This is a genomic window from Actinoplanes sp. NPDC049598, from assembly GCF_040675435.1.
Lineage (GTDB): Bacteria > Actinomycetota > Actinomycetes > Mycobacteriales > Micromonosporaceae > Actinoplanes.
Map to the genome: position 1 here is coordinate 281000 of NZ_JBFAOX010000002.1, position 55041 is coordinate 336040.

The 55041-nt window shown below is 71.7% G+C and carries 56 protein-coding genes (2 of these 56 only partly in view); 27 read left to right on the forward strand and 29 right to left on the reverse strand.

What is annotated here, in order from left to right:
- Nucleotides 1-2697, forward strand: partial view of a S8 family serine peptidase gene (locus AB0J66_RS07140; RefSeq protein WP_364656642.1) — the 3' portion only. 99 nt of this gene lie to the left of the window's left edge; the window shows 2697 of its 2796 coding nt (coding positions 100-2796); its start codon lies off the left edge, out of view; it ends in the stop codon at nt 2695-2697.
- 50 nt (nt 2698-2747) lie between these two features.
- Here the strand turns inward: AB0J66_RS07140 and AB0J66_RS07145 are convergent, their stop codons facing one another.
- A complete protein-coding gene (locus AB0J66_RS07145) occupies nt 2748-3638 on the reverse strand; it encodes a serine hydrolase (protein WP_364656645.1) in 891 nt (296 codons plus the stop codon).
- A 113-nt stretch (nt 3639-3751) separates the two neighbouring features.
- Here AB0J66_RS07145 and AB0J66_RS07150 point away from each other — a divergent pair, with 113 nt between their 5' ends.
- The gene (locus tag AB0J66_RS07150) at nt 3752-4231 is read left to right on the forward strand and encodes a pyridoxamine 5'-phosphate oxidase family protein (protein ID WP_364656648.1); all 480 of its coding nucleotides are present in this window, start codon (nt 3752-3754) and stop codon (nt 4229-4231) included.
- A gap of 1 nt (nt 4232) precedes the next feature.
- On the opposite strand, the gene AB0J66_RS07155 is transcribed toward AB0J66_RS07150, so the two are convergent.
- The 10 genes from AB0J66_RS07155 to AB0J66_RS07200 all read right to left on the reverse strand — a co-directional run bounded on the left by AB0J66_RS07155 (nt 4233) and on the right by AB0J66_RS07200 (nt 13484).
- Nucleotides 4233-4727 carry a flavin reductase family protein gene (locus AB0J66_RS07155; RefSeq protein WP_364656651.1) on the reverse strand — a complete coding sequence of 165 codons (495 nt, stop codon included), beginning with the start codon at nt 4725-4727 and terminating at the stop codon, nt 4233-4235.
- Nucleotides 4720-5217, reverse strand: coding sequence for an NAD(P)H-dependent oxidoreductase (locus tag AB0J66_RS07160; RefSeq protein ID WP_364656653.1), 498 nt, complete (start codon nt 5215-5217; stop codon nt 4720-4722). Before AB0J66_RS07160 ends, AB0J66_RS07155 begins: the two co-directional genes overlap by 8 nt.
- 113 nt (nt 5218-5330) lie before the next feature.
- Nucleotides 5331-6116, reverse strand: a complete 786-nt coding sequence (locus AB0J66_RS07165; protein ID WP_364656656.1) for a riboflavin kinase — start codon at nt 6114-6116, stop codon at nt 5331-5333.
- Nucleotides 6117-6367: 251 nt separating this feature from the next.
- Nucleotides 6368-7702, reverse strand: a complete 1335-nt coding sequence (locus AB0J66_RS07170; protein ID WP_364656659.1) for an MFS transporter — start codon at nt 7700-7702, stop codon at nt 6368-6370.
- The gene (locus tag AB0J66_RS07175; RefSeq protein ID WP_364656662.1) at nt 7702-9036 is read right to left on the reverse strand and encodes an NtaA/DmoA family FMN-dependent monooxygenase; all 1335 of its coding nucleotides are present in this window, start codon (nt 9034-9036) and stop codon (nt 7702-7704) included. The genes AB0J66_RS07170 and AB0J66_RS07175 overlap by 1 nt, the downstream gene beginning before the upstream one ends.
- Nucleotides 9033-9671 (reverse strand): isochorismatase family cysteine hydrolase, encoded by a 639-nt coding sequence (locus AB0J66_RS07180; protein ID WP_364656664.1) that lies wholly within the window; start codon nt 9669-9671, stop codon nt 9033-9035. Before AB0J66_RS07180 ends, AB0J66_RS07175 begins: the two co-directional genes overlap by 4 nt.
- Entirely contained in the window at nt 9668-10717 is a 1050-nt protein-coding gene (locus AB0J66_RS07185) for an LLM class flavin-dependent oxidoreductase (protein ID WP_364656667.1), read from the reverse strand. Before AB0J66_RS07185 ends, AB0J66_RS07180 begins: the two co-directional genes overlap by 4 nt.
- A gap of 23 nt (nt 10718-10740) precedes the next feature.
- Nucleotides 10741-11826 carry an ABC transporter substrate-binding protein gene (locus AB0J66_RS07190; RefSeq protein ID WP_364656670.1) on the reverse strand — a complete coding sequence of 362 codons (1086 nt, stop codon included), beginning with the start codon at nt 11824-11826 and terminating at the stop codon, nt 10741-10743.
- A 33-nt stretch (nt 11827-11859) separates the two neighbouring features.
- The gene (locus AB0J66_RS07195; RefSeq protein WP_364656673.1) at nt 11860-12696 is read right to left on the reverse strand and encodes an ABC transporter permease subunit; all 837 of its coding nucleotides are present in this window, start codon (nt 12694-12696) and stop codon (nt 11860-11862) included.
- Nucleotides 12693-13484, reverse strand: a complete 792-nt coding sequence (locus AB0J66_RS07200) for an ABC transporter ATP-binding protein (protein ID WP_364656675.1) — start codon at nt 13482-13484, stop codon at nt 12693-12695. The genes AB0J66_RS07195 and AB0J66_RS07200 overlap by 4 nt, the downstream gene beginning before the upstream one ends.
- 323 nt (nt 13485-13807) lie before the next feature.
- Here AB0J66_RS07200 and AB0J66_RS07205 point away from each other — a divergent pair, with 323 nt between their 5' ends.
- Nucleotides 13808-15241 carry a diguanylate cyclase gene (locus AB0J66_RS07205; protein WP_364656678.1) on the forward strand — a complete coding sequence of 478 codons (1434 nt, stop codon included), beginning with the start codon at nt 13808-13810 and terminating at the stop codon, nt 15239-15241.
- Here AB0J66_RS07205 and AB0J66_RS07210 read toward each other — a convergent pair.
- A complete protein-coding gene (locus tag AB0J66_RS07210) occupies nt 15210-16112 on the reverse strand; it encodes an RNA polymerase subunit sigma-70 (RefSeq protein WP_364656680.1) in 903 nt (300 codons plus the stop codon). The two genes, AB0J66_RS07205 and AB0J66_RS07210, sit on opposite strands and share 32 nt — an antisense overlap.
- Before the next feature lie 38 nt (nt 16113-16150).
- Here AB0J66_RS07210 and AB0J66_RS07215 point away from each other — a divergent pair, with 38 nt between their 5' ends.
- Entirely contained in the window at nt 16151-16696 is a 546-nt protein-coding gene (locus AB0J66_RS07215) for a dihydrofolate reductase family protein (protein ID WP_364656682.1), read from the forward strand.
- Here the strand turns inward: AB0J66_RS07215 and AB0J66_RS07220 are convergent.
- The 4 genes from AB0J66_RS07220 to AB0J66_RS07235 form a co-directional block, all read right to left on the reverse strand.
- Entirely contained in the window at nt 16693-17595 is a 903-nt protein-coding gene (locus AB0J66_RS07220; RefSeq protein WP_364656685.1) for an aldo/keto reductase, read from the reverse strand. The genes AB0J66_RS07215 and AB0J66_RS07220 overlap by 4 nt on opposite strands.
- Entirely contained in the window at nt 17592-18092 is a 501-nt protein-coding gene (locus AB0J66_RS07225) for a hypothetical protein (protein ID WP_364656688.1), read from the reverse strand. The genes AB0J66_RS07220 and AB0J66_RS07225 overlap by 4 nt, the downstream gene beginning before the upstream one ends.
- Nucleotides 18093-18101: 9 nt before the next feature.
- Entirely contained in the window at nt 18102-19259 is a 1158-nt protein-coding gene (locus AB0J66_RS07230; protein WP_364656691.1) for a hypothetical protein, read from the reverse strand.
- Between the two features lie 133 nt (nt 19260-19392).
- Entirely contained in the window at nt 19393-20583 is a 1191-nt protein-coding gene (locus AB0J66_RS07235) for an MFS transporter (protein WP_364656694.1), read from the reverse strand.
- An 82-nt stretch (nt 20584-20665) separates the two neighbouring features.
- On the opposite strand from AB0J66_RS07235, the gene AB0J66_RS07240 reads away from it, so the two are divergent.
- Together AB0J66_RS07240 and AB0J66_RS07245 are read left to right on the forward strand one after the other, a co-directional pair.
- Nucleotides 20666-21556 carry a LysR family transcriptional regulator gene (locus tag AB0J66_RS07240; protein ID WP_364656697.1) on the forward strand — a complete coding sequence of 297 codons (891 nt, stop codon included), beginning with the start codon at nt 20666-20668 and terminating at the stop codon, nt 21554-21556.
- 75 nt (nt 21557-21631) lie between these two features.
- Nucleotides 21632-22330: a hypothetical protein gene (locus tag AB0J66_RS07245; RefSeq protein ID WP_364656700.1), complete on the forward strand. Its 699-nt coding sequence runs from the start codon at nt 21632-21634 to the stop codon at nt 22328-22330.
- Nucleotides 22331-22337: 7 nt separating this feature from the next.
- On the opposite strand, the gene AB0J66_RS07250 is transcribed toward AB0J66_RS07245, so the two are convergent.
- Both AB0J66_RS07250 and AB0J66_RS07255 read right to left on the reverse strand, forming a co-directional pair.
- Nucleotides 22338-22901, reverse strand: coding sequence for an HD domain-containing protein (locus AB0J66_RS07250; RefSeq protein WP_364656703.1), 564 nt, complete (start codon nt 22899-22901; stop codon nt 22338-22340).
- Nucleotides 22902-23103: 202 nt separating this feature from the next.
- Complete coding sequence (locus AB0J66_RS07255; protein WP_364656705.1) at nt 23104-23538, reverse strand: MarR family transcriptional regulator; 435 nt, start codon at nt 23536-23538, stop codon at nt 23104-23106.
- Nucleotides 23539-23675: 137 nt separating this feature from the next.
- Between AB0J66_RS07255 and AB0J66_RS07260 the strand changes: the two genes are divergently transcribed.
- Together AB0J66_RS07260 and AB0J66_RS07265 are read left to right on the forward strand one after the other, a co-directional pair.
- The gene (locus tag AB0J66_RS07260; RefSeq protein WP_364656708.1) at nt 23676-24311 is read left to right on the forward strand and encodes an NAD(P)H-dependent oxidoreductase; all 636 of its coding nucleotides are present in this window, start codon (nt 23676-23678) and stop codon (nt 24309-24311) included.
- The gene (locus tag AB0J66_RS07265) at nt 24308-24949 is read left to right on the forward strand and encodes a hypothetical protein (RefSeq protein WP_364656710.1); all 642 of its coding nucleotides are present in this window, start codon (nt 24308-24310) and stop codon (nt 24947-24949) included. Before AB0J66_RS07260 ends, AB0J66_RS07265 begins: the two co-directional genes overlap by 4 nt.
- Here AB0J66_RS07265 and AB0J66_RS07270 read toward each other — a convergent pair.
- Entirely contained in the window at nt 24889-26502 is a 1614-nt protein-coding gene (locus AB0J66_RS07270; RefSeq protein ID WP_364656712.1) for an AMP-binding protein, read from the reverse strand. The genes AB0J66_RS07265 and AB0J66_RS07270 overlap by 61 nt on opposite strands.
- A 12-nt stretch (nt 26503-26514) precedes the next feature.
- On the reverse strand, nt 26515-27735 hold the full coding sequence (fabF, locus tag AB0J66_RS07275) for a beta-ketoacyl-ACP synthase II (RefSeq protein ID WP_364656714.1): 1221 nt from the start codon (nt 27733-27735) through the stop codon (nt 26515-26517).
- A 165-nt stretch (nt 27736-27900) separates the two neighbouring features.
- On the opposite strand from fabF, the gene AB0J66_RS07280 reads away from it, so the two are divergent.
- The 9 genes from AB0J66_RS07280 to AB0J66_RS07320 all read left to right on the forward strand — a co-directional run bounded on the left by AB0J66_RS07280 (nt 27901) and on the right by AB0J66_RS07320 (nt 36220).
- On the forward strand, nt 27901-28854 hold the full coding sequence (locus AB0J66_RS07280; RefSeq protein WP_364656717.1) for a sensor histidine kinase: 954 nt from the start codon (nt 27901-27903) through the stop codon (nt 28852-28854).
- Nucleotides 28851-29504, forward strand: a complete 654-nt coding sequence (locus AB0J66_RS07285) for a response regulator transcription factor (RefSeq protein ID WP_364656720.1) — start codon at nt 28851-28853, stop codon at nt 29502-29504. The genes AB0J66_RS07280 and AB0J66_RS07285 overlap by 4 nt, the downstream gene beginning before the upstream one ends.
- Nucleotide 29505: 1 nt before the next feature.
- A complete protein-coding gene (locus AB0J66_RS07290; protein ID WP_364656722.1) occupies nt 29506-32304 on the forward strand; it encodes a Na+/H+ antiporter subunit A in 2799 nt (932 codons plus the stop codon).
- Complete coding sequence (locus AB0J66_RS07295; RefSeq protein WP_364656725.1) at nt 32301-32690, forward strand: Na(+)/H(+) antiporter subunit C; 390 nt, start codon at nt 32301-32303, stop codon at nt 32688-32690. Before AB0J66_RS07290 ends, AB0J66_RS07295 begins: the two co-directional genes overlap by 4 nt.
- The gene (locus tag AB0J66_RS07300) at nt 32687-34186 is read left to right on the forward strand and encodes a Na+/H+ antiporter subunit D (RefSeq protein WP_364656726.1); all 1500 of its coding nucleotides are present in this window, start codon (nt 32687-32689) and stop codon (nt 34184-34186) included. Before AB0J66_RS07295 ends, AB0J66_RS07300 begins: the two co-directional genes overlap by 4 nt.
- Nucleotides 34187-34311: 125 nt before the next feature.
- Complete coding sequence (locus tag AB0J66_RS07305; protein ID WP_364656729.1) at nt 34312-34863, forward strand: Na+/H+ antiporter subunit E; 552 nt, start codon at nt 34312-34314, stop codon at nt 34861-34863.
- On the forward strand, nt 34860-35234 hold the full coding sequence (locus AB0J66_RS07310) for a monovalent cation/H+ antiporter complex subunit F (RefSeq protein WP_364656731.1): 375 nt from the start codon (nt 34860-34862) through the stop codon (nt 35232-35234). The genes AB0J66_RS07305 and AB0J66_RS07310 overlap by 4 nt, the downstream gene beginning before the upstream one ends.
- Nucleotides 35231-35734, forward strand: a complete 504-nt coding sequence (mnhG, locus tag AB0J66_RS07315; RefSeq protein WP_364656733.1) for a monovalent cation/H(+) antiporter subunit G — start codon at nt 35231-35233, stop codon at nt 35732-35734. Before AB0J66_RS07310 ends, mnhG begins: the two co-directional genes overlap by 4 nt.
- A 6-nt stretch (nt 35735-35740) precedes the next feature.
- A complete protein-coding gene (locus AB0J66_RS07320) occupies nt 35741-36220 on the forward strand; it encodes a BON domain-containing protein (RefSeq protein WP_364656736.1) in 480 nt (159 codons plus the stop codon).
- Nucleotides 36221-36249: 29 nt separating this feature from the next.
- Here the strand turns inward: AB0J66_RS07320 and AB0J66_RS07325 are convergent, their stop codons facing one another.
- Entirely contained in the window at nt 36250-37011 is a 762-nt protein-coding gene (locus AB0J66_RS07325; RefSeq protein WP_364656739.1) for a dienelactone hydrolase family protein, read from the reverse strand.
- Complete coding sequence (locus tag AB0J66_RS07330; protein ID WP_364656741.1) at nt 37008-37958, reverse strand: alpha/beta hydrolase; 951 nt, start codon at nt 37956-37958, stop codon at nt 37008-37010. Before AB0J66_RS07330 ends, AB0J66_RS07325 begins: the two co-directional genes overlap by 4 nt.
- Nucleotides 37959-38025: 67 nt before the next feature.
- Between AB0J66_RS07330 and AB0J66_RS07335 the strand changes: the two genes are divergently transcribed.
- Nucleotides 38026-38574, forward strand: a complete 549-nt coding sequence (locus tag AB0J66_RS07335) for a TetR/AcrR family transcriptional regulator (RefSeq protein WP_364656743.1) — start codon at nt 38026-38028, stop codon at nt 38572-38574.
- Nucleotides 38575-38578: 4 nt separating this feature from the next.
- Nucleotides 38579-39898 (forward strand): peroxidase family protein, encoded by a 1320-nt coding sequence (locus AB0J66_RS07340; RefSeq protein ID WP_364656746.1) that lies wholly within the window; start codon nt 38579-38581, stop codon nt 39896-39898.
- Here AB0J66_RS07340 and AB0J66_RS07345 read toward each other — a convergent pair.
- A complete protein-coding gene (locus tag AB0J66_RS07345) occupies nt 39891-40457 on the reverse strand; it encodes a TetR/AcrR family transcriptional regulator (RefSeq protein WP_364656748.1) in 567 nt (188 codons plus the stop codon). The two genes, AB0J66_RS07340 and AB0J66_RS07345, sit on opposite strands and share 8 nt — an antisense overlap.
- 68 nt (nt 40458-40525) lie before the next feature.
- On the opposite strand from AB0J66_RS07345, the gene AB0J66_RS07350 reads away from it, so the two are divergent.
- The 5 genes from AB0J66_RS07350 to AB0J66_RS07370 all read left to right on the forward strand — a co-directional run bounded on the left by AB0J66_RS07350 (nt 40526) and on the right by AB0J66_RS07370 (nt 48154).
- Entirely contained in the window at nt 40526-42112 is a 1587-nt protein-coding gene (locus tag AB0J66_RS07350) for an MFS transporter (protein WP_364656750.1), read from the forward strand.
- A 156-nt stretch (nt 42113-42268) separates the two neighbouring features.
- Nucleotides 42269-42976, forward strand: coding sequence for a hypothetical protein (locus tag AB0J66_RS07355; protein ID WP_364656752.1), 708 nt, complete (start codon nt 42269-42271; stop codon nt 42974-42976).
- Between the two features lie 786 nt (nt 42977-43762).
- Complete coding sequence (locus tag AB0J66_RS07360; RefSeq protein ID WP_364656754.1) at nt 43763-44422, forward strand: hypothetical protein; 660 nt, start codon at nt 43763-43765, stop codon at nt 44420-44422.
- 290 nt (nt 44423-44712) lie between these two features.
- Nucleotides 44713-47361 (forward strand): glycosyl hydrolase, encoded by a 2649-nt coding sequence (locus AB0J66_RS07365; protein WP_364656757.1) that lies wholly within the window; start codon nt 44713-44715, stop codon nt 47359-47361.
- A 52-nt stretch (nt 47362-47413) separates the two neighbouring features.
- Entirely contained in the window at nt 47414-48154 is a 741-nt protein-coding gene (locus AB0J66_RS07370; RefSeq protein WP_364656759.1) for an SDR family oxidoreductase, read from the forward strand.
- Here the strand turns inward: AB0J66_RS07370 and AB0J66_RS07375 are convergent.
- From AB0J66_RS07375 to AB0J66_RS07395, 5 genes are read right to left on the reverse strand one after another with little or no spacing between them, the layout of a single operon-like run.
- Nucleotides 48114-48965 (reverse strand): helix-turn-helix transcriptional regulator, encoded by an 852-nt coding sequence (locus AB0J66_RS07375; protein ID WP_364656762.1) that lies wholly within the window; start codon nt 48963-48965, stop codon nt 48114-48116. The two genes, AB0J66_RS07370 and AB0J66_RS07375, sit on opposite strands and share 41 nt — an antisense overlap.
- A 1-nt stretch (nt 48966) precedes the next feature.
- Complete coding sequence (locus AB0J66_RS07380) at nt 48967-49899, reverse strand: SDR family oxidoreductase (protein WP_364656764.1); 933 nt, start codon at nt 49897-49899, stop codon at nt 48967-48969.
- A 53-nt stretch (nt 49900-49952) separates the two neighbouring features.
- Nucleotides 49953-50327 (reverse strand): siderophore-interacting protein, encoded by a 375-nt coding sequence (locus AB0J66_RS07385; protein ID WP_364656767.1) that lies wholly within the window; start codon nt 50325-50327, stop codon nt 49953-49955.
- Entirely contained in the window at nt 50311-51648 is a 1338-nt protein-coding gene (locus AB0J66_RS07390) for an NAD(P)/FAD-dependent oxidoreductase (protein ID WP_364656769.1), read from the reverse strand. Before AB0J66_RS07390 ends, AB0J66_RS07385 begins: the two co-directional genes overlap by 17 nt.
- 23 nt (nt 51649-51671) lie before the next feature.
- Nucleotides 51672-52559: a sigma-70 family RNA polymerase sigma factor gene (locus tag AB0J66_RS07395; protein ID WP_364656772.1), complete on the reverse strand. Its 888-nt coding sequence runs from the start codon at nt 52557-52559 to the stop codon at nt 51672-51674.
- A 79-nt stretch (nt 52560-52638) separates the two neighbouring features.
- On the opposite strand from AB0J66_RS07395, the gene AB0J66_RS07400 reads away from it, so the two are divergent.
- Nucleotides 52639-53349, forward strand: coding sequence for an alpha/beta hydrolase fold domain-containing protein (locus AB0J66_RS07400; RefSeq protein WP_364656774.1), 711 nt, complete (start codon nt 52639-52641; stop codon nt 53347-53349).
- A complete protein-coding gene (locus tag AB0J66_RS07405) occupies nt 53346-54053 on the forward strand; it encodes an alpha/beta hydrolase (RefSeq protein WP_364656777.1) in 708 nt (235 codons plus the stop codon). Before AB0J66_RS07400 ends, AB0J66_RS07405 begins: the two co-directional genes overlap by 4 nt.
- A gap of 30 nt (nt 54054-54083) precedes the next feature.
- Here AB0J66_RS07405 and AB0J66_RS07410 read toward each other — a convergent pair whose 3' ends face one another.
- On the reverse strand, nt 54084-54737 hold the full coding sequence (locus tag AB0J66_RS07410; protein ID WP_364656780.1) for a GNAT family N-acetyltransferase: 654 nt from the start codon (nt 54735-54737) through the stop codon (nt 54084-54086).
- Nucleotides 54738-54872: 135 nt separating this feature from the next.
- On the opposite strand from AB0J66_RS07410, the gene AB0J66_RS07415 reads away from it, so the two are divergent.
- Nucleotides 54873-55041 carry the start of a glycosyl hydrolase family 18 protein gene (locus tag AB0J66_RS07415; RefSeq protein ID WP_364656783.1) on the forward strand. The gene runs 1211 nt beyond the window's last position, so the window shows 169 of its 1380 coding nt (coding positions 1-169); it begins with the start codon at nt 54873-54875; the stop codon falls past the right edge of the window.

Here is a 55041-nt window from a genome sequence, read left to right on the forward strand (position 1 = left end):
GTAGTTGGCCTGCGCTCCGACAGCGTGGCCGCCACCACCGTCCGCGCCCTCGACGCCGCGCCCGGCATCGACGTGCTCAGCAGTTCCACCACGCCCGCCCTGGACAGCGTGACCGTCACCGTGGCGGCCGGCGACCGCGCCGGCGCCGTCGAGGCGCTGCGCGACGACCCCAACGTCACCTACGTCGAGCCCAAGGCCGTAGCCACCGTCGACTCCACCAGCAGCCCCAACGACCCCAGCTACGCCCAGCAGTGGGGCCTGTCCAAGATCAAGGCGCCCGGCGCCTGGGCCTACACGACCGGCAACGACGTCGTCGTCGCGGTCGTCGACACCGGCGTCAGCAACATCACCGAGCTCTCGGGCCGGGTGCTGGCCGGCTACGACTTCGTCAACAACGACTCGAGCCCGATCGACGACAACGGCCACGGCACCAAGGCCGCCTCGGTCATCGCTGCCGCCGGCGACAACGCCACCGGCATCGCCGGCGTCTGCTGGACCTGCCAGATCCTGCCGGTCAAGGTGATGGACGCCAAGGGCAGCGGCACCACCGACGTCATCGCCAAGGGCATCGTCTACGCCGTCGACCACAACGCCGACGTCATCAACCTCTCGCTCGGCTCGGCCTCCGACACCCAGGTCATCCGCGACGCCGTCGCCTACGCGGCGTCGAAGAACGTGGTCGTCATCGCGTCCGCCGGCAACGACGGCAAGACGGTCCCGGCGTACCCGGCCGGCGTCCCGGCCGCGATCGCGGTGGCCGGCTCCGACGACAACGACGCCCGCTACAGCTGGTCGAACTACAACAGCGCGGGCAACGCGTGGGTCGACGTGGCCGCCCCGGGCCAGAACTACGCCCAGGGCACCGACAACAAGTACTACTGGTACGCGGGCACGAGCTCGGCCGGGCCGGTCGTCTCCGGCATCGCCGCGCTCGCCCGCGCCGCCAAGCCGTCGGCCACCGCCGAGCAGATCCGGGCCGCGATCGAGAGCACGGCCGACCCCGTCGGCTCCTGGGTCGCCCAGGGCCGGGTCAACGCCGCGAACGCCCTCACCGCCATCACCGGTGGCGTCGCGCCCACCCCGGTCGTCAAGGACACCACCGCCCCGTCGGCCGCCTTCAGCGTCGCCGCCACCGCCGGCGGCGTCGTCCCGGTCAGCCTGACCGCGCCGTCCGACGACACCGCCCGGATGGAGCTCTTCGTCGCCGACAAGCTGGTCGCGACCACGACCTCGGCCCCGTGGAGCATCGACTGGGACACCGCCGGGCTCACCGGCAAGAAGACCGTCAAGGTCCGGGTCACCGACACCTCCGGCAACGCCGCCACCGCGGCCGCCGTGAACGTCACCATCGACAACACCGGCCCGGCGCTCAAATGGGTCACCCCGGCCGCCAAGGGCAGCTTCCGCGGCACCGTCGAGGTCACGGCGACCGCCACCGACCCCAGCGGCGTGGCCTCGGTCGAGGTGCTGGCCGGCGACGAGGTCATCGGGAGCGACGACACCGCCCCCTACTCGATCCCGGTCGACACCACCACGCTGACCAGCGGCGTCACCCTGACGCTGCGGGCCACCGACACGCTCGGCAACGCGTCCTCCATGGTCCGCAACCTGACCCTGGACAACACCGCGCCGACCGTCGAGGTCTCGGTGCCCGGCACCCTGCGGGGCGCCGTGAAGATCACCCCGACCGCGAGCGACGACGTCGCCGTCAAGCAGGTCAAGGGCGTCGTCACCGACGCCGACGGCAAGACCGTGGCCACCCTGGTCGCCGCCAAGGCCCCGTGGACGCTGAACTGGACCACCGGCAAGCTGACCGGCGCCTACAACCTCGAGGTGACCGCGTTCGACACCACCGGCAACATCGGCACCGTGTCGATGGCGGTGGACGTGGACAACACCGCCCCGTCGACCGCTGTGGACGTGCCCGCGGTGACCGGCGCCGGACCGGTCACGGTCGCGCTGAGCGAGCCGTCGGACGACACCGCGACGATGGAGCTGATCGTCAACGGCAAGGTCGTGCAGACCCTGACCTCGGCGCCGTGGTCGCTCGAGTGGACGCCGGCCACCTCCACCACGTACACCCTGGCCGTGCGGACCACCGACGCCGTCGGCAACACCGCCACCAGCACCCGCAAGATCGCGGCCGACCTGGCCGGCCCGAAGGTCTCCTGGCCCAACCCGATCGCGTCGGCCCCGCTGCGCGGCACGGTGACGGCCACCATGACCGCCAACGACCCGTCCGGCATCGCCTCGGTCGAGCTGCTCGCCGGCGACCAGGTCATCGGCGAGGCCTCCGCCGCCCCGTACGTGATGCCGATCGACACCACCGGCCTGGCCGACACCCAGGTCCTGACCGTGCGGGCCACCGACAAGCTCGGCAACGTCAGCACCCTGAACCGCACGTTCACGGTGGACAACGCGGACCCGGCGATCGACGTCGCGCTGCCCGGCACGGTCACCCCGGGCCTGACCAAGATCCTGCCCACGGTCGACGACAACGCCGGCGTCAAGCAGGTCAAGCTGGTCGTCACCCAGGACGGCAAGGTCGTCACCACGCTGACGGCGACCAAGGCGCCCTGGAACCTGCAGTGGAACACCACCAAGCTCGCCGGCACCTACACCCTGACGGCGACCGCCACGGACAAGGCCGGCAACGTCGGCACCTGGACGGGCGAGGCCACCGTCAGCAAGCGCTGATCACTGGTGGTGACGCGGCCCGGGAGGTTCTCCCGGGCCGCGTTTCTGCGTCAGTACTTCAGATACTGCCGCGACAGCTTGGCGACCTTCTCGACCAGGGCGATGCCGTCCTCGTACGTCTGGTTGTTGTGCGAGAGCACGGCGACCGAGACGTCGGTCTTCCTGTCGGACGAGGTGATCCGGCCGATCGTGTTGACCGCCCACAGGCCGCCGTCGGCGTCGCGGGTGTCCCAGCCGTTCTTGACGGTGGCGACCTCGCCGCTCCGGGCGGCGGCCGGAACGCCCCAGTCCTGATCCTCCGCGACCTGCGTCATCAGCCCGAAGGCGTACTGCCGGGAGTTGACCGACAGCGGGCTCTTCGGATTGACGAACTCGCTGAGCAGGCGCACCTGGTCGTCGGCGGTGGTCTTGGTCAGGCCCCAGGCCTCGTTGACCACCGTCTGGGTCAGGCCCAGGCGCTTGTTGCAGGCGGTGAGGCCCTCGACCTTGCCGAGGTCGCCGAAGAGCGTGGTGGTCGCGTCGTTGTCGCTGTTCTCGATCGACCGGGCGGTCAGCTGGCGCTGGGCGGCCGTCAGCTTGCGGTCGTCGTCCTGGGCCTGCAGCAGCGTGCAGGCGAGGATGGAGGCCTTGACGACGCTGGCCGTGTCGAATTTCTGGGTGCCCTTGAACTCGAACCGCTCGCCCGTCTTGCGGTCGAGCACCGCCACCGAGAACTCGGGCACGGTCGGGGCGAGCTTGGTCAGCGCCGCGGTGAGCTGATTGCGGCGCTGGGCGCGCAGCGCCACCGCCGGGTCGATGCTGCTGCGGGTCGGTGACGGTCCGCGCGAGTCGGGTGACGTTCCGGAGTCTCCGCTGCCCTGCAGGCCCTGCACGATCAGCGCGCCGCCACCGACTGCCACCACCGCTGCCACGATCAACGAGACGAGTTGGATTCGTTGCACCCGAGCATGGTGCCGTACGCGGTCAGAAATGGCGAGACCGTGAGGGATTGTTCAAAGCAGTCAACCATTCGCCGGCCGCATGCGTAGCGCCCCGGCCGTGCGACGATCGCTTGATGTCGCTGGCTCCGCACGCACGGGAAATCGTCAAGGCCAACCTGTACCTGACGCTGAGCACGGCCGGGCCGGACGGGCGGCCCTGGACCTCACCGGTCTACTTCGCGCCGGCGGGCGACCGGGAGTTCCTCTGGTGCTCCGAGCGGGCGGCGCGGCACTCGGTCAACGTGGCCGCCCGGCCCCGGGTCAGCTTCGTCATCTTCGACTCCACAGTGGAGCCGTACCACGGGCGTGCGGTCTACGCCGACGCCGAGGTGGCCGAGGTCCCCGCCGGCGAGGTCGAGCAGGCGCTGGCGCTCTATCCGCGGCGGGACGGCCACGACGTCACGATGCTGGACCGCGAAGACGTGACCGGCCCGTCCGGGTACCGGCTCTACCGGGCCACGGTGAGCGACCTGTGGGTGCTCTGCCCGCGGGAGCCGCGGACGCCGTGCGAGCTGCACGGCCTGTCCAAGGACCACCGGGCCCGCGTGTGGTGAATCAGGCTGCCGGCCGGTGCAGGCGCTCGAAGGCGCCGTTGAAGAACACCAGCGGGTGGCGGTCCGGCTCGCTCGCCAGGGCCACCACGCGGCCGATCGTCAGGTAGTGGTCGCCGGTCTCGTGCTCCTGCTCCAGCGTGCAGTCGATCGAGGCCAGGACCCCGTCGAGGATGGGGCTTCCGGTGGCGCCGGGCCGCCAGCTCACACCGCGCCACTTGTCGGTCCCGGTCCGCGCGAACTGCCGGCACAACTGCTCCTGGCCCGCCTCCAGGATGTTCACGCAGAACGCGCCGGCGCTGCGGATCAGCGGGTACGAGACGGAGGTCCGGGCCGGTGAGAACGCGATCAGCGGCGGGTCGAGCGACAGGCTGAAGAACGACTGGCAGGTCAGGCCGACCGGTACGCCGTCGACGACGGCGGTGACGACCGTGACGCCGGAGGCGAAGCCGCCCAGGACCCGGCGGAACTCGCGGCTCGCGATGGCGGTGTCAGGCACGGCGGGCCTCCAGGATGTCGAAGAGGCCGGCGTTGGCCCTGGCCCACTCCTCGGTGATCTCGGTCAGCGCTTCCATCCGCGACATCACCAGATAAAGACCGCGGGCCGGTACGGAGGCGCCGAGCTCCACGAGCAAGGGACGCAGGTACGCCTCCACGGCCAGGGCGTGATCCGGTGCGGCGCCGGTCATCACCGGGATGGCGACGACGCCGGCCAGGCCGTTCGATCCGTACCGGTCGAGGAAGGCCTTGAGCAGGCCGGTGTAGGTGGCCTTGTAGGTGGGCGAGGCGACGATCAGCAGGTCGGAGGCGGCGACGCGGGCGGTGAGCTCGTCGATCTCCGGCTCGGGCCAGGTGAACAGGCGGCCGGCGTAGTCGGCGAGGTCGACCACCAGGCGGCCGGCGCCCGGGAACAGGTCGGCGACCGCTTCAGCCGTCAGCCTCGTACGGGACAGGGGCTTGGGGTTGCCCACGAGAACAGTGATTTTCATGGTGGACGCGTGCTCCTTACTAGCAGAGGACATCAGCCACCGCGGAGCAGTCGGAATGGTCGCCAGGCACAGAGGGATGAGACCGGCCGTCTGCGGAGTAAGTACCTACGTGGTCAGGGCTTGATCAGGGTTTCCAGCTTGCCGTCGGCCCTGTACAGCAGGACCTCGATGCCCAGGTCACGGGCGGCGCGGGTGGTCCAGCCGGCCGGGCTGAAGACCTGGGCCACCGTCTCGCTGACGCAGAGCACGATGCGGCCGTCGGGAAACATCGACGAGCGCAGCCAGGTCAGCTTGAACATGTCGGCCATCACCTTGTTGCGGTGCAGCGAACGGAACGTCCCCTGGTTGCCGACCATCTGGACGAGCAGGCCGTACGCCTCGTCGGCGCCCTCGATCTCGAGCCGGGTGCCGTCGCCGAGGTCGATCGAGCGGGGCCGCAGGTCGACGCCGAGCTCGTCGCTGAGCGCGAGCAGCATGGCCCGCTCGATGCTCTCCGGCCCGAACCGCCGCCAGCCGCGCTCCTCGGCGTCCTCACCCATGGTCACCAGCCTACGGGCGGCGCGTTCGTCCGCGGCCATGGCGTCGACAAGCGCCTCGGCCGAATCGAAGCGCTCCTGCTCCCGGATCAGGGTGACGATCCGCAACTCCGCCCTCCTTCCGTACATGTCCTCGTCCCGGTCCAGGACGTACGCCTCGACGGTGCGGACCTCGCCGCCGAACGTGGGGTTGGCCCCGATCGAGACGAGCGCCGGGGCCGGCGGGCCGCCGTCGAGCGCGAACATCCCGAAGTAGACGCCGTCCCGGGGCAACACGGCGTCCCCGTCGACGGCCAGATTCGCTGTCGGGAAGCCCAGCGGACGCCCGCGCCCGGCCCCATGCACAACCTCACCGCTAATCACTTCCCACCTCCCGTCTCTCAGGTTTGTTGGCGCGGCGTCTCTCTTGCCTCATAGCGCCCCTCTCCTCACGGCGCCCCTCCCTCCCACAGCACGCCCTCCCTCCCCACGGCGTGCCTCTCTCCTCACGGCGTGCCTCTCTCCCCACGGCGCGCCTCCTCTCTCCTCACGGCGCGCCTCCCCTCTCCTCACGGCGCGCCTCCCCTCTCCTCACGGCGCGCCTCCCCTCTCCTCACGGCGCGCCTCCCCTCTCCTCACGGCGCGCCGACCAGGGCCGGCGGGGTAACGGCGGAGTGCGCGCGGTGGCGCAGCAGGGCCGCCACCAAGCCGGCCGCCGCGACCAGCAGCAAGACCGCCAGCAGGGCACACGCCGCCTCGTAGCCGGCGAAACCAACGACCCCGAAGACCGCGAGCGGGCCGATCGCGGCGCCGAGGTCACCGGCGGTGCGGGTGAAGCCGATGACTCCCCCGGCCGCCGACGCCGGGTAGGCATCGCCGGTGATCACACCGGGGAGGACGCCGATGACGCTCGTGGCCAGGGAGTACGCCACGATCGCGACGGCGAACCCCACCGGCACGTGCAGCAACGGCAGGCACAGCATCGCCACCGCGCCGACCATGCCCGCGGGCACCAGCAGCGCGATCCGGGCGCCCCGGTCCACCCAGCGGGCGATCAGCGGCATCGCGGCCAGGCTGGCCACCGTGCCGGCCGCGGTGGCCAGGCCGAGGGTGAACGGCTCGAGGCCGCCACTGTCGTAGGCGAGGACCGGCACCAGGCCCTGCTCCCCCGCGAACCGCACGAAGAACGTCGCGAACGCCTCGGCGCAGAGAGCCAGCAGGAGCCAGCTCGGCCTTAGCACAGTTTCGGGACGGGGCCGGAGTTTTCCCCACAAGCGCGCTGTCCACAGGCGCCCGACCTGATCATGCGAACGTCCGGAATACTGACCTGCGGGGGCTCCCCCTGGGAGGGCGGGCTCCGCGGGTGGGGGCGTTTGGGCTCGCGGCGTGGACGACCAGTAATGCGATGCCGGCCGGGCGGCGTCCCAGACCAGGCACGCCAATACCGGCACCCCGGCCACGGCGAACGTCCAGGCCGGCCCGACAAGGCCCACCACCGCGCCCCCGAGCAGAGCCCCGGCCCCCGCGGTGCTCATCTGCACCACCGTGGCCGTGGCCATCACCGCGCCCCGGCGCTCGGCCGGTGCCCCCGCCACGAGCAGGGCGAAGCCCACCGTGACGGCCGCGCCGCCGAGCACACCGGCCACCAGCCGGAAACCGATCAGCGGACCCGCCGAGCCGGCCAGCCCGGTCAGCGCCGTGACTCCGGCGAGCGCCAGGAGCACCGCCCGCAGGTAGGCCCGGGCGGGGAAGCGCCGCAGCGCCAGCCCGGCCGGGATGTTGGCGATGATCCGCCCCACGGCGAAGGCCGCCACGAGAGGTCCGAGCAGGCCGACCGCCAGGCCGTAGCGGTCGAGATAAACGGGCAGCACCGGGACCGTGACGCCCCACGTCATCTGGGCTGTCCCGATCAGCGCACACACCAGCACCGTCTGCTCGGCGGTCGGCGAGCGCGTCTCGACTGGGCTCATCAGATGGCGAGGTTCTCGCGGAGGGTCCGGCCGGGATAGCGAGGGGCCAGGGCCCCGCGGCGGCGGAGCTCGGGGGTCAGGAGCTCCGCGATGTCGGCCAGGCCGGACGGGGTGGCCAGGGGGCTGGAGAGCATGTAGCCGCCGCGGGCGCCGGTGGCGGCGAAGTTCTCCTCCAGGGCGTCGGCGACGGTGCCGGGGTCGCCCAGGATGGTGTGGTCCATACCGGTGGCGCTGCGCCAGCCGTGTTCGAAGAACTCCGTACGGCTCATCTGGTAGTCCTCGCCGTACGTGGACAGCAGCGTGCCGATCAGGCCGCCGGGGGTGGCCTGGGCCGCCTCGGCCTGCCGGCGCAGCTCGCCCAGCGGGAACGACGACGGCAGCTGGGAGAAGTCGATGCCGGCGTTGTGCGACAGGAAGGCGCCGACCGCGTCCTCGCTCCAGAACGTCAACACTTCGTCGCGGCGGGCGCGGGCCTCGTCCATGGTGCGGCCGACGATCACCTGGGTCGCCCACAGGATGCCGACCGACGACGGGTCACGCCCTTGCTCCGAAAGGGCCTCGTCGAGCATCGTGCGGTGCCGCTGCTGCGACGCCAGGCTGCCGCCGAAACCGAAGACCAGGTCGGCGAAGCGGGCCGAGGCGGCGATGCCCCGGGGCGAGTTGCCGGCCTGCACCAGCATCGGCGCCACCTGCGGGCTCGGCACGCTCGGCAGCGGGCCCTGGACGTCGAAGAACTTGCCGTGGTGGTGGATGGCCCGCACCTTGGCCGGGTCGGCGAAGCGGCCCGTCTCCCGGTCGCGGACGATGGCGTCCGGGTCGACCGAGTGCCAGAGCGCCTGGCAGACGTCGATGAACTCCTCCATCCGCTCGTAGCGCAGGTCGTGCGCCATGAGCTGGTCGAAGCCGTAGTTGGCGGCGTCCGCGCGGCGCGTCGAGGCGACCACGTTGAAGGCGATCCGCCCGCCGGTGACGTGGTCGAGCGAGTTGAGCAGCCGGGCCACGTAGAACGGGTGCATGAAGGTCGACGAGTAGGTCAGGCCGAAGCCGATGTGCGAGGTGACGGTGGACATCGCGGCGATGATCGGGCTCATGTCGTGCCGCGGCCACTGCACGCCCCACTCGACCGCCGCGTCGATCGAGCCGCGCCACGTGTCGGGGATACCGGTGCCGTCGCCGAAGAACAGCATGCCGATCCCGGCCCGTTCGGCGATCTGGGCCAGCTCCATGTACATCCGCGGGTCCGGGAAGTCGAGGCCGACCCAGGAGCCGCGCCGGGCCCAGCGGCCCTCGGTGTGCGTGAACGACAGGTCGAAGGCGAGGTGCATGCCGCTCATGCCGCCACCCACAGTTTCGCCAGCTCGTCGGTGTCGCTCAGGACGGCCGCGTTCATGGCCAGCTCGGCCAGCGAGGCCTCGTGGACTTCCTGGTCGTACGCGGCCACGGCGTCCACCGGCAGCAGGACCGGCCAATCGAGCTGAAAGGCGTCGGTGGCGGTCGCGGCGACGCAGCACTCGGTGGTGAGGCCACAGACCGCGACCCAGCCGACGCCGGCCGCCCGCAGCTGAGTCTCGAGGCTCGTGCCGAGGAAACCGCTGTAACCGCGCTTCACGACGCGGATCTCGCCGCCGGCCGGCCCGGTGCCGTACCACTCGGCGCCGGGAGTGCCGAGGACACAAGGCTCTTCCGGGCCGTACGCGGCCTCGGGGTCCCCGGCGCGCAGCCACTGGCTCGCCTGCCACGGGTTGCGCGGGTCGCTCCCGAGCTCGACCCAGGCCACGGTGACACCGGCGGCCCGGGCCGCCTCCACGAGCTTGCCCGTGGCGGTGAGGGCGCCGGCGATGACGGACAGGTCCGGCGAGTAGCCGGCGATCATCGCCGGGTCGGCGAACGACCGCTGGACGTCGACGACGATCAGAGCCGGCTTGCGGTCCTTGAGCGCCGCCAGCTGGGACGCGCGCAGGTCGCTCATGACTCGCCTCGCAGGGTGGGCAGCACGGCCTCGCCGAACGGCAGCATGTCGGCGTGGTAGTCGGGGAAGATGAGCATCAGCCCGTCCAGCTCGGCCTCGCTGGTGATCTGCTCGATGTGCTCGATGACCTTCTGGGGGCCACCGGTGACGTACGGGGTCTGGAACGCCTCCGAGCCGGTGGCGCCGTCGGCCCACGCCCGCGCGGTGTCGGCCGGGATGCCCCACGAGGTGCGCATGCCGATCAGCGCCTCCTTGTCGAGTCCCTCGCCGTAACGGGCGGCCTTCGCCTCGGCCTTGGCGTCGGTCTCGTCGAGGACGACCGTCAACATGGAGTACGTCTTGACGGTACGGCCGTACGAGGCGCCCTTGTCGTGGACGTAGCGCGAGAACTCACGCATCTGGTCGAGGTTGTCCGCGCTCAGGAACGCCCCGTCCGCGTACCGGGCCTGGAAGTCGCGGCCCGCGGCCGAGCGGCCGGCGCTGATGATGGTCGGGCGCACCGCCGGGTGCGGGCGCGACTCACACGCGTCCAGGGTGAAGAAGTCGCTCTTCATCGTGACGACGTCCTCGGTCCAGAGCCGGCTGACGGCCTGCGTCCACTCCTCGGTCATCCGGTAGCGGTCGGCGTGCGACAGCTCGGCGTCCCAGAGACCCATCTGCACGAACTCGTCGGCGTAGGAGCCGTTGACGATGTTCATGCCGGCCCGGCCGCCGGAGACGTCCTGCAGGGTGGTGAACATCTTGGCCGCCACCGCCGGGTGGTGAATGTTCGCGTGCATGGTGGCCCAGATCTTCACCGTGGAGGTGGCCTCGGCCAGGGCCGACATCATCGTCATGGACTCGAGCGTCTGACCCCAGTGGTCCGTGGTGCCGCCGAAGCCCTTCCACTTGGCCATCGACATGATGAAGTCGAGGCCGATCTGCTCGGCTTCCACCGCGACACGGCGGTTGTAGGCGTAGGTCGCCTCGGGGTGCGGCGCCGTTTCCGAGATCATCCAGCCGCCGTTGCCGATCGGCAGGAACACGCCATATTCCTTGCTAGACATAACGTTCCTCTTTCCGGGACGAGTTACGGCGCGGGCCAGATGAGCTTGTCACCGGAGTAGATCGCGGCGATGTAGGACGCGTCGAACTCGCTCTTCGCCTGGTCGGCCGAGATCGAGGTCTTCGTGTACTTGTTGAGCATCTCGGCCAGGGCGGAGACGTTCGCCGGGTCGATCGCGCCGAGCGCGGCCCCGGACTTGAGGCTGTCCCGCACGACCTTGTCCTCGGTCTGCCAGACGGCCAGGTTCTGCTTCTCGTCGTAGCCGGCGCCGGTCAAGTCGGCCGCCGCCTTGACGCACTCTTCGGCTTTGTCCTCGCAGTACTCGAAGGCGTGCAGACCGGCCCGGAGGAAGTCCTGCACGGCCGTCGGGTTCTTCGCGGCGAAGTCCGGGTTCACCGCCATCGCGCCGAGCGAGCCGGGCACCTTGTAGTCGTACGGCCGCCAGACCGTCACGTCCTGCCCGGACGCCTTGAGCTGGTTGGGCTCGTTGGAGATGAAGCCGGTGAGCGACTTGACCTGTCCCCGGGTCAGCACCGACGGGTCGTAGCCGACGGTCACCTGCTTGATCGAGCCGAAGTCGGCGCCCGCCTGCACCAGCATCGCCTGGACGCCGACCGGCATGGCGCCCTTCTGGCCGAGCGTGGTCCCGTTGAGCTGCTTGAGGTCGGTGACGTCGGGCTTGGTCATCAGGATCTCGAGGCCGACGGTGGAGTACGACGAGACGCCGGTGACCTTGATGCCGTTGGCGTTGGCCGAGAGCACGTCCTGCTGGCTCACCGGGCTGAAGGTGACCTTGCCGCTGGCCAGCAGCTTGGTGTTCTGGCTGGTGTCACCGGTGCCGGGCTGCATGGCGACGTCGAGGCAGACCGCGTCGAAGTAGCCGAGCTTCTTGGCCGCGGCGTACTCCAGGATCGAGGCGGACGCCTGCCACTGATAACCGGACAGATACGTTACCTTGCCGGCCGCCTTGTTCTTGGCGCAGCGATCGGCCGAGATGGCCGTGCCGGCCGCGGCGGCGGGGGCCGCCTCATCATCGGACGACCCGCAGGCGGCGGTGGTCGTCAGCAGGGCGGTCGTCGCGATGACCGAAAAAAGGGCGCGAAGTCTCATGGGATCCTCACCGAGGTTGTAATGAAGGAGGCCTTACTTGATGCCCTGGCGGGTTTCGTGCCAGTGGAGAAGGCGGCGCTCCAGCAGGGTCACGATCAGCAGGAGCAGGGAGCCCAGGACGGCCAGGATGGCGATCGAGGCGTAGACGGCGGCCAGGCGGTTCATCGACGACGCCAGGCTGATCGCGGTGCCCAGGCCCTTGGCGGAGCCGGCAGCCGAGAGCTCGGCCACGACCGCGCCCACCACCGAGAGCGGGAAGACGATGCGCAGCGCGGCGAACAGGTACGGCAGCGAGCTGGGGACCCGGATGTACCAGAGGGTCTCGAGCCGGGACGCGTGCATGGTCTGGTAGACCTGCAACACCGGCACGGGGACCGCCCGCAGGCCCGTCGACATGTTGATCAGGACCGGGAAGAAGCAGATCAGGCCGGTCACGATCAGTTTCGGGGCGGCGCCGAACCCGAAGGCCACGACCAGGGCCGGCGCGATCGCCACCAGCGGCGTCACGTTGAGGATCACGGCCACCGGCATGATGGCCCGGCGGGCCAGCGTGAACTCGCTGACGACGACGGCCAGCACGAACGCCACGGCGGTGCCGATGGCCAGGCCGCCGACCGCCTCGCGCAGGGTCACGAGCGCGTTCTCGAGGTAGTAGCCGGCATCTTCGGTCAGGGTCTGCCCGATGTCGCCGAGCGGGGGCAGCAGGTACGGCATGCGGTCGGCGCCCCACTGCCACAGCGCGCCGAGCACAGCCAGCATCAGCACCAGCGGCATCCACTTGGCCGGGTGCAGGAAGGCGAAGGTGCGCTTACCTCGCACGCGCGGCGGAGAGGCCAACTCGGCGATCACTTCCGGTTCGGCCAGGGTCATGACGCGATCGCGTTCGCGTAATGGAAAGCGCCCCGGAGCCGGTCGCGCACCAGATCCTCGTACGCGTGGAACTCGGGTGTCTTGAGCAGGGCCTGTCCCCGCGGCCGGCGCAGGTCGATGTCGATGACGTCGGTGATCCGGCCCGGCCGGGGTGCCATCACGACGATCCGGTCGGAGAGCCGCACGGCCTCGCTGACCGAGTGCGTGATGAACAGGACCGTGGCCTTGAGCTCGTCCCACAGGTCGAGCAGCTGCTCCTGCAGCGCCTCCCGGGTGAACTCGTCCAGCGCCGAGAACGGCTCGTCCATCAGCAGCACGTCGGGATGCAGGCCGAAGGCGCGGACGATGGCCGCGCGCTGCTGCATGCCGCCGGAGATCTGCGCCGGCAGCTTGTGCATGACGTCGCCCAGCCCGGCCTTGCTCAGCAGCTCCACCATGTCGGCCGTCTTGCGGCCCTTGCGGCGGTTGACCTTCTTGGGCAGCGACACGTTCTTCAGCACCGACAGCCAGGGCAGCAGCGCCGGCGTCTGCGGCACCAGGCCGAGCATCTTGTCGGCCGCGGCCCGCTCCGGTGTGAGGCCGCCGACCGTGATCCGGCCGGCGTCCGGCGTCTCCAGCCCGGCCACGGCCCGCAGCAGCGTCGACTTGCCGCAGCCGCTGGGCCCGATGACGCTGACGAAGGTGCCGGTCTCCACGGTGAGGTCGACGTCGTCGAGTGCGGTGAGGGAGCCACCGGCGCCGATGTCGTAGACCCGGCGCACCCCGTTGACGCGGATCTCTCCGCTCATGCGGAATTTCCCAACATAGCGGTCTCCAGACAGATAGAAATCGTCAATGGAGCCGGAGAAGCGTGCGAGGCGAATACGAGGATATGACTCGCGAGAACTCAAGCTGAGAAGAAGTTAAAGACGGCGTGCTTCCGTCAGAAGTATCGGAGGTTTCCTCGCCGTAAACTCGACTCACCGCCAACTTCCAGCCTTGCCTGAACTTCTTCGACAGTACGGCAATATATCGTCTGCATCCAGCATCATCAATGATGGCCAGGCGCGTCCCGTTCGGCCCGACCGCGCGAAAACCTCAGGTTCGCCCCCGGGCGGGCGATGGGCGCGGCATGCCAGCCGCCCTGCGAGGCAGGAGACCCCTGCTCGCGTACGCCGTAGTGGCCCTGCTCGCGGCGCTGGCCTATCCGCTGGCCCCGGACGGCGCCCGGCCCCTGCTGTACTTCCTGATCGGCTCCTCGTCGCTGATCCCGGCGTTCTACGCCCTGCGCCGGCGCAAGGGCCCGACCGTGCTCATCGTGGCCGGACTGGTGGTCATCAACGCCGGCGGGCTGTGGGCGGCGATCCAGCTCGGCCTGACCGACAACCGCAATCTGGCGTCGCTGGTGTTCATCGTCGGTGGCCATCTGCTGCTGCTCTCGGCGGCCGTCTGGATCGTCTTCCGGCACGGCCGGGGCGACATCGGCGGCATCCTCGACGCCGCGGTGATGGCCGTGGGCCTGGTCGGGCTGCTCTGGACCGTCCTGGTCCAGCCGCGGCTGGACGCGATCGCGATGTCGCCCGGCTCCCGGGCCGGGCTGCTGGTGATGGCGCTGTGCCTGGCCGGGATGCTCGGCGCCCTGCTCCGGGTGGAGAGCGCGGGCCGCGAGTCGCTGCTGGCGCTGCGGGCGTTCATCGTGGTCCTGCCACTGGCCCTGATCGGCAACATGGGCGTGATGTGGTCGGCCGCCGACAGCCCGCTGCTGCGGCCCGGCTGGGCCGACACGCTCTTCCTGGCGGGTTACATCGTGGCCGGTACGGGCGTGGCCGACCGGTCGATGGATCAGCTGCAGCGCCCGGGCCCGGTGTCGGCCGACCGGCTGGGCCCGGGCCGCCTGGCGTTCCTGGGGGCCGCGCTGGCGCTCAACCCGGTGGTGGCCGCGGTGCAGCAACTGGCCGGGCGGCCGATCGACGCCGTCCTGCTCGCGGTGGGCACGGCTGTGGTCGTGCCGCTGGTGATGGTGCGGATCGGGATGCTGTCGGCGCAGCGGTCGCGGGCCGAGCGGGCGCTGGCCCACGAGGCGACCCACGACGCGCTGACCGGCCTCGCCAACCGAAAGAAGTTCCTGGCCGAGCTGGACGCCGACCTGGCGGCGGGGGCGGCTCCGCTGGTGCTGTTCTGCGACCTGAACGGGTTCAAGGCGGTCAACGACGGGCTCGGCCACGTGGCCGGGGATCAGCTGCTCCAGCAGGTCGCGGAGCGTCTGGCCGCCTCGGTCCGGGAGACCGATCTGCTGGCCCGCTACGGCGGCGACGAGTTCGTCGTGCTGTGCCGCGGCGCGGAGAAGGAGGTCCTGCAACGATTGGAGGCCGCCTTCGAGGCGCCGTTCGTGGTCGCCGGCGAGAAGAGCGACGTCGGCGTCAGCATCGGCGCGGTCCACGCCGGCCCGGGCGACGACGCGGTCAGCGTCCTGCGCCGGGCCGACGGCGCCATGTACGAGGCCAAGGCCGACAGCCGCCGCACCGAAGAACGCGTCACCGCCGTCCTGGGAGCCCGAACAACGTGAAGACGGCTGGGTCGACGAACGTCACCGCCCGCCGGATGAGCCCGCCCCGAACGTCGAAGACCTGCAGCGAATGGGCACTTCCGCCCGGCGCGTACGCGGCCAGGCCCGCACCCCCGTTCGCTTCCACCGGCACCATCCGCCAGCCCGGCCCCCGCAGGGCGAAGACCCGCTTCAGGAACGCGCCGTAGTCGGCCCGCCCGGCCAGCCAGAGCGCCACCGGCGGCATCTCCAGCGCCACGTCCTCGGCCAGCAACCGGGTCAGCCCGGGAACGTCCGCCGCCTCGAACGCGGCCAGATACCGCTCGACGACCTCCCGCGCCCGCGGATCGGCCGGCTCACGCAGCTCCTCCAGCACCGGCCCGGCGGCGGCCAGCGCGGCCCGGGCCCGCTGCAGGCTGCTGTTCACCGACGCGACGCTGCTGTCCAGCGCCGACGCCACCTCAGCGGCCGAGAACTGCAGCACCTCCCGCAGCACCAGAGCCGCCCGCTGCCGCGCGGGCAACAGCTGCAACGCGGCCACGAAGGCCAGCCGAAGCCCGGCCCGTTCCTGGGCCGCCTGCGCCGGATCGCTGGGGAACGGCTGCAGCCACGGCACGTCCAGGCTGGGGGTCAGCGGCGCTTGCGGATCGCCGTTCGGCCCGAGCCCGCTCGGCAGCGGACGCCGCGCCCGCCCCTGGAGGGCGGTGAGGCAGACGTTGGTGGCGATCCGGTGCAGCCACGTGCGCCGGGATGCCTTCGCCGGGTCGTACGTCCCGTCGGCCCGCCACGCCCGCAGCAGGGTCTCCTGCACGAGGTCCTCGGCCTCGTCGGCCGAGCCGGTCATGCGGTAGCAGTGCGCGAGCAGCTCGCCCCGGAAATCCTCGTCGGACACCGCGATGAGTCTGCCAGCCGCGGCCGGTATGTAAAGGCATGAGTGAAGTCATCGTCATCCAGTTCATCACCCTCGACGGCGTGGTCTCCGACCCGGACGGGCGCGGCGGCACGCCGTACGGCGGCTGGGCCTTCCGGCACGGCGCGGGGCCGGTCAGCGACGACAAGTTCCGGCTCGGCGAGCGGATGACCAACGGCGTCCAGCTGTACGGGCGGCGGACCTGGGAGCATTTCGCGCGTCTCTGGCCGGCGCGCGACGGAGCGTACGCCAAGGTTATGAATGAGACGCCGAAACGGGTCGCCACCCGCACCGGCATTGACGTGAGTAAATGGCCGAATTCGGCCGCGATCGACGGCGACCCGGTGGAGTGGGCCCAGCGCGCGGAACGGGACGTCGTCGTGATCGGCAGCCTGAGCCTGGTGCGCCAGCTGGCCGCGGCCGATCTGGTCGACGAGTACCGCCTGATCACGTTCCCGCTGGTCGCGGGCGCGGGCGACCGCTTGTTCACCGCGCCGGCCGAGTTCCGGTTCACCGCGGTCGAAACCGTCGGCCCGGTCACCCTGACGATGCTGCGAAGGGGCTAGGTCCAGGCCAGTGAGGAGCGGTACGACCAGTACTTCTCGGGTGTCTCGGCCAGGTGAGCCAGCGACGACAGGTCGACCGTCGTGGTCGGGGCGCGCAGGTTGGAGTCGAGCTGGCCGACGGTGGCGGCGCCGGAGAGGACGACGTTGGCCCACGGCTGCTGCAGGGCGGCGGCCAGGGCCACCGCGTCGGGCGCCTCCCCCAGCTCGGGGAGGGTGGCGAGGCGCCCGTTGGCCATCGCCTCCTTGACGATGACCAGGCACCCGGCCTCGTGCGCCTCGGCCAGCGCGGGGCCGGCCGAGGGCTCGAGCAGGTTCCACGTGGCCTGGATGCTGCGGAACAAGGGGGCGCCGTCGACGCGTACGGCCAAGGCCTCTCGAATTGCCGTCGCCTGGGCCGGACCGCTGGTCGAGATGCCGACGACGATGCCCTGGGCGGCGAGCCCGGCCAGATGGCGGTGCAGGACCTTGTCGGTCAGGGCCGGGCTCTCCGGCGTGACCGAGTGGATGTGGTAGATGTCGAGCCGATCGCCGAGCAGGTCCTGCGTCTCGCCGATCTGCCGGTCGAAGGTGGCCACGCTGTGGTCCTTGACCTCGTGGACCGCGGCCTCGACCTGCCAGTCGGCGGTGTAGGTGTAGCCCCATTTGCTACCCACGACGACGTCCTTGTAGGAAGAATGGCGCAGCCACGCGGCCAGGAACTCCTCGGCCCGGCCGTAGGAACGGGCGACATCGAAATACCTCACCCCTTGGCGGTACGCGTCGTCGAGCAGCGCGAAGACCAGCGAGCGCAGGGTGTCCACAGTGCGCTCGGCCGGTAGATCCTTGTCCCGGCCGAGATTGATGTACCCGGGGCGGGCGACGGCGGCCAGCCCCAGGCCGACGCCCCGAACCGAGATCAACGGCTGGAGGCCGTCCGTGCGGCGATCATCTGCGAGCCCGTCATCCGGTCGGCCGGAATAGAGGCGGTGGGCCGGCGCCCGGCCCGGCAGAAGCCGTCGTCGGTGCGCGGCGCGATGATGTCGGCCGCCGGGATCTTCGTGGCGGCGAGCGGCGACGGCGCCGAAAGGTCCGGGTACCGCGCCTCCCAGGCCTGCCGCACCCGGTCGGGAAGGTGCAGGTGACGCCAGAGACGGCGGAGCATGCCGGGGTGCAGGAGATCGTTGATCTCGCAGCAGTCGGCGGCCTGGCACAGCACCGTCTGGTAGGCCAGCCGCTGCTGGGCCGGGTCCTCCAGGTCGTACCGGCGGCGGGATTTGTGGCCGGCGGCCATATGGTGCGGGAGCTCCATCACTCCCACGCTGTGACCGCGCAGATCGTCGAGTCGTTCCGGGACGGAGGGTGCCCGATCCTGAGGGCCGCGCTGCCGGCGGCCGTCGCGGGCGGCGACGTACGGCATGGGCCCAGGCTAAGCCCGGCGGCGCGCGCCGGGTACCCGGTCGGCCGGATCGGTTACCCGGGTGCCGAAAGTGACCGTGTTGCGCAGCCGCCGCTTCATCCCGCCGGCGGCCCGGTTGCGCAGCCGGGCCAGCGCGTTCTGCGGCCGTTTCTCCAGCGGCTGGTCCAGCGACGCGGCGTGGCCGAGCATGCCGACGATCGTGTCGATCGCCGCCTCCAGCACCTGCGTGTCCGGCAGCTGGTCGGGGGTCGGCCCGGTCACCGGCACCGCCACCGGCCGCAGCTCGTCCAGGTCGCCCACGATCTCGCACGGGTAGTCGCGCAGGGTGGCGATCTGCTGTTCGGCGACCGCCATGACCCAGGCCGCGCGGTCGGGGCCGATGCCGAAGCGCAGCGCGTTGGCCCGCTGCTTGAGCACCGCGTCGACCAGGTGCCGCTGGACGACCCGCTGATAGGGCACCCGGTGCGGGTACAGGTCGCCCAGCGCCTGGTTGACCCGGCGCAGCAGTTCGATCTCGGCCGCGCCGAGCGAGACGTTGGCGGTCGGCTCCTCGAGCTCGCACAGCCCGTCGGGCACCCCGATGACGCCGGCGAAGCGTTGCCAGAGCAGGTCGTACGGGGCCCCGGCGGGCGGCACCGTGATCAGATGCCGCCGCTCGGGCGGGAGCAGGTCGCCCCAGCGGCGCAGCATCCGCTCGGCCGTGTGCTCGTCCCAGAACGCCTGGTAGCGGCCCTTCTCGACGGCCGACAGGAAGTCCTCGAAGCGCCAGGTGCTGCGCCCGCGGATGCTCTGCTGCCACATCGACGGCAGGGTGCGCCAGAGGTCGCGGCCGGCCACGACGACGTGCACCTCGGCCGGCCCGAAGCTGTGCACCGCGCGCTCGGCCTGTTCCCGCGTGGCCGCGCCGAGCCCTTCACTGCTGATGACGACGTCATCCGGCCAGGCGTTGGCCAGGCCGGTGAGCCGGTCCCAGGTCCAGCCCGAACTCGGGTCGTACCAGGGCACGCCGCGCAGATCGGCCATACCCTGGTCGTGCGCGTAGAGGGTGTGCGGCACCAGCACGCCGGCCCGGTCGCGGAGCTCGGCGGCGTTGCCCCAGAGGACGTTCTGGATGTAGGTGCTGCCGGTCTTGGGCGCACCGATGTGCAGAAACACTCGCCGGGCCACTGTCGCCTCCCCGGGTCTTCTCGCGCGCCTGGTCAAACCCATCTGATCAAAGTCGACCGGCAAAGTCGTAAAACACTCCGACGAGTTCGCCCAAGAGGCGTAATAGCCGCATCTCAGGATGAAGTTCCGGCGTTCACCTGACCACGGACGTCAGAACGGGTACGCGCCGCAGGTTCAGGGCGAGCACCCCGCTGATACCCACGAAGACCGACGCGAGCGCCACCACCGCCGGCCACGAGCCGAGCGACCAGGCCGTGCCGGCCAGGCTGCCGAAGACCGACGAGCCCGCGTAGTAGGCGAACAGGTAGTACGACGCCGCCTGCCCGGCCGGCACTCCCCCGGCGTGCGCCCGCACCGGCACCCAGCCGCTGGCCACGCCGTGCACGCAGAAGAACCCGGCGGTCATCACGGCCAGCCCGACGATCATGATCGGGAGCCGGTCGGGCAGGGTGAGCAGCAGCCCGGCCGCGGTCAGGACACACCCGAACGGCATCACCGCGCGCCGTCCGTACCGGTCGGCCAGCCGCCCCGAGACGGCCGAACTGAGCGTGCCCACCGGATAGACCAGGAAGACCGCCCCGGCCGCGCCCGCGCCCAGCAGGAACGGCGCGCTGGTGAGCCGGAAGCCCATCGCGTTGTAGACCGACACGAACGCGCCCATCGCGCACGCCCCGATCGCGTACAGGCTGAGCAGGGCCGGGTCGGTGAGCGCCCGGCGCGACATCGCCGAGGCCGGCCGCCGCACGAAGTGCCGCGAGGCCGGCAGCAGCACGGCCACCACCACCGCACAGATCAGGCCCACGAAGGCAACGGCGGCCAGGGCCCACTGCCAGCCGTACGCCTCGCCGGCCCACCCGGTGACCAGACGGCCGGCCATGCCCCCGAGCGCCGTGCCGCCGATGTACAGCCCGGCCGCCCGCGCGTGCGTGTCCGGGTGCAGCTCCTCGCGCAGGTAGGCCGTGGCCACCGCCGGCAGCCCGGCCAGCGTCACGCCCTGCAGCCCCCGCAGCCCGAGCAGCACGGGCCAGCTCGGCGCCACCGCGCAGGCCAGCCCGACCAGCGCCGACAGCGTCAGCGACAGGTGGATGAGCCGGGTCCGGCCGACCTTCTCCGACAGCGGCCCGGTGATCAGCAACGCCATCCCGAGGCCGACCGTGGCCAGCGACAGCGACCACGCGCTCTGGGCCGGCGTCACCCCGAAGGCGGCCGAGAGGTCCGGCAGCAGCGCCTGCGTGCTGTAGAGCAGAGCGAAGGTGGCGACCCCGGCCGCGAACAGGGCCAGGACGATCCGGCGGTAGCCGGGTGTCCCGGCGCGGTAAGGCATTACGTCACGGTGCCGCGCCGCTTTCCATGCGTCCAATGCATGAAATCCATTGCTCCCATGCGCCTACCGTATGATCCGAGGAGTGCTGATCGAGGATCTCCGGGCGCTGATCGCGCTGGGTGAGCACCGCCACGTCACCGAGGCGGCCGCCGCGCTCGGTACCAGCCAGCCGACCCTGTCCCGGCTGCTGTCCCGCGTCGAGACGGAGCTCGGCGCGCGGCTGTTCGAACGCGACGCCCGCGGCGTGCACCCGAACCCGCTCGGCGAGGTGACCCTGGCCGCGGCCCGGGACATCGTCGACCGCCACGACCGGCTCCGGCGGGACCTGACCGGCCTGCTCGACCCGGCGTCGGGCACGGTCCGGCTCGCCTTCCTCGACTCGATGGCCACCTCGCTCGTGCCACGGATCCTGCGCGACGTACGCCGGCAGGCCCCGCACATGCGCGTCGAACTGCGCCAGGAGCCGGCCCACGAGATGCTGCGCGACCTGGACTCGGGAACCTCGGAGCTGGCCCTGACCTCGCCCCGCCCCACCGGTCCGTACGGCTGGATCGCCGTGCAGGCGCAGAGCCTGGCCCTGATCGTCCCGCCCGGCCACCGCTGGTCCTCGAGGTCGCGGACCGTCTCGCTGGCCGAGGTGGCGAAGCAGGACTTCGTGACGATCCCGCCCGGCTTCGGCTTCCGGGCGCTGGTCGACGACCTGTTCGCCACGGCCGGGGTGACGCCGCGGGTGGCGTTCGAGATCAGCGACCTGGCCACGATCGAAGGCCTGGTCGGGGCCGGCCTGGGCGTGGCGCTGGTGCCGGAGCAGTTCGTCGGGGTCTCCGGCACGATCGGGCTGGCGCTGGCCGCCCCCAGCGTGGAGCGGGTGGTCGGCCTCACCTGGCGCACGGACCGGCGGCTCGGCCCGGCGGCGGAGCGCTTCCGCGACTTCGTCGAGCAAGCCGCGCCGTACGGGTTAACGGACGATTAACCGGAAGTGACCCCCTGTTGATGATCCTTTAACGGGACGTCCGGTACGGTTGTTCGAGTGACATCGCGACCTTCTATGTGGGGATTCTGGCAACCGTCGTCCGATCAGGCCGATGACCTGCGGGTTCTTACCCGTCAGGCCGACCTGGTGGAGCTCAAGCTCCTCGTTCCCGACGACGGCCGGTTCGGCGGCCGGGCCCGGAAGGTCTATTTCCTCGACACCCCCGAGCTGGCGCTCAAGCGGGCCGGCATCGTGGTGCGCGTCCGTGAGCGGGCCGGCCGCCCCGACGACATCGTGGTCAAGCTGCGCCCGATGCACACCCGCGCCGTCCCCGGCTGGCTGCGCCGCTCCCCCGGCTTCCACGTCGAGGTCGACGCCATGCCCGGCCGCTACGTCTGCTCGGGCGCGCTCAAGCGCCAGCTCGGCAAGGGCGCGGTGGCCCGGGCCCGTAAGGACGGCAAACCCCTGACGTGCTTGCTCTCGGCGGCTCAGCGGCGGCTGCTGGCGGCGTACGCCCCGTGCCCGCCGGCCGAGCTGACAACCTTCGGCCCGGTGAAGGCCCGCAAGCGCCAGGTGAAGGTACGCGGCCTGGCGCTGACCGCCGAGCGCTGGGTCTACCCGGACGGGTCGGCCCTGCTCGAGCTCTCCACGAAGTGCCCCGTCGACGAGGCGGCGGCGGTCTCCCAGCGGGTGTCCCGCGCCCTACGCAAGGACGGCATCGCCCCCGCCAAGGTGCAGCACACCAAGACCGAGCTGGCCCTCGGCGCCCTCTGAACCCTTCTCAGGCGACCGACACCGACGGCAGGGACAGCCGCGACATCACCCGCTGAACGGCGGCGCGCAGCAGCGGAGCGCGGCGGGAGTGCACGGCGGCGTTGGGCGATCCGGGCCCGTGGCGGCGGAGCATGTCGGCCATCCGGTCCTCGAAGTCCATGATGCGCCCGTACGGGCCCACGGTCTGATCGGCGTACGTCAGCCCGTCACTGACCGGGGTGCTCTCCTGCGGGAACTCGGCCAGCGCGTCGTCCAGACCCTTGGCGTAGGCGACGCAGATCGCCCCAGAGTGATGGGCGACCAGGCCGGAGATGCGCAACGGCCACTCGAGCCGCCTCAGGTGCCGCGCCCCGTCGAGCGGATGAAACCCGGTGTCGACAAGCGCCGCGGCGTAGCCGATGTCATGCAGCCACGCCGCCGCCACCAGCACGTCCGCCTCCTCGGCGGGCACCGTGGCGCTGATCTGGGCGGCCCGCTCGGCCACCCCCACCGAGTGCTGCCATCGCTCCGGCAGATCGGCCAGAAGGCGTTCAGCAAGCTCACGTGCGTCGTCGACGAGCGGGCGGATCATGACGCTACGTTAGCGCCGCCAAGGTGAACACCAGGTGTCCAGAAGTTATACGTTAGCCGTGCGCGGCCCGCCGACCGGCGCACCGTCACCTCCACCGGAGGGGCGCCGCCACAGGAGCGCCACCACCACAGGAGCGCCGCACCGGCCGAACTGCCGCGCCGGCCGAACTGTCACGCCGCGGAACTGTCGCGCCGGGCCTTCGTCACTCCTGGGCCAGCACCTTCTCCAGCGCCCTCGCGACGGTGCGGGCCTCGGCCGCGGTCATGCGGGACGTGAAGTATCGCCGGATGCCGGCCAGATAAGCCGGAGCCGACTCCCGCAGGCGCACCCGCCCGGCCTCGGTGATCGTGGCATACGCCGAGCGCTTGTCGTCCGGATTGCTCTCCCGGGTCACCAGGCCCGCGTCCATGAGCGCGTCCACCACCCGGCTGACCCGGCTGCGGCTGATCACCGCGAGCCGGCCGAGCTCACCCATGCTCAGCCTCCGCCCCGGCGCCGAGTTCAGCTCCAGCAGCACGTCGTACCAGGTCAGGGGCAACCCACAAACCGTCTGAAGATCCTGATCGAGACGCGGGACCAGCGCCGCGTGAACCCGCAGCAGGGCCGCCCACGCCGCCACGTCATCGGTGTCGCTCATCACCACAGGCTACTCAACTCTTGTGCGTGCGCACGCACACATCTAAGAATGTGCGTGCGCACGCACATAAATTCGGGCGTGCCCACGCACTCGCTTTTTATGTGCGTGCGCACGCACACAAAGCACCAGGAGTCGCCATGAAGTTGCTGCACATCTCCGCCTCGCCGCGCGGCCCGCGCTCCGAGTCCCTTGCCCTCGCCGGCACGTTCCTGCAAGTCATCCGGGATTCGCTACCCAGCGGCGGGCTCGATGTCGACCACTTCGATCTCTGGGACGGGACGTTGCCGGCGTTCGGGCCGGACGCGGCGGCGGCCAAGATGGCCGTATTCGCCGGGGAAGAGCCGCAAGGTGCGGCCGCGGACGCCTGGCGGGCGGCGATCGCCACGTTCCGGCGGTTCGACGCGGCCGACCGCTATCTGTTCAGTGTGCCGATGTGGAACGCCGGCATCCCGTACATCCTCAAGCAGTTCATCGACGTGATCAGCCAGCCCGGCCTGGTCTTCGGCTTCGACCCGGCCACGGGGTACCGCGGGCTGCTGCGCGGCAAGCGGGCCGCCGTCGTCTACACCAGCGCGGTGTACGGGCCGGACCGCGGCCCGGCCTTCGGCGCCGACTTCCAGGCGCCCTATCTGGAGGACTGGCTGCGCTGGGCCGGTGTGGACGACATCCGCACGGTCCACTTCCGGCCGAACCTGGCCACCGCCGACGTCTCCACCGCCCGCCGCCTCGCCCACGAGCAGGCGCGCAACGTAGCGAAAGGATTCCTGGAATGAGGGCCTTCCTCTGGGCGCTCCCGGCCTACGGCACCCTGCTCGGCCTGAGCACCCTCACCCACCAGCCACCCACCTCCGACTTCGACGCGTACGCCGAGTACGTCACCACCGGCGTCTTCCTCGTCAGCCATCTGGGCGCCAGCATCTTCGGGGCCGCGCTGGCCATCCTCGGCGTGTTCGGCCTGGCCTCCTCTCTCGGCCGCAGCAGGTCAGCCGTCGCGGGGCTCGCGCTGACCACGGTGGCCAACGTCTTCCTGGCCGCCTCGTTCGGCAGCGCGGCCTTCGTGCAGCCGGGCCTCGGCCGCGCGCATCTCGCCGGCGTGCCGGGCATGGCGGTGATCAACGACGACACCGCGTACGGCCCGGCGTTGTTCGTCACGGCGCTGTCCGCCTCGTTCCTGCTCGTGGTCGCGGCGGTGGTGACGGGGGTCGCGCTGTTCCGCGCCGATCGCCGCCTCCGCCCGTACGGCATCGCCTACGCCGCCCTGATCACGCTGTTCGTCGCCGGGATCGCCGTGCCGGTGGTTCAGCCGTTCGCCGGCTTCGGTCTGGCCGTGGCGACGGGACTGCTGGCCGTTCACGGTGTACGCAGCGCCGCCACCTCGGCCGGGTCGGTCAGGCCGGCCCTGATCACGTAGTGCATCTTCTTGCCGGTGGCGGTGCGCGGCAGGGTGTCGACGAACCGGTACCGGCGGGGGCGCTTGTAGTCGGCGAGCATCGGATGGGCCTTGGCGTGCTTGTCCAGCTCCTGCGGGGTCAGGTCCCGGGTCGCGGTCTGGATGTACGCGACCACGATCTGACCCCAGCGCTCGTCCGGCAGCCCGACCACGATCGAGTCGGTGACCTGCGGATGCTCGTTCAGGACCTCTTCGACCTGTACGGGGTGGACGTTCTCGCCCCCGGAAATGATCATGTCGTCCTTGCGGCCCACGATCGTCACGTACTCCTGGGCGTCCCACGTGCCGAGGTCGCCGCTGTAGAGCCACCCGTCGCGGAACTTCAGGGCCTGCTCACGCTCGTTGTTGACGTAGGCGTAGCCGCTCTTGAGCGAGCGCATGATGACCTCGCCGGTCGCCGAGCCGTCCTTCGCGACCAGGTCGTCCGGGTCGCCGGGCCCGTCCTCGGTCACCCGCACGACCCGCACGTCGTCGTCGGTGCAGGCGCGGCCGGCGCTGCCGGCGTGCTCGGGCAGGTCGGACGGGCGCAGGAAGGTGTTCCAGAACATCTCCGTGGTGCCGTAGCCGTTGAAGATGCGCGGCGTGAGCACCTGCTGGTAACGCAGGCAGGCCTCCCGCTCGAGCGGCGCCCCCATCGTGACGAGGCCCCGCAGCGACGACAGGTCGCGCGGCCGTTCTTCTTGGTGCGCGGTGAGCATGGCCAGGTTGGTCGGGGCGCCGATCAGGAAGGTGAGCCGATGCTCGGAGACCATGTCGAGCACCGCCGACGGGTCGAACGAGCGGGCCGTGACGGCGGCCGCTCCGGCGTAGAAGACCGCGTTCGGGCCGCCGGGCGAGATGCCGCCCCGGTGGAACCAGGGCGTCATGTTGAGCGTGCGGTCCTGCGGCTCCAGCGGGAAATGCATGATCACGTCGTGGGCGGTGAGCACCTCGGCCGCGGCCGGCAGCGAGACGCCCTTCGGCATGCCGGTCGTGCCGGAGGTGTAGAGCCGGATCGTCTCGTCCCACGCCGTGCCCGGATGCCCCTCCCCGTCGAGCGAGCCGTGCCGCAGCAGGATCCCGAAGTCGTCCGAGCTCAGCGTGAGAGCCGGCACGTGAGTGGACATGCGCAACGCCTCGTCGGCCACCGCGGCCAGCGAGGCGTCGTACACATAGACCCGCGGCGAGCTGTCGTCGAGCACGTGGGCGGTCTCCCCCGAGGAGAACCGGAAGTTGATCGGCGACGCGATCGCGCCCAGGTGCTGGCTGGCCAGATAGAGCAGGGCGAATTCGGCACTGTTGTAGAGCTGGAAGGTGACAACGTCACCCGAGCGGACGCCGTGCGCGGCCAGGCCGGCGGCCACCCGGCGGACGTCGGCCCCGAGCTCGGCGTACGTCCAGTCCCGGCCCTGGTCGGTGTCGCGCAGGGCGAGCCGCTCGGCGTACCGGTGGGTGTTGCGCCAGAAGCCGGCGATGAAGGTGAACCGGGATTCGAAGACGTCGCGGAACGCGGCGGAGTCGTACTTGTAGGTCATCGGTGCTCCAGGTCAGGCGGTGGTGAACACCGCCACGCAGTTCTGCCCGCCGAAGCCGAAGGCGTTGGCGGTCGCCGTCCGCACCTCGAGCGGCCGGGCCACGTTCGGCACGTAGTCCAGGTCGCATTCGGGGTCGGGGGTCGTCAGGTTGATGGTCGGCGGCACGACGCCGTCGCGGATGGCGAGCACCGCGGTCATCGCGCCGAGCGCCCCGGCCGCTCCGATCAGGTGCCCCACCATCGATTTGGGGCTGCTGACGGCCAGCCGGTCCGCTGCTTTTCCGTACGCCTGGCGGATCGCCATCGTCTCGGTGCGGTCGTTGGCCTTGGTGCTGGTGCCGTGGGCGCTCACGTAGTCGACCTGCTCGGGGGCGATTCCGGCGTTGCGGAGCGCCTTGGTGATGGCCGCGGCCGCGTACTCGCCCTGGGGTGAAGGCGCGCTCACATGAAAGGCGTCGGCCGTCAGCGCACCGCCCGCCAGGGCCGCGTACGTCTGGGCCCCGCGCCGCTCGGCGTGCTCGCGCGACTCGAGGACCATGACGACCGAGCCCTCGCCGAAGACGAACCCGTCCCGGCCGGCGTCGAAGGGCCGGCTCGCCGCCGCCGGGTCGTCGTTCCGCTGGGACAGCGCGCCCATCGACGACAGCCCCGCGAACATCACCGGCGTGATGGCGGCGTCGGTGCCGCCGCAGACGACGACGTCGGCCTCACCCGAGAGGATCAGCCGCCGCGCCTCGAGCAGCGCGTAGTTCCCGCTCGCGCAGGCCAGCGCGCTCGCCGTGACCGGCCCGTGCACGCCGAGATCGATGGCGACCTCGCAGGCCGGCATGTTGGTCAGCGACGAGGCCACGAAGTACGGCCCGAGCCGCCGGTCGTCGTCCATCGTCCGGGTGGCCCGTTCGATCGTGTCGAAGCCGGCCACCGCCGCGTTGATGACGACTCCCGTGCGGTCGGGGTCGAGAGTCAGCTCGGCGTCGGCCACCGCCTCCCGGGCCGCCGCGACGGCGAGCTGGGTGAAGCGGGCCGACCGCCGCAGCCGTTTGCCCTCGAGGTACGCGCCCGGGTCGAACCCCTTGACCTCGGCCGCGATCCGGGTCGGCAGCGGGCTCGCGTCGAACGAGGTGATCGGCGCGACCCCGGACGTGCCGGCCAGCAGCGCCGACCACGTGCTCTCCCGGTCGTTCCCGACCGGGGTGACGGCTCCGATGCCGGTGATGACGACGTCTGCGGCCATCGGTCGCCTCCGAGTTCATGGATCTTGCCTGCACCATAAACCCAGACTTCACACTTGAACAGTGACGCCCGTAACGCCCGCGAATGGGGGCCGGCACGGATGCGCGCAGCTCATCGACCCGTCAGGCTGGATGAGCAGGCGGAGACGAGGAAGATGGGTGGCGTTGTGTCGTTGTTCTGGCGGATCTTCTCGTTGAACGCGGCCGTGCTCACCGTGGCGGCTCTGCTGCTGCTCTTCGCGCCCGTGACGGTGTCGGCCACGGCCCGGCTGACCGAGGCGCTGATCATCTTCGCCGGCACGATCGCGACACTCATCGCCAACGCCGTGCTCCTGCGGGTCGGGCTGCAGCCGCTGGCCCGGGTGACCCGCGTCATGACGACGATCGACCTGCTCAAGCCGGGCACGCGCATCGCCACGAAGGGCGAGGGCGAGGTCAGCGCGCTCATCACCGCCTTCAACACGATGCTGGAGCGGCTCGAGCACGAGCGGGCGGCGAGCGCCGGCCGGGCCCTGGCCGCCCAGGAGGAGGAGCGGCACCGCATCGCGCAGGAGTTGCACGACGAGATCGGGCAGACCCTGACCGCGGTGCTGCTCGACCTCAAGCGGGTCGCCGACTCCTCCCCCGGCCCGGTGCGGGATCAGCTGCGGCAGGCCCAGGAGAGCACCCGCAACAGTCTCGACGAGCTGCGCCGCATCGCCCGCCGGCTGCGCCCCGGCGTCCTGGAGGAGCTCGGCCTGGCCAGCGCCCTGCGCGCGCTGGCCAACGAGTTCACCACGGCCGGCCTGACGGTCCGCCGCCAGGTCGCCTCGGATCTGCCCGCGCTCGGCAAGGACGCCGAGCTGGTCGTCTACCGGGTGGCCCAGGAGGGCCTGACCAACGCCGCCCGCCACGCCTCGGCCCACCACGTCGAGCTTTCACTGCAGAACCAGGCCGGGGCCGTACGCCTGTGCGTGCGCGACGACGGCCGCGGGCTGGGCGCGGCGACCGAGGGGGCGGGCATCCGCGGCATGCGGGAACGAGCCCTGCTCATCGGGGCCACCCTCACCGTCGAGTCCGACCCGCCGGGCGGGACCTCGGTGTCCCTGCTCGTCCCCGCGCCCGTAGGAGGTGCCGCATGACCACGCCCACCCGCATCCTGCTGGCCGACGACCATGCGCTCGTCCGCCGCGGCGTACGGCTGATCCTGGACAACGAGCCCGACCTGAAGGTGATCGCCGAGGCCGCCGACGGCGCGGAGGCCGTGGCCCTGGCCGCGGCCGACCCGCCGGACCTGGCCGTGCTGGACATCGCGATGCCGCGGATGACCGGCCTGCAGGCCGCCCGCGAGCTGAACCGCCGCCAGCCCGGCCTGCGCATTCTCATCCTGACCATGTACGACAACGAGCAGTACTTCTTCGAGGCGCTGCGGGTCGGCGCGGCCGGCTACGTCCTGAAGTCGGTGGCCGACCGGGATCTGGTCGAGGCCTGTCACGCGGCCATGCGGGACGAGTCGTTCCTCTACCCGGGCGCGGAGACCGCGCTCGTCCGCGAATATCTGGAACGCGCCCGCACCGGGGCCGAGATCCCCGCCCGGGCGGTGACCGAGCGCGAGGAGGAGGTCCTCAAGCTCGTCGCCGAGGGGCACTCGACGCGCGAGATCGCCGAGCTGCTCTACATCAGCGTCAAGACGGTGGAGCGCCACCGGTCCAACATCCTGGCCAAGCTGGGCCTCAGGGACCGGCAGGAACTGACCCGGTACGCGATCCGCGCCGGTCTGATCGAGCCCTGACATGCTCGCGATCCTCGTTCTGCACGCCTTCGCCGCCCTGATCGCGCCCGTTTTAATCCGTCTTGTCGGAAACAAAGCGCTCTACGTCCTCGCTCTGGTTCCCGCCTCGACCGCCCTGGTCATCGATGATTCGCGCGCCGAGACGTACGACTGGGTGCCGCATCTCGGGATGGACATCGCCCTGCGGTCCGGGCCGCTGCAGTCGCTGATGCTCCTGGTCGTCGGCGGCATCGGCGCGGTCGTCCTCGTGTACTGCGCCTCGTACTTCGCGCCCGGGGACCCCGGCCTGGGGCGGTTCGCCGCCGTCTTCCTCGGCTTCGCCGGGGCCATGACCGGGCTCGTGCTCTCCGACGACCTCCTGCTGCTGTACGTGTTCTGGGAGCTGACCACGGTCTTCTCGTACCTGCTGATCGGCCACAAGCCGGAGCAGGCGGCCGGGCGCCGGGCCGCGATGCAGGCGCTGGTCGTCACCACCGCCGGCGGCCTGGCCATGCTCGCCGGCTTCGTGATCCTCGGGCACGGCGCGGGCACGTACCGCTGGTCCGAGATCGCGGCCGGCCCGCTGCCGGCCGGTAGCGCCACGGCGGCCGTGCTGATCCTGGCCGGCGCGCTGTCCAAGTCGGCCATCTTCCCGTTCAGCTTCTGGCTGCCGGCGGCGATGGCCGCGCCCACGCCCGCCTCGGCCTATCTGCACGCCGCGTCGATGGTGAAGGCCGGCGTCTTCCTGGTCGGCCTGCTCGGCCCGGTCCTGGCCGTCACCCCGGCCTGGCAGCCCATCACGGTGGCCGCCGGCTCGGTCACGCTGCTGCTCGGCGGCTGGGCGGCGCTGCGCCAGCACGACCTCAAACTGCTCCTGGCCTACGGGACGGTGAGCCAGCTCGGTCTGCTGACGGTGGCCTTCGGCGCCGCCACGAAAGCGGCCGTCCTCGCCGGGGTCGCGCTGCTGCTCGCGCACGCCCTCTTCAAGGCCACCCTGTTCATGGTCGTCGGGATCATCGACAAGGTGACGGGCACACGCGACCTGCGGTCGCTCAGTGGTCTGGGCCGCCGGATGCCGGCGTTGGCCGCGGTCGCCGCTCTCGCCGTGGCGTCGATGGCCGGTCTGCCACCGCTGGTGGGCTTCGTGGGCAAGGAAGCGTTGTTCGCCGCCTTCGAACACGACCCGCTCGTCCTCGCTGCGCTGGTCGCCGGTTCGATCCTGACTGTCGCGTATGGACTGCGATTCCTGTGGGGCGCTTTCGCGGTCAAACCGTCCGCTTCCATCGCCGGCCCCGCGCGGCTCTCCCCCGTTCTTGTGGCTCCGGCCGCCTTGCTGGCCCTGGCCGGCGTCGCGGTGGGGGTTGGTGCGCCCACACTGGATCGGGCGCTCACTCCGTACCTCCAGCTCTGGACCGGAACCACCGACCACCTCGCGCTGTGGCACGGGCCGGGTCTGCCGGTCCTGCTGTCGGTGGTCGTGCTGACGGGCGGCGCGGCGATCTTCGTCGGCCAGCGGCGCGGGGTGCGGTGGCCGGAGCAGCGCCTGCCCGCGGCGGACGGGGTCTACCGGTGGCTCATGGCGGCCATCGACCGGGCCGCGGTCGAGGTCACCGGGGCCACCCAGCGCGGCTCGCTGCCCTTCTCGCTCGGCATCATCCTGGCCGTCCTGGTCGTGATGGGGGCGACGACGCTGCTGCTGTCCGGCTTCCGGCCCGACGGTGTACGCCTTTGGGACACGCCGCTGCAGCTGGTGGTCGGCGCGGTCGTGGTGGCCGCGGCGGTGATCGCGGCCCGGGCCCAGCGCCGGCTCACCGCGATGATCCTGGTCGGCGTCTGCGGCTACGGGGTGGCCGTGCTGTTCGTGCTGCACGGCGCACCCGACCTGGCGCTGACCCAGTTCCTGGTCGAGACGGTCACGATCGTCATGTTCGTGCTGGTGCTGCGGCGGCTCCCGCCACGGTTCTCGGAGCGGCCGCGGCCGCTGCGGGCCAGCCGATGGCTGCGCATGGCTGTCGCCGGGGCGGCCGGCGTGGTCACCTCGGCCATGGCCTACGTGGCGGTCAGCGGCCGCCTCGCCGAGCCGGTCTCCGTGGGCTTCCCCGAGCCCGCGGTCTCCTTCGGCGGCGGCCACAACGTCGTCAACGTGGCGCTGGTCGACATCCGGGCCTGGGACACGATGGGCGAGATCTCGGTGCTCGTGGTGGCCGCCACCGGCGTGGCCAGCCTCATCTACCAGCGCAGCGCGGCCCTGCAGCGGCGGCGGGCGGAGCAGACCGTGCCGGCGCGGAAAGCCGGCTGGCTGCTCGCCGGTGAGAGCCGCGAATCAATCATCCTGCAGGTCGTGGCGCGGCTGCTGTTCCACACGATCGTGCTGTTCTCGGTCTACCTGCTCTTCTCCGGCCACAACGCACCCGGCGGCGGCTTCGCCGGCGGACTGGTCGCCGGGCTGGCGCTGACCATCCGCTACCTGGCCGGCGGCCGGCGCGAGCTGAACGCCGCGGCCCCGGTCGACGCCGGGCTGGTGCTCGGCACCGGCCTGCTGATCGCGGTCGGCACCGGGGCGGCGGCCCTGATCGCGGGCGGACAGGTGCTGCAGAGCGCGCTGGTCGACGTGACGCTGCCGCTGATCGGGCACGTCCACTTCGCCACGTCGGCCTGCTTCGACGTCGGCGTCTACCTGATCGTCGTCGGCCTCGTGCTGGAGATCCTGCGCAGCCTCGGCGGCGAGCTCGACCGCCAGCACTCGGGGGCCGAATCGGCGCCTGAGGCGCCTGAGACGCCTGAGATGCCTGAGACGCAGCGCGAGAAGGAGCCCGTATGACTCCCAACCTGGTCTACGTCGTCATCGTCGGCGTGCTCTTCACGGCCGGCATCGCCATGCTCCTGGAGCGCAGCCTCACCCGCGTCCTGATGGGGATGATCCTGCTCGGCAACGGAGTCAACCTGCTCATCCTGCTCGGCGGCCACGCCGGGGCGCCGCCGATCGTCGGCGCCGCCCCCGGCGAGGAGATGGCCGACCCGCTGCCCCAGATCATGATCCTCACCGCGATCGTGATCACCCTCGGCATGACCGCGTTCCTGCTGGCCCTGGCCTACCGGAGCTCGGCCATGGCCGGGCACGACGAGGTGCAGGACGACGTGGAGGACCGCCGCATCATGCGCCTGGCCGAGACCGACCAGGGCTCCGGAACCGAGGACGATCGATGAACTGGCTCGTTCCCCTGCCCGTCGTCATGCCGCTGATCGGCACGGCGCTGACCCTGATGATGGCCCGCCGGCCACGCGCCCAGCGGACCGTCAGCCTGACCGTCCTCACCGCCACCGTCATCGTCTCGGCTGCCCTGCTCTGGTTCACCACGACCGAGGGCTCGATGGTCGTGACGGTCGGCGGCTGGGCCGCCCCACTCGGCATCGTCCTGGTCGCCGACCAGCTCGCGGCGCTCATGCTGGTGGTCTCGTCCACCATGACGGTGTGCGTGCTCGTCTACTCCATCGGCCAGGGCATGGCCGACGGCCACGAGGAGACGCCGCTCTCCGTCTATCACCCCACCTATCTGGTGCTCACGGCCGGCGTCACCAACGCCTTCCTGGCCGGCGACCTCTTCAACCTGTACGTCGGGTTCGAGATCCTGCTCGTGGCCAGCTATGTCCTGCTGACGCTCGGCGGCACCGAGAACCGGATCCGCGCCGGCATCACGTACGTCGTGGTCAGCCTGTTGTCGTCGGTCATCTTCCTGACCGCGATCGGCCTCATCTACGCCGCCACCGGCACGCTGACGATGGCCCACCTCGTCGAACGACTGGACGAGCTGCCCGACGGCCTGCGCCTGATGCTGCAGGGCATGCTGCTGCTGGCCTTCGGTATCAAGGCCGCGGTCTTCCCGCTGTCGTCGTGGCTGCCCGACAGCTACCCCACCGCGCCCGCCCCGGTGACGGCCGTCTTCGCCGGCCTGCTGACCAAGGTCGGGGTGTACGCCATCATTCGCACCGAGACGCTGTTGTTCCCCGGCGGCCGCGCGGCCGTGGTGCTGCTCATCCTGGCCCTGCTGACGATGGTGGTCGGCATCCTCGGCGCGGTCGCGCAATCCGACATCAAACGCCTGCTGTCGTTCACCCTGGTCAGCCACATCGGCTACCTGCTCTTCGGCGTCGGGCTCACCACGCAACTGGGCCTCGCCAGCGCCATCTTCTACGTGGTCCACCACATCACCATCCAGACCACGCTGTTCCTGGCCACCGGCCTCATCGAGAGACGCGGCGGCAGCACCGCCCTGGACCGGCTGGGCGGCCTGGCCCGGCTCTCCCCCGTGCTGGCCATCCTGTTCCTGGTACCGGCCCTCAACCTGGCCGGCATACCCCCGTTCTCCGGCTTCATCGGCAAGCTCGGCCTCGTCCAGGCCGGCGCCGCTGACGGCGGCGTGCTGGCCTGGCTGCTCATCGCCGGCGGCCTGGCCACCAGTCTGCTCACCCTGTACGCGGTGGCCCGCGTCTGGAATCTGGCCTTCTGGCGCGTCCCCCACCCCGAGATGCCCCGCCGCGGCCCGCTGCCGCGGTTGATGGTCGGCCCGACGCTGGCTTTGGTCGCCCTCGGCGCCGGCCTCACGGTCGTCGCCGGTCCCCTGTTCGACATCGGCGACCAGGCCGCGGGCGGTCTGCTCGAACGCTCAGGCTACGTCGAAGCGGTCTTCGGAGGCCCCCGATGAACCATCCACCTGAAACATGCGCCCCGGGCCCGCGTCCGCCCGCGACCGCCCCACCGACCGTCATGCCGCTCACCGACGAGGTGTCCGGAACCAGTCCGCCCGGCTCGTCCGGGCCCCAAGGGTCCGTGGCCCGGGAACCGGCGCTGCGCGGCCGGTGGCGGGATCGAGGCGTTGCCGCGCTCGGGCTGACCCTGATCTGGGTGCTGCTGTGGGGCTCGTTCACCCCGCTGACGGTGGCCGGTGGGGCGATCGTGGCCGTGGTGGTCCTGACCGTCTTCCCGCTCCCGTCCGTGACCTACGCCGGGCGGATCCACCCGCTCGAGGTGCTGCGCTTCGCCGGGCGGTTCGTTCTCGACCTCGTCGTGGCCAGTGTGCAGGTGTCCGCGCTCGCTTTCCGGTTCGGCCACGTGCCGCGGAGCGCCGTCATCGCCGTACCGCTGAAGGTCCCGTCGGACCTCGGCCTGACGCTGACCGCGCTGGCGCTCTCGCTGGTCCCCGGAAGCCTGATCGTCGAGGCCGACCGGGACCGCGGCGTGCTCTACGTCCACGTGCTCGGCGTCCGGGACGCGGCCGACGCCGACCGTTTCCGCCGCGGCGTGCTCGACCTGGAACGCCGGATCGTCCAGGCGTTCGGCTCACCGGCCGAGCGCCGCGTCATCGAGGAGACGCCGACATGACAGTAGTCGCCGTGCTGGTCACTTCCCTGCTGGCGCTCGGCGCCGGGCTCGCCCTGATCCGGGTGGTGCGCGGCCCGTCCGTGCTCGACCGCATAGTCGCCACCGACGTCCTGCTGGCCGTCATCGTCATGGCCATCGCCGCCGAGGCCGCCTTCTCCCGCGACGCCACCGGCCTCCCCATCCTGGTGGTCCTCTCCATCCTCGGCTTCACCGGCGCCGTCAGCGTCGCCCGCTTCACCTCGGCCGGCGCGTCGTCCCCGGGCGACGCGGCCCAAGCCTCTCCAGGCGGCACGCAACCCCACCGACGCCGACTCCTCGGTGAGGCGGCCGCCCGCGGCGCCGACGAGGCTGCGACGAGGGGGCCGCGGTGAGTGGAATTCTCGATGTGGTGGCGGCCGTCTGCCTCGTGGCGGGGGCGCTGCTCAGCCTCTCCGCGGGAGTGGCGCTGCTGCGCTTCCCGGATCTGCTGTCGCGGATGCACGCCGGCACCAAGCCGCAGGTGCTCGGGCTGCTGCTCGTGCTGCTCGGCTGCGGCCTGCGCCTGCGCGACGTCGTCGACGTCACCACGCTGATCCTGGTCGCCGTCTTCCAGATGGCGACCGCTCCCGTGGCGGCCCACATGGTCGGCCGGGCCGGTTACCGCGCCGGCCTGGCCCGCACCGACCTGCTGGTCACCGACGAGCTCGCCTCGGCCGACGGCGAGCCGGGCCTGGTCGACGGCGAGCCCGGGCTGGCCGAAGGCGAGCCGAGGTTGGCCGACGGTGATCCGGGGGTGGCTTACGGCGACGCACCGTCTGAGGTGGGCAGGCGGCCATCCGCCGGCGAGCCGGTCCCTGGCGACGGGGTCGGCACCGCGGGCCGGCGGGGGTGAACGGTCGTGGTGCACTTCTTCCCCGAGCCGCCGCGGCCCGACGAGCCGGCGCCGGCTGACGTCCGCCTGGCCCGGCGCGTTGCCGGCGCGGTCTCGGAGCACGGAAGCGTCGACGTCCACGTACAGAACGGCGTCGTCATGCTCACCGGGGTCGTCCGGGACGGGTCGAGCCACGATGCTGTGCTCCGGCGGGTCAAAGCCATGCCCGGGGTGCGGGACCTCTGCGACGGCCTCGAAGTGAGCGACGGTCGGATCGGCCCCGGCCGGGACGCCGAGCTTTTCGGCACGCTGGCCGCCCGGCTGGCCCTCCGGCCCGCGCCCCGGCCACGGCGGCGCGGGACCGTGGCCGTCGCCGCGCGGGCGGCCGTGGTCACCGCGGCCGCCGGCGTGGTCCTGGTCGAGATCGCCGGGTGGCTGACGATCCTCATGGCCCTGGGCGTGCTCGCCCTGATCGCCGATGTGCTGTTGCGGGGCCGCGGCCGCTGACGACGCGGCGGCGCGGCCCCGCGCAGCGGTCAGAAGACTTCCTCCAGGAAGTTGACCAGCTCGCGCCAGCTGCGCTTGTCGGCCTTCTCGCGGTAGGGCGGGATGCCGGGCAGCGTGAAGGCGTGCGGGGCGCCCGAGTAGAGGGTGATCTGCCAGTCGAGGTCCTCGCGGGTGCGCAGCTCGTCGGCGAACTTCTGTACGGCCTCGTCGGGGACGACGGGGTCGGCGGCGCCGCTCAGGATGAGCAGGGGGCCGGTGATGGCGTCGACGTCGGCCGGGTCGTGGGTGACCAGGCCGCCGTGGAAGGACACGGCGCCGGCCAGCTGGGCGCCGGTGCGGGCGAACTCGAGGGCGGCGCTGCCGCCGAAGCAGTAGCCGATCACCACGATGCGGTCCGGGTCCACGCGCGGGTCGGCGGCGACGACGTCGTACGCGGCCTGGACGCGGGCGCGGAGTAGTTGCAGGTCGCCGTAGTACTTGTTGGCCTCGGCGGCCGAGTCTTCGTTGTTGTCGAACGTGACGCCGGCGCCATAGACGTCCGCCGCGAACGCGAAGTAGCCGAGGCGGGCGAGCATCTGAGCGCGGGCCTTCGGGTACTCGCGCAGGCCCGTCCAGTCGTGGATGACGATCACGGCGGGCTTGCGGTCCGTGACGGCGGTGTCGTGTACGGCGTACCCCTCGAGGGGTTGACCGTTGTGTTCGTAGGCGACGGTCTCGTCCTCGATGCGGGCGCCCGCGCCGGCCGGCACGGTGTCGACGAGGTTCTGGTGGAGGTCGGACAGCTCGGTCATGCATCTGATCTTCGTACCTCCGGCGGGCGGGCCGTCAGCCGACCCCGGAGGAAGTCGATGATCTGGGTGCGGGCGGTCCTGGCCTGCGGTACGAGGCCGGGGGTGCTGACGAACGCGTGCGGCGCGCCCGGATGTTCGGCGACGTCGGCGGGGACGCCCGCCTCGCGCAGCCGCCGGGCGTAGGCCCGGCCCTGGTCGGCCACCGGGTCGAGCGTGGGCACGACGATGAGGGCGGGGGCCAGCCCGCTGTGGCCGGCGGCGTACAACGGCGACACGGCGAGCGGGTCGGCGCCCGCCGGCACCGCCAGCCGCAGGAAGAACTCGAGCTGGGGGCGGGTCAGGGCCGGACTGTCGGCGTGCTCCCGGACCGAGGGGTGTTCGAGCGCTGTCGCGGTCAGGTCGACACACGGGTTGACCAGCACTTGAGCCCGGATCGTGGAGCCGGCGCGGCGGGCCACCGTGGCGGCGATCGTGGCGCCCGCGCTCTCGCCGAAGAGGGCAACCCGGTTGGGGTCGACGTCCCAGGAGAGGACCTGGCGCAGCACGTCCCACCCGTCCTCGACCGCCGCCGCCATCGGGGTGTCGAAGGACAGGAGCCGGTGCTCGACCGAGACGACCACGGCGGGCAGGCGGGCGGCGAGGTGACTGTTGATCCAGTCGCTCTGCACCGCTGTCCCGACGAACCCGCCGCCGTGCACGTGGAGGACCAGCGGCAGCCCGGGCGCCGGCGACGGCCGGTGTACGCGGACACGCACCACGCGGCCGGGCAGCGTCACCTCCTGCCAGCCGATGGCGACGCCGCGGGCCGGGAACCCGGTCACCACCCGCGTCAGCCGCGACGACCGGCGACGGTTCTCGGCGGCGGCGAGGGAGGCGAGCGTCGTGGGCGTCACCTCGGACCAATCCGGTTCCTTGCGCAGCGCCGACAGGATGCGATTTCCGAGCACGGCTCCCCCTCAATAACGCTACCAGCAGTATCGAAACTAGAGGTAGCGTAACTGCTACGGTGGCGGCATGGCCAGACCCCGTACCGGCATCGACCCTGAGGTTTTCGCGGCGACCCGCAAGACGGTCCACGAGCTCGGGTACGCCCGGGCCACGGTCGACCGCATCGCCGCCGAGGCGGGCATCGCGAAGACCACGATCTATCGCCGCTGGCCCTCCAAGGGCGCCTTGGTGACGGCATGCCTGGTCGACGCGTTCGGCCCGGCCCCGCTGACCGGCGCGAGCACCGAGGAGATCCTGGCCGGGGCCGTACGCTGGATCGCTGCCAAGATCGGCGAGCCGGGCATCGGGGCCGCGTTCGCCGGGGTCTTCACCGACGCGGTCAACGACCCCGAGTTGTGCGTGATCCTGTCGACCCGGCTCCAGGACCCGTACCGGGTCGTCATGCAGGAGACGCTCGGCCTGGCCGAGCCGAAAGTTCTCTTCATCATCGATGTCGTCGTCGGCACCTTGTTGCACCGCATGGGAATGACCGGCGAGCCGATGGCCGACGACGACGTCGAGGCCCTGATCGCCCTCGTCACACCGGTCACGAAACCGGCCCCCGCCCGGTCATAGCGGCATGACCCTTCCCACCCGCGACCACTGCCTCAGCCTCGTCCGCGCCGTGGACCGACCGACCGGCGCCGCCCGCTACGGCCGCATGTTCCCCGGCCTGGAGCCGCTGGGCGCCGACCCGAAGCTGTTGATGCGGGCCGGTGACACCGGCGGCATCTGCGACGCGGCGCCGCTGCTGGACCGGCTGAACCCGGGCGGCGACGACGCGACCGAGGCCGCCGGCTGGCCGTTCTTCGGCCAGCTGATCGCGCACGACATCACCGCCGACCGCTCTCCCCTGGCCGGCGGCATCGACCCCGAGGCCCTCAAGAACGCCCGCGCGCCGAAGCTCAACCTGGAGATGCTCTACTCCGACGGCCCGATCGGCTCGCCGTTCCTGTTCGACCTCAACGACCCGGCGAAGTTCCTGGTCGTCGACGGCGACGTGCCCCGCAATCCGCAGGGGGTGGCGCTGATCGGCGATCCGCGCAACGACGTCCACCGGTTCGCGCTGACTCTGCACGTGGCGCTGCTGCGGGCGCACAACCGCATCGTCGACTGGCTGCGCGACGGCGGCGCCCCGGAGGCGGATGTCTACGACCGTTCGCGCATCACGCTCACGTGGCACTACCAGTGGATCGTCGTGCACGACTTCCTGCCCCGCCTCGTCGGCGCTCCGCTCGTCGACGACGTCCTGGCGCACGGCGGCCGATGGTTCGCCCCGGAGCCGATGCGGGCGTACATCCCGCTGGAGTTCGCCGACGCGGCCTTCCGGTACGGGCACGGGCAGATCCGGCACACGTACCGCCTGGTCGAGGGTGGCCCGGAGGTGCCGCTCTTCCCTGATCTGGTCGGCTTCGGCCCGCTCGAGGCGGACCGTCACATCGACCTCGCGCAGATCTTCGACGTGCCCGGCCGCCCGCCCGCGCAGCGCGCCAAGCGCCTCGACGGCCGCCTCGCGGCCAGCCTGATCGGCCTGCCCGCGCAGGTCACGGGGGCCGTCGACACCGAGGCCTACCACTCCCTGGCCGTACGCGATCTGCTGCGCGGCGAGACGACCGGCCTGCCCAGCGGCGAGGCGGTGGCGCGGGCGATCGGCGCCGAGCCGCTGACCCTGCCCGACTGGCCGCACGGCGTCCCGCTCTGGTTCTACATCCTCAAGGAGTCCGAGCTGCTCGGCGACGGCGACCGTCTCGGGCCGGTCGGCGGCCGCATCGTCGCCGAGGTGCTGATCGGCCTGCTGCGGGCCGACCCGGCGAGTTACCTGAGCCTGGAGCCGGACTGGACGCCGCTGCTGCCGGCCCGCGGCGAGAGCTTCACCCTGGCCGACCTGCTCATCAGGTAGGCGCCCCGTCGCCCCGGCTCAGCGAGAGCAGCAACTCCCGCGTCCGCTCCAGGGCGGCGGGGTTGCTGCCACCCTCGTACACCGTGGCCAGCGAGGCGCCGTCGGCCGCCTTCGTGATGAGCAGGACCCGATCGGGGTGCAGGCCGTCGGAGGCGAACGCCGACTCCCACTCCCGCGCGTCCGCCTGCAGAATCCCGGCCACCCCCGGCACCGTCGACAGCGCGGCCGAGAGCAGCAGATGCTCCGAGACGGCGGTCTCGTCGCCCAGGCTGTCGAAGATCACCCGGACGTACGCCCGGACGAGCCGCCCGACCGCGTGATCGGCCGGGTCGACCCCCGCCCGGACCTCGGCCGCGAACCGGTCGACCTGATCCTGCGCGACCGCGAGCAACAACTGATCGCGGCTGCGGAAGTGGTGCAGCAACCCGCTCTTGGAGATCCCCGCCTCGCGGGCGATGACGTCCAGGCTCACGCCGGCGCCCTGCTTGCCCACGGTGCGGGCGGCGGCGTCGAGCACCGTGCGCCGGGTGCGGGCGGTGTCCCGTTCACGAGGAGGCATGCAGATCACAGTAGTAGCCGACCATTTGGTCTGTACTACCGACCAGATGGTCGGCTACCGTCGAAGCCATGACCTCGAACGGACGCCGATGGGGCGCGCTCGCCGCGCTGACCCTGGCGGTGACGCTGCTGGCGGTGGACGGCACGGTGCTCGCGCTGGCGGTGCCCGCGCTCACGGCCGACCTGGCGCCGACCGGCAACCAGCTGCTCTGGATCGGCGACGTCTACTCGTTCGCGCTGGCCGGGCTGCTGATCAGCATGGGCACGCTGGCCGACCGGATCGGGCGCAAACGCCTGCTCCTGCTCGGCGTGACCGGCGTCGGCGCGGCCTCGCTGCTGGCCGCCTTCGCGCCCACGCCCGGGTGGCTCATCGCCGCGCGGGCGCTGCTCGGCGTGGCCGGGGCGACGCTCATGCCGTCCACGCTGTCGCTGGTGCGCAACATCTTCCCCGAGCCACGCCTGCGCACCCGGGCCATCGCCGTCTGGTCGGCCGGCGCGTCCGGCGGCGCGGCGCTCGGCCCACTGGTCGGCGGCGCCCTGCTGGAGCACTTCTGGTGGGGCTCGGTCTTCGTCATCAACGTGCCGGTCATGCTGCTGGTGCTGCTCGCCGTGGCCGTGCTCGTGCCGGAGTCCCGCGATCCGGCGCCGGGCCGCTTCGACCCGCTGAGCGCGCTGCTGTCGGTGGCCGCGATCGTCCCGCTGGTCTGGGCGATCAAGGACGCCGCCCACTCCGGGGTGCACGTCTCCTCCCTGGCGGCGGCCCTGCTCGGCCTGGCCGCCGGCACGTGGTTCGTGCGCCGCCAGCGCCGGCTCGCCGCGCCGCTGATCGACGTCCGGCTCTTCACCCGGCCCGCCTTCAGCGGCACCGTGGCGGCCAGCGTCATCGCCATCTTCGCCTTCAGCGGCCTACTGTTCTTCTTCTCGCAATACCTGCAGCTGGTCCGCGGATACTCGCCGCTGCAAGCGGGCCTGCGCGAGCTCCCGCTGACTTTGGCCTCGATCGCCGTGGTCGTCATCGCCGTCCGCGTCATGAACCGGCTCGGCGTCGGCCGCTCCCTCGGCCTGTCACTGCTGGTCACGGCGGCCGGTTTCGCCGTGCTGACGGCCGGCGAGGGCGCCGCCGGCTACGGGGTGCTCGCCGTGGGCCTGGTCGTCATCGGGCTCGGCGTCGGCATCGCCTTCACCGCTTCGACCGACGCGGTCCTGGCGTCGGTCCCGCCCCGGCGCGCGGGTTCCGCCTCGGCGGTTTCCGAGATGGCGTACGAGTTGGGCGTGGCCACCGGAATCGCGCTGCTCGGCACGCTGCACACGGCGCTCTACCGTGCCGCCCTGCCCGACCTGTCCACCCGGCCCGGCCCGGTCCGGGCAGCCGTCGACGAGTCGCTCGCGTCCGCTGCCCAGGCTCTGAACGGTGATGCCCTGCTGGACGCCGCCCGCGACGCCTTCTCGCACGCGATGCAGGTGACCTCCGTCGTCGCCGCGGCGCTGCTGGTGGTCGCGGGCGTCCTCGCCTGGAAGCTCGTTCCCTCCCCGACCGGCCCGGCTGGACACTCCGCCCGGGAAACCGAACTGGATCCGCGCGATGCCGGCCCGCCGCCGGAACTCGTCGAACACGGCCCGACCACCGCGGAGCGCTCATCGCAGCAAGACCGCTAACGGAACGGCGATGCCGCCACAACGCGGCGTGGCCGCCGGGCTCCCGGGCCGGCCGCCGCGTGAATCCAGCCCGCCCGGCGCGGGCCCACAGCCCGGGCCGATGCGTTACGGTGCCTGATCAAAAGGCACTAGGGGGCATGGACGATGGTCGACGTCATGGAAGCGACGGAAGTGACCGGCACGCGCCGGCGGATGGACAGGGTCACCAACGCCGCGATCGTGGTCACGACCGACGCCGTCCTCTTCCTGACGATCGCAGTCGTCGGCGTGCCGTTCCTGATGTTCGTCTTCGCGGACGAGACCGGAACGTGGGACCGCCTCTGGCCGTACGTCGGCGTCTGGGTCGTGGCCGCCGTCAGCGGCGCGGCGTGCGCGGCCGCCGCCTACGGTCTGGCCCGCAGCGGCACCCGTCTCGCCCGCCACGGCGGCGCCGCGGCCGCCCTGGGCGCCGCCGTCATGGCCCCGGCGGTCTCGTTGCTGCTGGGCAGCAACCTGGTCATCGTCTGGGTGAGCGCGGCCTTCGCCGTCGCCAACCTGATCGCGGCGTTCGTCCTCTACAACATCCAGGAGCCTTCGTTCGCCGGCTTCGAGCCCGCGCCCCGGCCGCTCGAGCCCTCGCCACCAGCCGACGCGCCGGACCTGGCCGACGGGGACGACCCCGTGACGCCGGACGAAGCCCACGAGCTCTACCAGCGCCCCGAACCCACCACTCAGGCCGGCGCCAAACCGACCATCGACCTGCAGCTCCACCCCCGCCCGGGAACGACCCGCCGCCGCCCCCGCGGCCAGGCCGCCCTGCACACCCTCGGCGGCATCCAGCTGCCCCCACGGGCCCGCCGCACACGGCCCGCCAACCGCCCCTGAGCTTTGCCCCTCGGGAGCTACTTCCTCCGAGGACACCGAAAGCCGGCCGTGCGCGAGGTGCGCGGCCGGCTCACTCAACCCCCCAACCCGAGGGCCGCGCCCCGCTCACTCAAGTGCCGACTCCGGCCGAGCCACGATCAGCTCACTCAGGTGCCCAGCCCCGGGCGAGCCACGATCAGCGCGAAGCGAGGCGCCGACTCGAGCACGATCGAGGCGCCCACGGCGGCATCCTCACTTCGGCCCGCCTCGCCCCTGCCTCTGCCCACCTCGCCGCAACCTCGACCCAACTCGCCCAACCTCGACCCACCTGGGCCTCCTCTGCCCACCTCGTCCGAATCTCGACCTACCTCGGCTCCTCGGGCCACCTCGGCTCCTCGGGCCACCTCGCCCTAACCTCGGCCCAATCTCGTCTCACCTCGCCCCACCCCGGCCGCCTCGGCCCTCGGTCCACCTCGCCCTATCTCGGCCGCCTCGCCCTGACCTCGGTGACCACAGCCCACCTCGGCGAACGAAGGTGGCGCAGCATGATCGGCGTGGAACTGGAGTCGGCACGGGGCACCGGCGCATCGCCCGGGCTCGAGGCGAGAGCGGTTGGAGGCCGCCGGAGGATGCGTTGAGCCGTGTCCAGTGGGCGGGTGACGCGGGAAGCACGCGCCGCCAAGGTGGTGCGCCGGGGAAGCGATCGCGCGGGCTCCGAAAAGGTGGCGGACGGGGGCCGGCAGCGTCGGTTTCCATCGCCATGTAATTGACTGGCGTGCGGTTCCTTCGCACGGCCATGATGCGGCGGTGATCGTCATTCAGCGGGTTCGGGTCCGGTGGGGCGCCGGGTCGCGGGGAGCCCCGCAGGCGAACCTGCGCCGCGGGCTCGACCGGGCGCTGCCACTGCCCTCGTCGCCGCCGAGCTCCGATGTGGCCGCCGGCGAGCACGCGGCCGCGGGGAAGCACGCGGCCGGGAGACAACATACGGTCGCTAGGCGACATCCGGTCGCCGGGCATGCGGCCGCGGGGAAGCACGCGGTCGACCACGACGGAGTGGTGCTCCACGACGTGCTGGCCGACGAGGCGGACGGATACGAATTTCGCCACCGGCTCGTGAGCGGCGGCGCCGAGCTTGCCGGCGAGGCCGGCTTGTGGTTCACAGCCGACGGCCCCGCAGTCATCGTCGGCCGAGGGCAGAAGTGGGCCGCTTTCCCGAGTCTCGGGGCGGCCCGGCTGTTCACGGTCCTTCCAGGGCAGTTCGGCCGGTACCGGGCGAACTTCCGCTTCCGGGTCACCACCTGCCCGTGCAACCCGTCCTGGTACTACGAGAACCATGTCCTGCACGTGAGCAACGGCTACCCGGATCCCGGCGCGTTCCTCCAGGGCGAGCCCCTCCGCGACGTGGATGACCGCGTTCACCTCTACGGCGGCCGCCGACGCCCGGCCGCCGCACGACGCGCCCGGTAGACCCGCGGCGGGGCATCCGCATCCCTCCACAGCTATTGACGCGATTGATGACCGCATATTAGCGTGATCATTACCACTACGTTAAAACGTTTCACAGCCGCGCTCTCACACGATTGTCAATCACCGCCGCCCACACCAGATGTTTAGCATTTGCTGTGAGTTGAAACGATTCGCAGCGAGAGCCGCTTTACGACGCACCCTCGCCGCGGCCACCGTCACCAACTCCCGCAACAAGATCCTGCCGTCCTGCGGCCGAGCGCCGTCCTCACCGCGAAGCTGGAGTCGATCCGATGAAACGCCGTACCGTTATCGCCCTGGGCGCCGCGGCCGCGCTGCCCTGGCCCTCGGCCGCCGCCCAGGCCGCCCCGGCCAAGGTCGCCAGCACTGGCGCCAAGTTCCGTTGGTGGTGGCCGCACGGCCTGGTCGACCCGGCCGAGATCGCCCGCGAGATCGACCAGATCGCCGACGCCGGCTTCGCGGGCATGGAGATTCAGGACGTGCACCACAGCGTACGGGCGGACCTCGACGCCGCCGGGCACGGCTGGGGCACCGAGCCGTGGCGCAGGGCGGTGGAGACCGCGCTGCGGCAGGCGAAACGCCGCGGTGTGACGATCGACCTGGCCGTCGGCCCGAGCTGGCCGGCCGCGGTGCCCGGCATCACGCCCGACGACCCGGCCGCGGCCAAGGAGCTCGTGCACACCGTCACCCCGTTCACCGGGAGCATCACCGCGCCGGTCGAGCCGGGCGTCTTCGCCGTGCAGATCGCCCGGCTGGTGTCGGCCGGTGTCCTCGACCCGGCTTCGGTCCAGACTTTGACGCCATCCGGCGGGCAGGTGACGGCGACGGTGCCGGACGGTTCGTGGCTGCTGTTCACCTACCGGGTGCGCGGATCGGGACAGGAGCCCGAGGGCGGCCCGCACACGGATCCCGCGTCCTGCGTGGTCGACCATTTCAGCCCGGCCGGCACCGAGGCGATCGTCGGCACGTGGAACCGGCTCGTGTTGAGCCGGCCGATCCGGCAGCTGCTGCGCGAGGCCGGCGGCGACCTCTTCGAGGACTCCCTGGAGCTGGAGACCGACTGGACGCTGTGGACCCCCGCCATGCCGGCCGAGTTCGCCCGGCGCACCGGCACGGACCTGCTGCCGTACCTGCCGATCCTGCTGAACCCCAAGGGCAAATACCTCTACGCCTTCGACCCCGACACGTCCAACCACGTGCGGGACGCCTTCAACCAGGTGCTGTCCGACCTCTACCACGAGCATCACCTCATCCCGCTACGGGAGTTCGCGCACCGGATCGGGTTGCGGCTGCGGGCCCAGCCGTACGGGCTCTCGACCGACTCCCTCCGCAGCGCCACCCTGCTCGACGTGGCCGAGAGCGAGTCGCTCGGCTTCAAGAACCTGGACGACTACCGGGTGCTCGCCTCGGCCCGGGACATGGCCGGCCAACGGATCCTTTCGTGCGAGTCGGCGGCGTACGCCAACGGCGCCTACAGCACGACGTGGAACAAGGTGCTGCAGACGATGGGCAGCGTCTTCGCCGGCGGCGTGAACCAGGCGGTGCTGCACGGCTTCGCCTACAAGGACGCGCCGGGCGCGGCCTGGCCCGGTTTCGCGGCGTTCTCGCCCTACAACGGCAACGGGATCGGCTACGCCGAGGCGTGGGGCCCGCGGCAGCCGACGTGGCGGCACGCGCGCGATGTCGCCGGCTGGTTCGCCCGGACCCAGAAGCACCTGCAGACCGGTACGGCCCGGGCCGATCTGGTCTTCTTCCGGCAGAAGGGCTGGACCGCGACCGGGATCGGCGCGCCCTGGGCCACCAACGACGGCATCCCGATCGGCTGGACGCACGGCTTCGCCGACGAGGCGTCGCTCGCGCTGCCCGCGGCCAAGGTCCGCGACGGGCGGCTCGGCCCGCCCCGCTACAAGGCGCTGATCCTCGACGGCGACGCGTTCCGGGGCAAGGACCACACCCTCTCGGTACGGGCGGCGCGTCAGCTCCTGGCCCTCGCGAGGGCCGGCCTGCCGGTCATCGTCATCGGCAACTGGGCCGACGTGCATCCGGCCGCGCTGCAGCCGATTTTCGCCGAGTTGCTGGCCTCGCCGCGAACCACCGTGGTCGCCGACCAGACCGGCATCCCGGCGGCGCTGGAGGCTGCCGGCGTGACGCGCGACGTGACGTACGACCGGTCGTCGCTGATGACCGTGCACCGGGTCGACGACGACACGGACTACTACTACCTGGCCAACGCCCGGCACGCCGAGAACCGGACCATCACGGCGATCGACCAGGACGTGTGGTTCACCACCACGTCGCGCTCGACCGTGCCGGTACGGATCGACGCGTGGACCGGCGAGAAGCATGGCGTGCCCTGCACCCGGGAGGGCAACCGCGTCCGGGTGCGGGCGACCCTGCAGCCGGGCCAGTCGATGCTGCTCGTCTTCGAGCGAGGCCGCGTCCCCATCCCGACGCGCACCTTCGTCGAGCCGGCCGTCGCGCTGACCGGCTGGGAGCTGTCGGTCGAGGACTGGCAGCCCACCGGCGTCACCAAGCATCGGCTGACGCTCACCGAGCTGCTGCCGTGGTCGTCGATCCCGGAGCTGGCCGACGTCTCCGGCATCGGGACCTACCGCACCACGGTCACCGCCGATCGGGCGGGCCGGGCCCTGCTGTCGCTCGGCAAGGTGGTCGACACCTGCCGGGTGCGCGTCAACGGCCGGCTGCTGCCGCCGATCGACGTGCTGGAGCCGGTGGCCGACCTGTCGCTCGTCAAGGGCCGCAACACCATCGAGGTCGAGGTGGCGACGACGCTGCTCAATCGACTGCGCACGACCAGCCCGGCGGTGTTCGGCATCGCCACCCGTCAGGCCTACGGCCTGCTCGGCCCGGTCTCCCTGAGGTGGTACCTCCGAAACGATCCGGGTGGCGCTGTCACGTAGGGCCGTCCTCCGTGGTCCTAGAGGAAAACAGGACCACGGAGGGCGCAGGACCATGAGAATCGCAGTCATCGGCGGCACCGGGCTCATCGGCTCGCAGGTCGTCAAGTTGCTCACCGCCGCCGGCCACGAGGCGGCGCCCTACTCGCTGTCGAACGGGGTCGACCTGGTCGCCGGCACGGGGGTGGCCGAGGCCATCAAGGGCGCCGAGGTCGTCGTCAACCTGACCAACTCGCCGACCTTCGACGAGGCCTCCGCGGTCTTCTTCCGCGAGACCATGGAGAACCTGCTCGACGAGGCCGAGGACGCCGGCACCCAGCACATCGTCATCCTGTCCATCGTCGGCGTCGACCGGGTCCCCGACCTCGCCTACTACCAGGCCAAGGTCTTGCAGGAGACGCTGCTCGCGCAGGAGGAGAAGATCCCGTACTCGATCGTGCGGGCCACCCAGTTCTTCGAGTTCGTCAACGCGGCGATGTCCTGGACCTCCGACGAGACCGCGGTGCGCCTGCCCACGACGCTCGTGCAGCCGATGGCCTCGGCCGAGGTGGCCCAGGCCGTGGCCGACGTCGCGCTGGGTGAGCCGCTGATGGGTGTACGGAACTACGCCGGGCCCGAGGTCTTCTCGCTCGACGAGCTGGGCCGCATCACGCTGGCGTTCCAGGGCGACCGGCGCCCCGTCGTCGTCGACGAGAGCGCCGGCCTGTTCGCCGCCGTGACCGGCGACGCCATCATCGCGCGAGATGACGCCGTCATCACGAAAACGCGGTACCAGGACTGGCTGCTGTCCCGATGACCGACAGCAGGCGCAGCCTCTCCTGCGACAGCGAGCCGGGCTGCGCGGTGTAGACGACGAGCTGCTGTGACCGGTCCGGGTCGACCAGCCGCTGGCAGTCCAGCTCCAGCGGCCCGACCTCCGGGTGCAGCAGCCGCACCGGCCCGCAGTACGGGCCGGCGACCGGATGCTGTTTCCACAGCTCCGTGAACGCCGGGCCGGACGCCAGCAGAGCGTCGACGATGGCGCCGGCCCGCGAGTCCCGGCCGTCGCGCGTGTACGACGCGTGCAGGTCGGCCACGATGAGCCGGCTCTGCTCGTCCCACTCCTCGCGGGGGTACAGCGAGCGGGTCGCCGGGTCGGTGAACCAGCGGTAGTGCTTGCTGCGGTCCAGCCCCGTGTAGATGCGTTCGTCCCCCACGAGAGCCACCGCGAGCCGGGTCTGCAGCAGCGTCTCGCCCAGGTGGGAGACGACCATCGCGGCCGTGTCCTCGAGGCCGTCGAAGATGCGCATCATGCCCGGGTTGACGTGCTCGCTGTCCGCCGAACGGCGCGGCGTCGCATAGCCGGCCAGCTCGAAGAGGTGGTCGCGTTCCTCCAGCGACAGGCGCAGGCCGCGGGCGATCGCCCCGAGCATCTGCTCGGACGGGTGCGGGCCGCGGGGCTGCTCGAGCCGGCTGTAGTAATCGATCGACATGTCGCTGAGCACCGCGACCTCCTCGCGGCGCAGGCCGCGGGTGCGGCGCCGCTGCCCCCGGGGCAACCCGACATCCTCGGGCTGCAGGGCCTCGCGGCGGGTGCGCAGATATTCGGCCAGCCGTGCGCGATCCATGTCAGTTCCTTCCCGCGGCTGTCACGCCGAGGGCGTAGTCCCACAGACGGGCCGCGGCTGCCTCGTCGCGCGCCGGCTTGTAGATGTCGAGCTCGGCCGGCCCGCCCTTGAACTGCCCGAAGCCGTCCGGCCCGTACAGCCGCCCGCCCTTCGCCTGCGGGCTCGCCGCCGCGTAGAGGATCGGCAGGACACCCTGCGAGACGCCCTGGACCAGGACTCCCCAGCGGGCCAGGCGGCTCATGATGGCCTCGTGCGGCGCCGGCTTGCTGCGCCCCAGGTTGGGCCCGGCGGCGTAGAGCCCGGTCAGTGTCGTCCCCGGGTGCGCGGCGTTGCTGACGATGCCCCACCCCTCGGCCCGGCTGCGGCGGTCGAGCTCGAGCGCGAACATCAGGTCGGCCAGCTTGGAGTTGTTGTACGCCTTGACGGCGGAGTACGACCGTTCGGCCTGCAGGTCGCCGAAGTCGAGCCGGCCCTGCCGGGCGGCGCTGCTGGTCACCGTGGTCACCCGGGCCGAGCCGGCTTGGAGCAACGGCAGCAGGCGGTGGGTGAGGACGGCGTGGCCGACGAAGTTCGTCCCGAACTGCAGTTCCAGCCCGTCGGCGGTGGTGTGCCGGGTGGCGGGCGCCATCACCCCGGCGTTGTTGGCCAGGATGTCGACGGGCCTCCCCTCCGCGAGGAGGCCGTCGGTGAAGGCGCGGACCGACTCGAGCGAGGCCAGGTCGAGTGCGCGGAGCGAGACCTCGGCCCCCGGCGCCTCGTCGCGGATCCGGCTCAGGGCGGCCGCGCCCTTGGTGGTGTCGCGGACGGCGAGAAGGACCTCGGCGCCGTCGGCGGCCAGGCGGGTGGCCAGCTCCCGGCCCACTCCGCTGTTGGCGCCGGTGACCACGGCCAGCCGGCCACTGAGGTCGTACGACTGAACGCTGACTTTCTGCACGGGAACTCCCTGGTGGAAACGTGTTTCCTCAACGCTCGCGCGGCGGGGAGCCGTTAACCATGTTCTGTCGATACATGCCAGCGGGCGAGCTTGGCCGGGTTGAGCACGATCCACAGGGCCGACACGAGGTCGCCGGCCGATTCGGCGGCGACCACGGCCTCGGCCCGGCCGGCCCGGCGCAGCGCCAGGCCGGCCCGGCCGTTGACCGCTTCGACGGTGAGCTCGGTGCCCGGCCCGCACAGCAGGACGAGCACGAGGCCCGCCACGTCGTCCGCACCCAGGACAGGGTTGAGCGCCGCGAGCACGGCCCCGCCGCCGTCGCACATCGCGACGGCGTCGTCGTGCAGGGCGGCCCGCAGCGCGGCGATCTCACCCGTCCGGCAGGCGGCTAGGAAGCCGCGCACCACGTCGTCATGCGGACGGGGCATGCTCGAGCGGGACCGGGGTCTCGCCACCGGTGACGAAGGCCCGGCGAGGATGCTGGACCGAGGCGAGCGAGACGATGTCGCGGCCGAACAGGGCGGCGGTGAGCCAGACGAACAGGACCCGGACCTTGCGCTCCCAGCTGGGCACGGCCAGCACGTGGTAGCCGCGGTGCATCACCCAGGCCGGGAAGCCCTTGATGACGATGCCCTTCCACTGGAAGATGCCACGGCCCAGACCCAGCGTGGCCACGACGCCGAGGCTGCTGTGCTTGTACTGCTTCGGCTCGTGCCCGCGCAGGGTGGCGACGATGTTCCGGGCGAGCAGCTTGCCCTGGCGCACGGCGTGCTGCGCGTTCGGCACCGTCGCCGAGCCCGGCACCGCCAGGTCGGGGATCGCCGCGTCGTCGCCGGCGCCCCACGCGTCCGGCACGAAGGACGAGTCGTCGCCCACCCGCAGGTCGGGGCGGACCATCAGCATGCCGCGGCGGTCGACCGGCAGGTCGGTGTGGTTGCGCACCAGCGGGGCGACCGCGTTGCCGACCGTCCAGACGATCAGGTCGGAGTCGAACTCCTCCCCCGTCGACAGGACCACATGGCCGCCGTCGGCCGATTTCAGCACCGAGTTGAGGTGGACGTGCGCGCCCCGCTTCTCCAGCGAGCGCACCACCCACTCGCCGGGCTTGTCGGTCACCTCGGGCAGGATCCGGTCGCGGGCCTCGACGAGGTGGAACGACAGCTCGGCCGGGTCGAGCTCGGGGTACTTGCGGGCGAGCGCGGTGGCCAGCGACAGCAGCTCCCCGAAGCCCTCGACGCCGGAGAAGCCGCCGCCCACGAAGGTGACGGTCAGCAGCCGGCGGCGCTGCGGCCCGGGTTCCAGCGTCGAGGCCCGGTCGAAGTTGGTGAGCATCCGGTCCCGGATCGCGACCGCTTCCTCGACGTGCTTCATGCCGATGGCGTGCTCGCTGATGCCGGTGATGTCGAGCTTGCGGGTCACGGCCCCGGCGGTGACCGCGATGATGTCGTACGGGAACGCGAACTCCGCGCCCTCGGAGGGGCGGATGGTGACCGTCTTGTGCGCGTGGTCGACCTTCACCACCGTGCCAGAAATGATCTTGGTGTGCTTCAGGTGCCGCCGCATCGAGACCGCGGCGTGGCGGGCCTCGACCGAACCGGCCACCACCTCGGGCAGGAACGGCTGGTAGGTCATGTACGGCCGCGGGTCGACCACGACGACCCGCGCCTCGTCGCGCCGGAGCTTCTTCTCCAGCTTCCAGGCCGTGTAGAAGCCGGCATACCCGCCGCCCACCACCAGGATCGTCCGCATGGGGTCCTCTGTTTCTCTAGCAGTCACCCCTGATGACCGGGCGGCTCCAGGATTTGTGACAACTTCTCCGGAACCATCTGCCACATCACCCGGTCGATGCCGTCGGCGGTGACCCCGACCGTGAGGTACGCCTCGTTGCCGTTGGCCAGCGACAGCAGGAGGGCGGTCTGACCGTTGGTCTCCAGCCAGCGCACGCCGGCGCCCTCCCACATCCAGGCCGAGAGCGCCATGAAGAACTTGGCCACCGGCAGCGGCCCCTCGACGATGCGGCGGGCGATGCCCGGCGCCCCGTTGCCGTCGGAGATGCTGAGCACGCCCGGCGCCAGCAGCTTCTCCAGCGCGCTCATGTCGCCGCTGCGCGATGCCGCGATGAAAGTAGTGAGCAGCTTCTTCTGCTCGGCCGCCGGCACGGGCGTACGGCGCTCGTCGGCGAGATGCTTGCGGGCGCGGCTGACCAGCTGGCGTACGGCGGGCTCGGTGGTGTCGAGGATGTCGGCGATCTGGGCGTACGGATAGTCGAACGCCTCCCGCAGCACGTACGCGGCGCGCTCGCTGGGCTTGAGTTTCTCCATCAGCAGCAGCGTCGCGTACTCCAGCGCCTCGCCGCGTTCGGCGCCCAGGTAGGGATCGGCGCTCGTGTCGACGGGCTCGGGCAGCCACGGCCCCACGTACGTCTCGCGCCGGGCCCGGGCCGACTGCAGCTCGTTGATGGCCAGGCGCGTGGTGGTGGTCGCCAGGAACGCGGCCGGGTTGACCACCTGACTGCGGTCGTACGCCTGCCAGCGCAACCAGACTTCCTGGAGCAGATCCTCGGCCTCGGTGGCGCTGCCGAGCATCCGGTAGGCGATGCCGAACAGGCGCGGGCGCACACCGAGGAAGACCGCCGTGGCATCGTCGAGATCCGTTGTCACCTGCTCATCGTGGTCGGTGCGGGGGCAATCACCAAGCTTCTGTCACAGAAACCACGACTGCCCTGTCTGGGCTGGCATGATGCTGCTGCCCCAGGACCCGGCCAGGAGAGAGCTGGAGGAGAGACAAGCCGCCCCGGTGCCGAAGCCCGACGTCGACGAGGCCTGGCTGACCGTGGGCGGCGTGCCCGTGCGCCTCGTGCGGCCGCCCGGCTCCGCCCGGGTGCTGCCGGCGCTGCTGTATCTGCACGGCGGCGCCTTCGTCATGGGAAATTCGGGCACCCACGACCGGCTGGTACGCGAGCTCGCGGTCGGCGCCGGCGTCGCGGTGGCGTTCGTGGAGCACGACGGGCCGTTCCCGGTGGCGCTGGAGCAGGCGTACGGCGTGGCGCAGTGGATCCGGCGCCGGGGCCGCTCGGCCGGGCTGGACGGCCGTCGGCTCGCCGTCGCCGGGGACGAGACGGGCGGCGCGCTGGCCGCCTCGCTGGCCGCCGGCCGCGTCGGCTTCACCCACCAATCGCTGTACTACCCACGCGGCATCCCGGCCCAGCCCGAGCTGGGAAAGTCCCCGGAGACCTTCATCGTCGCGCGCGGGCACGGCGACGAGGGCCTCGCTTACGGCCGCCGACTGCGGACCGCGGGCGTACGGACGTCGACCGTGACCTTCGACGGCGCGCCGCCCCACTTCATGATGCTCAACTCCCTGCGCCCGACCGCGGCTGCGACCGCCGCCGTGGACCAGGCGATCCGCGCCCTGCGCCGGGCCTGCCATCCGGAAAGGACCGCACCATGACCCTGACCGTCGTTCTCGTGCACGGGGCCTTCGCCGAGTCGGCGAGCTGGAACGGGGTGGTCGAACGGCTCCGGGCGCGGGATGTGCCGGTGGTCGCCGCCGCCAATCCGCTGCGCGGCCTGCCCGGCGACGCCGCGTACGTCCGGGACGTCGTCACCGGCCTCGGCACCCCGGTGGTGCTGGCCGGCCACTCGTACGGCGGCATGGTCATCACCGAGGCGGCGGCCCGGCTCCCCGTGGTCGCGGCCCTCGTCTACGTCAGCGCCTTCGCCCCCGACCAGAGCGAGTCGGCGCTGGAGCTGTCCGCGAAGTTCCCGGGCGGCACGTTGGGCGCCGTTCTCACCTCGCACCGCCTGACCGCGGGCGGCACCGAGCACCTCGTCCGGTCCGATGACTTCCACGAGCGGTTCGCCCACGACCTTCCCGCCACCCGGGCGGCGGTCATGGCGGCGACCCAGCGCCCGGTCACCCGGGCCGCCCTGACCACCGGCTTGCCGGCGGCCGTACCCGCGTGGCGGTCCACGCCGTCCTGGTTCGTCTTCGGCGACGCCGACCGCACTGTGCCGCCGGCGCTGCACCGCTTCATGGCCGACCGCGCCGGCGCCAAGGGCGTCCGCGAGGTCGATGGGGCCTCGCACGCCATCACCGTCTCCCGCCCGGCCGAGGTGGCCGATACGATTCTCGGCGCGGCAGCTCAGGTCTGACCTGGAGGATTCGTGAAGCGGGCGCGCGGGTCAGCTCGGGTAGGTGACCCCCGGCGTCGACGCGATCAGGACGTCGGCCACCGCGTGCCAGCCGAGCCGGGCGTAGAGCGGCTGCCCCTCCTCGCTGGCGATCAGCAGCCCGTGCTCGGCGCCGGCCGCCTCGGCCAGGGCGCTCATGACCGTGCTGGCCAGCCCGCGCCGCCGGTGCCCGGGCGAAGTCAGGATCTTGTCGGCGATACCGTCGGCGCCGGCGACCCCCATCGTCCCGTGGGCGCCCTCCTCGCCTCCACGATCCCGGACCACCACGCGGACCACCGCGCCGTCGACTGTCGTCTCGAGGGCGTAGCCCGGTGGGGCCGGGTGGAACTGCTGCAACCGCAGCTCGGTCACCATCAGCTTCTCGGATCGCTTGAGGACCACCAGGCCGGCCGCCTCGATCGCCGCGGCCGCCCGCTCCGGGTCCACGGTCGGCACGGTCAGCCAGGTGACCTTGTCCTCCCGCCGGACGAGCTCGGCCAGCCCGGCGACCGACGCGGCGCCGTCGAGCGCGAAGTACTCGACGTCGCGTCCCGTCTGCCGGCACCGCACGCGCAGCCCCGAGCCGAGGTCGCGGGCCGCCGGCAGCTCCCGGGCGATGCCCCAGCCGCGCTGCCACCGGACGACGAGCTCGCGAAGATCGGTCACGCTCCCAGTAGATCATCACCAAACCTTTGACGAAGTCCTATATTGACGAATATTAGTTAACCTTCCTAAGATTTGGCCGCCCGTAGTCATCCCCACGGCGCTCCCCCGCGCCGGACACGAAGGGTCGCCATCCCCATGGCCATCAAGAAGAGAAGCAGGTGGGCGGCCTCGGCCGCCGCACTCACCGTCGCCGCGGTCGGCACGATCACCGCGCTCGCCGTCCAAGGCCCCTCGGAGGCCGCCGTCCTGCCGAACGGTTTCAAGAGCGTCGGCTACATGCCGTCCTGGGCCGGCAGCGTCACGA

What these genes read in the sequence shown, in the direction of transcription:
- AB0J66_RS07150 (WP_364656648.1), top strand. Translation starts at nt 3,752, where the DNA reads ATGTCGCTGGCTCCGCACGCACGGGAAATCGTCAAGGCCAACCTGTAC.
- AB0J66_RS07160 (WP_364656653.1), bottom strand. Translation starts at nt 5,217, where the DNA reads ATGAAAATCACTGTTCTCGTGGGCAACCCCAAGCCCCTGTCCCGTACG.
- AB0J66_RS07170 (WP_364656659.1), bottom strand. Translation starts at nt 7,702, where the DNA reads ATGAGCCCAGTCGAGACGCGCTCGCCGACCGCCGAGCAGACGGTGCTG.
- AB0J66_RS07175 (WP_364656662.1), bottom strand. Translation starts at nt 9,036, where the DNA reads ATGAGCGGCATGCACCTCGCCTTCGACCTGTCGTTCACGCACACCGAG.
- AB0J66_RS07180 (WP_364656664.1), bottom strand. Translation starts at nt 9,671, where the DNA reads ATGAGCGACCTGCGCGCGTCCCAGCTGGCGGCGCTCAAGGACCGCAAG.
- AB0J66_RS07185 (WP_364656667.1), bottom strand. Translation starts at nt 10,717, where the DNA reads ATGTCTAGCAAGGAATATGGCGTGTTCCTGCCGATCGGCAACGGCGGC.
- AB0J66_RS07190 (WP_364656670.1), bottom strand. Translation starts at nt 11,826, where the DNA reads ATGAGACTTCGCGCCCTTTTTTCGGTCATCGCGACGACCGCCCTGCTG.
- AB0J66_RS07195 (WP_364656673.1), bottom strand. Translation starts at nt 12,696, where the DNA reads ATGACCCTGGCCGAACCGGAAGTGATCGCCGAGTTGGCCTCTCCGCCG.
- AB0J66_RS07200 (WP_364656675.1), bottom strand. Translation starts at nt 13,484, where the DNA reads ATGAGCGGAGAGATCCGCGTCAACGGGGTGCGCCGGGTCTACGACATC.
- AB0J66_RS07205 (WP_364656678.1), top strand. Translation starts at nt 13,808, where the DNA reads ATGCCAGCCGCCCTGCGAGGCAGGAGACCCCTGCTCGCGTACGCCGTA.
- AB0J66_RS07215 (WP_364656682.1), top strand. Translation starts at nt 16,151, where the DNA reads ATGAGTGAAGTCATCGTCATCCAGTTCATCACCCTCGACGGCGTGGTC.
- AB0J66_RS07225 (WP_364656688.1), bottom strand. Translation starts at nt 18,092, where the DNA reads ATGCCGTACGTCGCCGCCCGCGACGGCCGCCGGCAGCGCGGCCCTCAG.
- AB0J66_RS07235 (WP_364656694.1), bottom strand. Translation starts at nt 20,583, where the DNA reads ATGCCTTACCGCGCCGGGACACCCGGCTACCGCCGGATCGTCCTGGCC.
- AB0J66_RS07245 (WP_364656700.1), top strand. Translation starts at nt 21,632, where the DNA reads ATGTGGGGATTCTGGCAACCGTCGTCCGATCAGGCCGATGACCTGCGG.
- AB0J66_RS07250 (WP_364656703.1), bottom strand. Translation starts at nt 22,901, where the DNA reads ATGATCCGCCCGCTCGTCGACGACGCACGTGAGCTTGCTGAACGCCTT.
- AB0J66_RS07255 (WP_364656705.1), bottom strand. Translation starts at nt 23,538, where the DNA reads ATGAGCGACACCGATGACGTGGCGGCGTGGGCGGCCCTGCTGCGGGTT.
- AB0J66_RS07260 (WP_364656708.1), top strand. Translation starts at nt 23,676, where the DNA reads ATGAAGTTGCTGCACATCTCCGCCTCGCCGCGCGGCCCGCGCTCCGAG.
- AB0J66_RS07265 (WP_364656710.1), top strand. Translation starts at nt 24,308, where the DNA reads ATGAGGGCCTTCCTCTGGGCGCTCCCGGCCTACGGCACCCTGCTCGGC.
- AB0J66_RS07270 (WP_364656712.1), bottom strand. Translation starts at nt 26,502, where the DNA reads ATGACCTACAAGTACGACTCCGCCGCGTTCCGCGACGTCTTCGAATCC.
- fabF (WP_364656714.1), bottom strand. Translation starts at nt 27,735, where the DNA reads ATGGCCGCAGACGTCGTCATCACCGGCATCGGAGCCGTCACCCCGGTC.
- AB0J66_RS07285 (WP_364656720.1), top strand. Translation starts at nt 28,851, where the DNA reads ATGACCACGCCCACCCGCATCCTGCTGGCCGACGACCATGCGCTCGTC.
- AB0J66_RS07290 (WP_364656722.1), top strand. Translation starts at nt 29,506, where the DNA reads ATGCTCGCGATCCTCGTTCTGCACGCCTTCGCCGCCCTGATCGCGCCC.
- AB0J66_RS07295 (WP_364656725.1), top strand. Translation starts at nt 32,301, where the DNA reads ATGACTCCCAACCTGGTCTACGTCGTCATCGTCGGCGTGCTCTTCACG.
- AB0J66_RS07300 (WP_364656726.1), top strand. Translation starts at nt 32,687, where the DNA reads ATGAACTGGCTCGTTCCCCTGCCCGTCGTCATGCCGCTGATCGGCACG.
- AB0J66_RS07310 (WP_364656731.1), top strand. Translation starts at nt 34,860, where the DNA reads ATGACAGTAGTCGCCGTGCTGGTCACTTCCCTGCTGGCGCTCGGCGCC.
- AB0J66_RS07325 (WP_364656739.1), bottom strand. Translation starts at nt 37,011, where the DNA reads ATGACCGAGCTGTCCGACCTCCACCAGAACCTCGTCGACACCGTGCCG.
- AB0J66_RS07335 (WP_364656743.1), top strand. Translation starts at nt 38,026, where the DNA reads ATGGCCAGACCCCGTACCGGCATCGACCCTGAGGTTTTCGCGGCGACC.
- AB0J66_RS07340 (WP_364656746.1), top strand. Translation starts at nt 38,579, where the DNA reads ATGACCCTTCCCACCCGCGACCACTGCCTCAGCCTCGTCCGCGCCGTG.
- AB0J66_RS07345 (WP_364656748.1), bottom strand. Translation starts at nt 40,457, where the DNA reads ATGCCTCCTCGTGAACGGGACACCGCCCGCACCCGGCGCACGGTGCTC.
- AB0J66_RS07350 (WP_364656750.1), top strand. Translation starts at nt 40,526, where the DNA reads ATGACCTCGAACGGACGCCGATGGGGCGCGCTCGCCGCGCTGACCCTG.
- AB0J66_RS07355 (WP_364656752.1), top strand. Translation starts at nt 42,269, where the DNA reads ATGGAAGCGACGGAAGTGACCGGCACGCGCCGGCGGATGGACAGGGTC.
- AB0J66_RS07365 (WP_364656757.1), top strand. Translation starts at nt 44,713, where the DNA reads ATGAAACGCCGTACCGTTATCGCCCTGGGCGCCGCGGCCGCGCTGCCC.
- AB0J66_RS07370 (WP_364656759.1), top strand. Translation starts at nt 47,414, where the DNA reads ATGAGAATCGCAGTCATCGGCGGCACCGGGCTCATCGGCTCGCAGGTC.
- AB0J66_RS07375 (WP_364656762.1), bottom strand. Translation starts at nt 48,965, where the DNA reads ATGGATCGCGCACGGCTGGCCGAATATCTGCGCACCCGCCGCGAGGCC.
- AB0J66_RS07385 (WP_364656767.1), bottom strand. Translation starts at nt 50,327, where the DNA reads ATGCCCCGTCCGCATGACGACGTGGTGCGCGGCTTCCTAGCCGCCTGC.
- AB0J66_RS07390 (WP_364656769.1), bottom strand. Translation starts at nt 51,648, where the DNA reads ATGCGGACGATCCTGGTGGTGGGCGGCGGGTATGCCGGCTTCTACACG.
- AB0J66_RS07400 (WP_364656774.1), top strand. Translation starts at nt 52,639, where the DNA reads ATGCTGCTGCCCCAGGACCCGGCCAGGAGAGAGCTGGAGGAGAGACAA.
- AB0J66_RS07405 (WP_364656777.1), top strand. Translation starts at nt 53,346, where the DNA reads ATGACCCTGACCGTCGTTCTCGTGCACGGGGCCTTCGCCGAGTCGGCG.